Source organism: Curtobacterium sp. BRD11, from assembly GCF_031844345.1.
Lineage (GTDB): Bacteria > Actinomycetota > Actinomycetes > Actinomycetales > Microbacteriaceae > Curtobacterium.
In genome coordinates this window covers 113,118-169,854 of sequence record NZ_JAUZUZ010000002.1, presented here as the reverse complement: position 1 = coordinate 169,854, position 56,737 = coordinate 113,118, and the positions used below count along the sequence as shown (strand labels likewise).

Genomic DNA, 56,737 nt, shown 5'->3' with positions numbered 1-56,737 from the left:
GTCGAGACCCGGCGGCCCTCGATCACGTGGTCGATGATCACCGTCGTGCCGTACGAGAAGTACGTGCCCGAGACACGGACGGTGCCGGCGGCGACGGCGCCGATCGGGGCGCCCATGCCCGGGTTGAAGTCGAGGCCCTGGTGGAGCGAGGAGCACGCGGCGCACGGAGCGGAGCGGTACCCGAACCCGGAGCTCATGCGCACCGGGCCGGGGAACGGCGAGCGGACCTCGCCACCGTACGACACCGCGCCCTCGGCGCCGCCGTCACCGGCGACGACGACCTGCTGCCCGCCGCCGACCGTGAAGTCGTCGCGGTCGAGGGCGGCCGCCGTGACCGCCTGGGTGACCGCGTAGTCCTGGGTGCGGACCTGCGGCGCGAGCGTGGACGTCGCTGACGAGGTGCCGGCGCTGGCGTGGGCGGGCATCGCGGACGCGGCGAACATCGCGAGTGCGGCAGCGGCGCTGGTCAGCGTGATGCGGCTCGCGCGGTGCGAGCGGGACGGGCGCGTTGCACGTGCCGCGGGCGTCGCGGCGACCGGCAGCGCGGCACTCCGTCGACGGACGACCCGGGTGATCCGCGCGTCGACGTGCTCGGTGGTGGCCCGGGCCTCGGTGGTGCGACGTCCCGACCGCGCAGCGACCGGGACGGTGTGCGGAGCCGGAGCCGGAGCCGGAGCCGGAGCGGCCGACGACTCGGGCGTGCGTCCGGGCGCCGGTGCGGGGGAGACGGTCGCGACCGCCGGGGCCGCGTCCGAGCGGGACGGGCGGGGAGCGCGGGTGCGACGCGCTGCCTTGCCAGCCGCTGCGCGCTCGGCCTCGAGGGCAGCGCGACGGGACAGGTGCACGACCGGGGTCTCCGGCTGCTGCTGGTCGGTGTCGTGTGTCGTCGTCATGGCCGCAGACCATTCTGCACGAGTCTGTCGCTTTGTACAGGGGTGATCGTGATCTTCCCGTTACCGAACGGCTGGCAGTCCGCTGACGTGTCACCGCGGTTGCGTGCCCGCTGGACGTTGCGTCGGTAGTGTCCGAGACCAGCGACCGGAAGGACCTGCGCCATGGCCCGAACGCCGCGGGAACGCCACGAACCCATCGACCTCGCGACCGCCGAGGTCGTGCTCGCCGGCACCCAGGAACTGCTCCCCGTCCTCCGGGCGTCGGCCGTCCGTGCGGGCGTCGACGCCGCCAGGATGCGGGTCGTCGGGGTGGACGACCTCCCCGATCCCCACGAGCACGCCGATGCCGACCTCGCGGTGATCGCGATCCGCCGACCGGGCGACGACCCCGCGTTCCACCGGGCACAGGAGGCCGCGGAACTCATCGCGCCGCTGCTCGCACCGAACGCCGTGCGCATCGTCATCACGGTCTCGGGGGTGACCCGGCTCGCCCCGAAGGTCGAGCGGACGCTGACGTCCGAGGTGCTCCACCAGATCGGCGTGGCCTCGGCCCGCTCGGGCTTCAAGCGCCCCTTCCGGAGCATGCGGACCCGCCTCGGCACCGCCGGACTGCGGGCCGCCGGGGTGCGGGTGTTCCGGATCACGATCTGACCCGACCCCACGGCAGTGCCCGACCGGGTATCTTGACGTCGAGAGAAACCGCGCCGCGAGTACCGTGGACGGACCGAGGTCCGGCACGGTCGAACAAGGGAGTACCCGCCAGCATGGCCAAGATCATCTACACGCTCACGGACGAGGCACCGTTCCTCGCCACCCACTCGTTCCTGCCGGTCGTCGAGGCGTTCGCGCGCACCGCGGGGGTCGACGTCGAGACCCGCGACATCTCGCTCTCCGGTCGGATCATCGCCCAGTTCCCGGAGCGGCTCACCGACGAGCAGCGCCTGGACGACGCCCTGGCGGAGCTCGGCGAGCTCGCGGGGACGCCCGAGGCGAACATCATCAAGCTGCCGAACATCTCGGCGTCGATCCCGCAGCTCAAGGCGGCGGTCAAGGAGCTCCAGGCGCAGGGCTACGACCTGCCCGCCTACCCCGACGAGCCCACCACCGCCGAGGAGCGCGACGTCCGGGCCCGCTACGACCGCGTCAAGGGCAGCGCCGTCAACCCGGTCCTGCGCGAGGGCAACTCCGACCGCCGCGCGCCGCTGTCGGTGAAGAACTACGCCCGCAAGCACCCGCACCGCATGGGCGCCTGGAGCCACGAGTCGCGGACCAACGTCGTGACGATGGGCAAGGACGACTTCCGCTCGAACGAGCAGTCGTGGATCGCCCCCGCCGACGACACCCTGACGATCGAGTTCGTGGCCGCCGACGGCGACACCACCGTGCTCAAGCAGTCGATCCCCGTCCTCGCGGGCGAGGTCGTCGACGGCACCGTCCTGCACGTCCGCGCGCTCGAGGCGTTCCTGCAGGACCAGATCCGTGCCGCGCAGGACCAGGGCGTCCTGTTCTCGGTGCACCTCAAGGCCACGATGATGAAGGTCTCCGACCCGATCATCTTCGGCCACGTCATCCGGGCGTTCTTCCCGACCGTGTTCGAGCGCTACGGGGCCGACCTCGCCGCCGCCGGCCTGAACCCGAACGACGGCCTCGGCTCGATCCTCGCCGGGCTCGACAGCGTGCCGAACGGCGCGGAGATCACGCAGGCGTTCGCCGACGGGATCGACGCAGGCCCCGAGCTCGCGATGGTCGACTCGGACAAGGGCATCACCAACCTGCACGTGCCGAGCGACGTCATCGTCGACGCCTCGATGCCCGCGATGATCCGCACCTCCGGCCACATGTGGGGCCCGGACGGCGAGGAGCACGACACCCTCGCGGTCATCCCCGACTCGAGCTACGCCGGCATCTACCAGGCCGTCATCGAGGACTGCCGCGCGAACGGCGCCTTCGACCCGTCGACCATGGGCTCCGTGCCGAACGTCGGGCTCATGGCGCAGAAGGCCGAGGAGTACGGCTCGCACGACAAGACCTTCGAGCTCCCCGGCGACGGGAAGGTCCGCGTCGTCACGAGCTCCGGTGAGACGGTCATCGAGCACGAGGTCGAGCAGGGCGACATCTGGCGTGCCTGCCAGACGAAGGACGTGGCGATCCGCGACTGGGTGAAGCTCGCCGTCACGCGCGCCCGTGCCACCGGTTCGCCCGCCGTGTTCTGGCTGGACGAGACGCGTGCGCACGACGCGAACCTGATCGGGCTGGTCCGGCAGTACCTCGGCGAGCACGACACCGACGGCCTGCAGATCGAGGTCATGGCACCCGAGGACGCCATGCGCTTCTCGCTCGAGCGCATCCGTCGCGGCGAGGACACCATCTCGGTCACGGGCAACGTGCTCCGCGACTACCTCACCGACCTGTTCCCGATCATGGAGCTCGGCACCTCGGCGAAGATGCTCTCCGTCGTCCCGCTCCTGGGCGGCGGCGGGCTGTTCGAGACCGGTGCCGGCGGGTCGGCCCCGAAGCACGTGCAGCAGCTGGTCGAGCAGGACTACCTGCGCTGGGACTCCCTGGGTGAGTTCCTCGCGCTCGCGGTGTCGCTCGAGCACCTCGCGGGTGTGACGGGCAACGCACGGGCGAAGGTGCTGGCGGACACGCTCGACCGTGCCACGGGGACGTTCCTCGACGAGGACAAGTCGCCCGGCCGCAAGCTCAGATCGATCGACAACCGCGGCAGCCACTTCTACCTGGCGAAGTACTGGGCCGACGAGCTCGCCCGGCAGACCGAGGACACCGAGCTCGCAGCGGCGTTCCAGGGCCTGGCGGCGCAGCTCGACGAGCACGAGCAGACGATCGTCGACGAGCTGGTGGCGGTCCAGGGCAAGCCGGCCGACATCGGCGGCTACTACCGCCCGGACGCGGCGAAGACGAACGCCGTGATGCGTCCTTCGGCCACCCTCAACGAGGCGCTGGCCGCGCTCTAGGCGCGCACCGACGACGGACGGGAGGCGCGGTGCCAGCTGGCACCGCGCCTCCCGTCCGTCACGCGGTCGCGCTCAGACCCTGTCTTGGTCGCAGGACATGCCGTCGCCGCCGGATGTGAGCGGCAAGTCGTGCGACCAGGACGATCGCGGGCGGCAAGTCGTGCGACCGGGTCGGCCGAGGGCGGCGCCGCGTCAGCCCTTGGGGACCGGGGGACCGACGACCAGCAGCGCCGAGAACACCAGCGCGACCGCCACGACCCCGATCGCCACCGACACCCCGGGCCGACGCACCACGAAGAAGAGCAGGCGGTCCCAGACCCCGGACCGCTCGTCGGCGGTCCGTCGCCAGGGGCCCTCGAGCATGCCGCGCCGGGCGACCGCGACCTCGAACGGCACGGTCGCGTACGGCACGACGGCGCTCGCCCACCCGAGCACGAGCGCCCCGACCGACCAGCGCTGGTTCACCGCGACGACCGTCGTCACCACGAGGTACGCCAGGAACACGAACCCGTGGATGCTCCCGCCGATGCGCACGCCCAGGTCGCCGGCGTCCAGCCCGTACTTCAGCACCATCCCGGCGATCAGCAGTGTCCAGGTCACGAGTTCGGCCACCGCGGCGGCACGGAACAGGGAGCGAGGGGTCATGCCGACATGGTCGCGCACCCGTCCGGGAGAACCCCCGACACCCCCGACACACCGCCGGTCGTATCGATTCGACCAGGGGAGCGGGTAGCGTCGGGGGCATGTCAGCGCCGACCGAGAGCCGTCCCCTGAACATCGTCGTCTGGAACGAGAACGTGCACGAGAGCCGCGGTGACGCGACCGTGCTCGGGCACTACCCGGACGGCATGCACACCGTGATCGCCGCCGCGCTCCGGGAGCACCACCCCGAGGCATCGGTGGGCACCGCCACGCTGCAGGAGCCCGAGCACGGTCTGACCGCCGAGCGCCTGGCGGAGACGGACGTGCTGTTCTGGTGGGGACACGTCGCGCACCAGGACGTGTCGGACGAGGTCGTCACCCGCGTGGTCGAGGCCGTGCACGCCGGGATGGGCCTGGTCGTCCTGCACTCGGGGCACTACTCGAAGCCGTTCACCCGGCTGATGGGCACGACGTGCTCGCTGAAGTGGCGGAACGACGGAGAGCGCGAGCTCGTCTGGACGATCGCACCCGAGCACCCGATCGCCGCCGGCGTCCCGCACCCGATCGTCATCGACCGCCAGGAGATGTACGGCGAGTACTTCGACATCCCGCGCCCCGACGAGGAGGTCTTCCTGTCGACCTTCGCCGGCGGCGAGGTCTTCCGCTCCGGTGTCGCCTACCGCCGGGGGCTCGGCCGGGTCTTCTACTTCTCGCCGGGCGACCAGGAGTACCCCGTCTACCACCACCCGGACATCCAGCGGGTGCTCGCGAACGCGGCGGCCTGGGCGGCCCCGGTGTCCGAGCGACGCGAGCTGACGGCTGACCCCCACCCGCGGGACTGGTTCCTCGCCGGTGGTGCGGGTACACAGGAGGGGTGACCAACCATCTCGACGGTGCGGCCCGCCGCACTGCGGTGATCGAGGCGCTCGAGGTACTCGGATCAGGGCCCGAGGAGCGCTTCGACCGCATCACCCGCATGACGCACGAGGCGTTCGGCGTCCCGCTGACCTTCCTCAACCTCGTCCACCACGACCTCGTCACCACGCAGTCGACGTTCGGGTTCCAGCAGGGCACGAGCGTGCCGGCGACCGGGCAGTTCTGCGCGACGACGGTGCTCACCCCCGAGCCGATGGTCGTCCCGGACACGCTCCTCGACCTCCGCTTCGCCGACACGCCCGCCGTGACCGAGTACGGGGTCCGGTTCTACGCCGGCGCACCGCTGACGATGTCCGACGGCACGCGGGTCGGGACGCTGTGTGTGATGGACGCGCAGCCGCGGGTGTTCTCCGACGAGGACCTCGCGCTCCTCGGGGACCTCGCCCGGTGGGCGGAGCGCGAGCTCGGCCACTCGATCGAGCGGGGCCGGGTACGACGTGTCCTCACCGGGCTCGTGCCCGACCCGGTCACGACCGGGGGAGCCGCGGTCGACGGGTTCCTCGAGCCGGACGAGGACGGGGGCGACCTGGTCGACTGGCGCACCGCCGCGGACGGGTCCGTCCAGGCCACGATCGGCACGGTCACCGCGGGCGGTCGGGCCTCGGCGCTCCTCGCGGCGTCGGTCCGTGCCGCCGTCGTCGCCCGCACGGACCTGCCGCTGCACGACGCGCTCGCCGGCCTGGAGGCGCAGCTCGCCCCCGACCTGTCGGCCGGCGGTGCCGTCGGGTCGCTCCTGCACGTGCGCCTCGACCCGACGACGGGTCACACCGAGTGGGTCGACGCCGGGCACGGTCCGGCGCTGCTCGTGCGGGCCGACGGGACGGTGGCCGCGCTGCGGTCGTCGGACCTGCCGATCGGCCTGCAGCCGGACACCGTGCCGCGCACGGTCGGCGCGCTGGACCTCGGGCCGGGGGACCGCGTGGTGCTGGCGACCGACGGCGCGCTGGCGCTCGACGGCGTCGGGGACGTGCAGGGGCTCGGAGCGCTGGCGGTGGCCCACCCCGAGGACCTCGTCGCGCACGTCCGGTCGCTCGTCCCCGTCGGTGGCGACGGCGCGGACGTCGCCGTCGTGGTGCTCGCCCGCACCTGACCGCGCGGAGCCGGGGGCGGGTGCCCCTCCGGGTGGACGTGCTGCGGCGTCAGCGGCCGCGGGGCGCCGGTCGTCCGGTGGCTGCCGCGACGAGCAGCGTGGCCAGGAGCGCGAAGCCGGCGAGCTCGACCCCGAGGCCGGCGGTCTTCCAGTAGGCGCTGCCGACGACCTGCGGCTGCGTGATCGCGTCCGGCCACCACGGGTCGAGGAACGGCACCGTGCCGGGGAAGGGGTCGAGCCCGAGGACCACGAGTCCCCCGAGGAGCAGCACCACGCCGAGGCCCGCCATCGCGCCACGGGACCGGTGCAGCATCCGCACGACGAGGGCTGCCGCCATGCCGGCCATGCCGGCCACGGCGAGCAGGAAGGCGATGACGACGACCGGTTGCGGGGTGAGGGCCACCCAGTCGAGCACGGCGATCGGCAGCAGCAGCCACCGTCCCACCCGTACCCAGCGCCGCGGGTCCCGCCATCCGTCCATGCCGGTCACGGTACGGCAGCGCTCGGGGGGTCCCCTGAGGGCCTCCTCCGGGCAGGGCCGGCTGGTTACCATCGAGCACATGGCGCAGGACGGCCGGATCAGGCAGGAGCGGGCGGTGGCGACGCGCGCGGCCCTCATCGAGGCCGCGGCGGCCGAGTTCGACGAGCGCGGCTACCTCGGGGCGTCGATGGACGGCGTCGCCGAGCGTGCCGGCATGACCAAGGGGGCGCTGTACTTCCACTTCCGGTCGAAGGCCGACATCGCCAGCGCGGTGATCGCTCGGCAGGACGAGATCTCCCGGCACTACGCGGAGGTCGCCGCCACGCGTTCGGCATCGCCGCTGGAGTCCCTGATGTGGATGTCGCAGGGCGTGGCGACGCAGATGACGCGGGAGGTCGTGGTCCGTGCCGGGCTCCGGCTCGCCGCGGACCCGAACGCCCGGGAGATCCCGCGCGAGCACCCGTTCGGCCGCTGGGTGGACCACACGGCCGACATCATCCGTCGGGCGATCGAGGTCGGCGAGGTCGACCCGTCGTGGGACCCGGAGCTCGTCGGGCACGTCGTGAGCCCCGCCGTCGCCGGTGTGCAGATGGTGTCGGACATGCTGCACGACCGGGCGGACCTGTACGACCGGCTGCAGGAGCTCTGGACGATGCTGCTGTCGGCGATGGCGACCGAACGGACCCGGGCCGAGGTGCCTCGACTCGTGGCGATCATCCGGCCGGAGTGCCCCGGGGAGGTCTGAGCGACGCGGGTCCCCCCAGGGACACCCACGTCGCTTCTCTTGGAGGATACCAAGGAGTACGTTTCCGCAGCAGCCCCACTTCGCGGGGATGACGACGACGTCGTACCCTGGCCCGATGGGCACCCCGGCGGCCGAGTTCCACGTCGACGTCGAGCTGGTCGTCGCACTGCTCCGTGACCAGCACCCGGACCTCGCCGACCTGCCCCTGCGGGTCGTGGCGAGCGGGTGGGACAACGTCGTGGTCCGTGCCGGTGACGCCCTGGCCGTGCGGCTGCCCCGCCGCGCCGCGGCCGCCACCCTCGTCGAGCACGAGCAGCGGTGGCTGCCGACGATCGCTGCGCTGGTGGGGGACGCCGCACCCGTCCCGGAGCCCGGGCGACCGGCGGGTGAGCAGGCCCAGGGCGTCCGGGTGGCACAGGACCTCGCCGCCGTCGTGACCCGCCTGCACGTGCCGGCACCGGCGGACGCCCCCGCGAACCCGGTCCGCGCCGTCCCCCTCGCGACGCGGAGCGAGGCCGTGACGACGCGACTGGCGACGGACGACGTGCCCCGCGCCGTGGAGCTGGCCACGCTCTGGCGGACCGCTGCCGGTGCGCCGACGCACGTCGGGCCTCCCGTCTGGGTGCACGGTGACCTGCACCCGTTCAACCTGCTCGTCGAGCCGACGCCGCTCGGTGACCGACGCCTGTCGGCCGTGGTCGACTTCGGTGACCTGACCGCGGGCGACCCGGCGGTCGACCTCGCCACCCGGTGGTTGACGCTCGACGACGCCGGCGGGCGGACGTTCGCGTCGCTCGTCGACGCGGACCCCGCCACCTGAACCCGGGCGCGCGGGTGGGCCGTGTCGATCGCGTCGGCGCTCGCCGTGACGGACGACGACGCCTTCCGGACGGTCGCGGCCCGGGCGATCGACGCGGTGCTGGACGGCTGAGCCCGCAGGGGTTACCGTTCCCTCACCTGTCCGTGCACTGGAGATCGGAGGGGCCTGATGACCCTCGAGTTCCGCGTCCCGCACGACGTCGACACCGACGCCTCTCCCGCCCCGTCCGCCCGACCCGACGCCGTCCGTCGCACCGGTCTCCGCGGTCTGCTCGACCGCCTGGCCGTCCGGCGCGCGGCAGCCCGCGACCGACGGCTGGTGGCCCACCTGCACGAGCTCGACGACCTGCAACGGCTGCTCACCGGCGCACGGGGCGTCGTCGAGCAGGGGTGGATCCAACACTCCTGGTTCGCCTACCTCGACGAGCACGGACGCCTGCGCAAGGCGTCGAGTGCTGCGGCGCTCGCCGCCCAGGGCCGACCGCTCGTCGCCGCCTGCCTGGTGGGGGCCGTCGTCTCGGCGGCGGGTGGCCCGCAGGTCGTGCACTCGCAGCCGGTGCAGCGGGCCCTCGACCTGGTGTGGCACGCCCTGGCCGCCGACGAGGGGCGACCGGTGACCTGGTGCCCGGCGCCGGACGTCCGGATGGCCCGGGTCCGCGACCTCACCACCTGGAACGACCGACCCGGGCGGAGCGCTGCCGAGGTCGCGTCGCTGCTCCTCACCGCGGAGCGGGTCGCCGTGCACGAGGCCGAGCGGGTCGCCGCCCGACGCGTCCCCCTGCCGGGCTGATCGGGGAGCCGGACCGTCCCGGGTCCCACCGGACGACCCGTCGTGCCCCGTGCGGCGGGTCGTCCCCGCTGCGGGCAGGACCCCGCAGTAGCCGACCGCTGCTCGACATCGTTACCGTTCTCCCAGGTGACACCGCTCCCTCGCCCGCTGAACTGGGGTTTCTTCCTGCGCGAAATTGCAGGAACTGCACGGATCGGACGTTTGCCGTTGGTCAAGTACCCCGACCCCTGCGTACGGTCGGTCGAGTTCGTGCCCCGTCCGGTGGGGCGTTCGGCCGACCAGGGAGGGGCGCCCAACCGTGTTCCAGTACGTCGTGGAGCGATGGGACCAGATCTGGTTCTCGTCGTGGCAGCACTTCTCACTGGTCGTCCAGTGCACCGTGCTCGCCACGCTCATCGCCGTGGTGCTCGCAGCACTCGTCTACCGCAGTCCGCAGCTGACCTCGATCGCGAACGGGGTGTCCGCCGTCGGGCTGACCCTGCCGTCGTTCGCCGTGATCGGTCTGCTCATCGTGCCGCTCGGGTTCGGCGTCGTGCCGTCCGTCGTCACGGTCGTGTTCTTCGCCACGCTGCCGATCCTGCGGAACGCGGTGGTCGGCCTCGCCGAGATCCCGCCGACGGTCGTCGAGTCGGCGCGGGGGATCGGCATGAGCCGGATGCGCACCCTGCTGCAGGTCGAACTGCCGATGGCGTGGCCGATCATCCTGAGCGGCGTGCGGGTGTCCGCGCAGATGGTGATGGGCATCGCCGCGATCGCCGCCTACGCGCTCGGCCCCGGCCTCGGTGGCTTCATCTTCTCCGGCCTGTCCCGCCTCGGCGGCGCCAACGCCCTGAACTCCGTCGTCGTCGGGGTGGTCGGGGTCGTCCTGCTCGCCTTCGTCCTCGACCTGCTCCTCATCGGCCTCGGCCGCCTGACCACCCCGAGAGGTATCCGTGTCCAGCACTGACTCCGCCACCACCACCGCCCCCGAGGGCGACGTCACCGGCCGCAGCATCCTGCTCGACGAGGTCACCAAGCGGTACCCGGGCCAGCAGAAGCCCGCCGTCGACGGCATCACGCTCGAGATCCCGGCCGGCAAGATCGTCATGCTCGTCGGCCCGTCCGGCTGCGGCAAGACCACCACGCTGAAGATGATCAACCGGCTCATCGAACCCACCGAGGGCCGCATCGTCGTCGGGGACGAGGACGTCACCGGCATCGACGCCGACGAGCTCCGCCGACGCATGGGCTACGTCATCCAGGCCGGCGGCCTCTTCCCGCACATGACCGTCGCGGCGAACATCGGGATCGTCCCGAAGATGCTCGGCTGGTCGAAGGAGAAGATCGCCGCCCGCGTCGACGAGCTCCTCGACCTGGTCTCGCTCGACCCGGCCACCTACCGCGACCGCTTCCCCCGCGAGCTCTCCGGCGGCCAGCAGCAGCGCGTCGGTGTCGCCCGGGCGCTCGCCGCGGACCCGCCCGTCCTGCTCATGGACGAGCCGTTCGGCGCCGTCGACCCGATCACCCGGCAGCGCCTGCAGGACGAGCTGCTGCGCATCCAGGAGGAACTGCACAAGACGATCGTCATCGTCAGCCACGACTTCGACGAGGCCGTGAAGCTGGGCGACTGGATCGTGATCTTCACCGAGGGTGCGCACATCGTGCAGTACGACACCCCGGAGCGGATCCTGGCCGAACCGGCGAACGAGTTCGTGGAGAACTTCATCGGCTCCGGCGCCGGCCTCAAGCAGCTGACCCTCAACCGCGTGCGGGACGTCGACGTCGTCGACGCCGTGACCTGCTCGCCGGGCGAGGAGGCGAAGGCCGTCCTGCAGCGCATGGACGAGGCCGGACGGCACGGGCACGCCGTCGTGGTCGACCGCCGTCAGCGCCCGATCGGGTGGCCGTCCCGGCGGCAGCTCGAACGCCTCGACCGCATCCCGGAGGGCATCGACCCCGCCCTGCCCGTCGTGGGCGAGGGGGCGACGCTCAACGACGCGCTCGACACCATGCTCGTCTCGAGCGCCGGTGCCGCGCTCGTCACGGGGCGCCGTGACGCCTTCCGCGGCGTCATCACCGTCGAGACCGTCATGGAGGCCATCACCCGGTCCCGTGCGGCTGCCGCGGACGAGCAGGCGTACACGCCGGTCGGTACGAACACGAACCCGATCGAGACCCTGCCGTCCTCGCCCGTGGCCCCGACGGTCGCGACGTCCGGGGAGGACCTGTGACCGCCGTCGCGACCGACGCGCCCGCCGCAGCCGGCCCGGGCACCGCGCAGCGCACCCCCTGGAAGGGCCTGCTCGTCCAGCCGATCGCGATCCTGGTGGTCCTGGCCGCCTGGGTCCTCTGGCTGAACACCGCGGACCTCAGTGCCACCGAGCGTTCGACCCTCAACCCGTCGGGCATCCTCGAGCTCACCGGACAGCACCTCGTCCTGACGCTCCAGGCCACCGTGCTCGTGCTCGTGATCGGCATCCCGCTCGGGGTCCTGCTCACCCGCGGGCCCTTCCGGCGGGCGAGCACCACGGTCATCGCCGTCGCGAACTTCGGACAGGCGGCCCCCGCGGTCGGGCTCATCGTGCTGCTCGCGGCCTGGCTCGGCCTGAACAGCTGGTCGGCGGTCGTCGCCCTCGTGCTCTACGCGATCCTGCCGGTGCTCCGGAACACCATGCTCGGTGTGCAGAGCGTCGACGACCGGCTCGTCGAGGCCGGCCGCGGCATGGGCATGAGCGCCCTCAGCGTGCTGCTCAAGGTCGAACTGCCGCTGGCGGTCCCGGTCATGCTCTCCGGCATCCGGACGGCCCTGGTGCTGCTCGTCGGCACCGCGAGCCTGGCGACCTTCGTCGGCGCGGGCGGCCTCGGCCTCCTCATCACCACGGGCGTGACCCTGTTCCTGCCGAAGGTGCTCGTCTCCGGGGCGCTCCTGGTGGCGCTCCTCGCCCTGACCATCGACTGGATCGGCCGCATGGTCGAGACGGTCGCACGACCGAAGGGACTCCGATGACGCCCGACGACACGACGCACGCCGACGAGACGACCCGCGAGCAGGGCGCACGTCGCGCCCGCCGCACCGACGGGACGGGCGCCCGCCGCGCCTCCCGTCCGTCCACCGGTCGCCGCTGGGTGGCCGCCGCCGCCGTCGCGGGGGCGAGTGCCCTCGTCCTGACCGGCTGCGGCCTGCAGCCGGCCGCGTCCTTCGTGCCGGGTGCCGCGCCGGGATCGATCCAGCGGATCGACGACCTGCCGGACGACGCGGAGCTGACCGTGACGTCGAAGAACTTCACGGAGCAGCTCGTCCTCGGCAAGATCGCCGTCCTCGCCGCCAAGGCGGCGGGGTTCGACGTCACCGACGAGACGAACGTGCCGGGGTCCGTCGCGGTGCGCGAGCTGATGACCTCGCACGGCGCGGACTTCACGTACGAGTACACGGGCACCGCCTGGCTCACGTTCATGGCGCACGAGCAGGGGATCCCCGACAAGACCGAGCAGTGGCAGGCGGTCAAGGACGAGGACGCCGGCAACGGGCTGACCTGGCTCGAACCGGCGCCGATGAACAACACCTACGCGTTCGCCGTGCGCGACGAGGCGGTGTCCGAGCTCGACGACGTGAAGACGCTGTCGGACATCACGAAGCTGCCGGTCGACCAGCGGACGTTCTGCGTCGAGTCGGAGTTCAACTCGCGTGCGGACGGCTTCAAGCCGATGCTCGAGAAGTACGGCCTGGAGCTCGGCGGGTCCGGCGAGAACGGCGTGCCGACGTCGAACGTCAGCATCCTCGACACCGGCACGGTCTACACCGCGACCGACCGGGGCAAGTGCAACTTCGGCGAGGTCTTCACGACCGACGGCCGCATCAAGTCGCTCGGCCTGACCGTGCTCGAGGACGACCGCGGGTTCTTCCCGGCGTACAACGTCGCACCCGTGATCGACTCCGAGACGCTCGAGGAGTACCCGCAGCTCCGTGACGTGTACGACCAGATCTCGCCGGAGCTCACCGACGAGGCGCTGCAGGAGCTGAACCGCCAGGTCGACGTCGAGGGCCGCGAGCCGGCGGACGTCGCCTTCGACTGGATGGTGGACAAGGGCTTCATCACGGCGCCCTGACGGGTGACTCGGTCGACCGGGCGAACCGGGTGACCTGTCGGACGGGAGGCGCGGTGCCGGTGGGCACCGCGCCTCCCGTCGTCCGCGGGGTCGCGTCGCTGCTCGCGAGCTCCGGACGGGCTGCATCGCGTCGAGCGCGTGGCCGCGTGGCCGCGTGGCCGCGTGGCCGCGTGGCCGCGTGTCCGCGTGTCCGCGCGGCCGGCTCCGGACGGCGCGCACGCCGCGTGCATAGTCTCGGACACGTGGCGGCTTCGGGACGGGACCTCGGCGACGGGTGCACGCTCACGCTGCGCGACCTGAGCACCGTCGACGCCGTCCACGACCTGGTGCAGGCCAACCTCGCACGCCTCCGGGCCGCGGAACCGTGGGCCTGGGCGCCGGTCTCCCGGGACTCGCTCGTCCTGCACACGGAGCAGCTGCTCGGGCAGTACGCGATGGACCGGGCGGTGCCGTGCGTCGTCCGGGTGGACGGGAGCATCGTCGGCTCGGTGTCGCTCGCGCTCGACCCGTACCTGGGCCAGGCGTCGCTCGGCTACTGGATCGACGAGCGGTACGAGGGGCGCGGCATCGTCCGACGGGCCGCTTCTGCACTGCTCGAGGTCGCGCGCGAGCGGGGGAGTGCCCGGGTGGAGGTCCGCACCGGCGTCGACAACGCCCGGAGCCGGGCGCTGGCCGAGCGGCTCGGGTTCGTGCACGAGGGGACGCTGCGCAGCGCGCTGCCGCTCGGGCCCGGACGGGTCGACGTGGCGGTGTACGGGCTGCTGACCTGACGGTCGTCGGCGGCGCTCCGCCGGGCCCCCGGCGAGACGAACGCTGCGTCAGCGGCCCTGGGACACGCCCGCCCACACGGCGAACGCGCCGCCGAGCAGGAGCAGCACGCCGACCACGATCCAGACCGCCAGCGCGACGAGGTTGAGGAGGATGCCCCACCCCGCTCGGCCACGGGCCATCGGCTCACGACTGCGGGAGGCGATCCCGAGGCACAGGCCGACGACGGGGGCGAAGAAGGTCCACCCGGCGAGCAGCGAGCAGACCCCGAGCACGAGGCTCGCGGTGCCGAGGCCGGTCCGAGGGGTGTGCTGCACGGTGGTCATGTCCCCGACGCTACGGGGTCCTGCTGCCGCGGCGCGTCCCCCGGTGGTGTGACCGCGGGTCCTCCCGGGGACGGACCTCCTGCGGACGGACGGCCGCACGCCGGTATCGTCGGAGCATGGCCCTGTTCGGACGACGCCCCAGGAACGACGTTCGCGACCGCCCGGTCAGCCAGGTGGAGCTGAAGCGGGCCGTCGACGAGGGCTTCCTCATCGCCAGGGCCGCCGTCACCGTCGCGGTGGCGAACCGGATCATCACGAACGCCCTCCGCGACCAGGGGTACTTCGACCACGCCGTCATCGCCGAGGCCACCCGCGAGGAACTGCACCGCATGGCCGAGGAGCAGCGCGGGGACGCCGCCCGCATGCGGGAGATCCGGTCCACGTCGAGCAACAAGCGGGGGCGCTCGCAGCACCAGCACGACTACAAGCGCGGCGACGACCTGAAGCTCCGCACGCGCGAGGCCACCTACGAGCAGCTCGCCGCCATGCTCGACCGGCGGCGCGACGACCAGGGCTTCGTCGACCGCATCGTGCTGCAGGCCCGTGCCCGGGCGTGGGACGACATCGGCACGACCGTCGTCGGACGCCTCGGGTGGGCGCAGCGCCCGACCGAGGACTACGAGATCGGCCGCGACGAACGTCTGCAGCAGATGCTCGACCAGGACTTCGCGGCGCTGCTCGCGGCGCACCCGGCGGGCGCCGAGGCCCCGGTCGCGACGCCGGCCGACGCGGACGAGCCCGACGAGGGCGACGCCGCCGAGGACGGTACGGATCCCGCCGACGCGGACACCGCACGCCCCTGACGACGGGAGTGCAGGACTGGTACTTGATGTACCACCGAGGTTCGTCTACGGTAGAGGTGTAACGCCCCAGGACCATTCGGCACCGCCGGACTCCTGGGGCGATCGACGTCCTGGGGGGTTGTGATGTCCTTCGAGCAAGAAGGGGAGAGCGGCTGGCTCCACCCGGAGCGTGCGCTCCGTCCGTTCGAACCGGATCGCCCCGACCGCGGCGAGACGGGGGCCGCGCCCATCGATGAGCGCCCGTGGGGTACGAAGAGTCTCCGTCGAGTGGGTGAGAACATCCGCTCGGGTGCTGCGCTCAACTCGGGGGATCCGACCTACGAAGAAGTCATGCTCTGGTACAACGACCTGGCGACATGGGTGCAGTCAGAGATCGAACTCCTGGACTGGCAGCCACTCCTGCAGGACGCACGACCCAGCCTGGTCTCGCGACCGAAGACGATCGACACCTTGCGACAGAAACTCCAGCGCCATCCGACGCTCGACATCGGCTCGGTCCAGGACATCGCGGGGGTGCGGTTCGAAGCCGAGATGACGCTCGACCAGCAGGACGCTGTGGCAAAGGCTGTAGCCCTTCACTTCGACCACGACCCGGATGATCCTGCATGCGTCCGGGATCTGCGCGCAGCGCCGCACAGCGGGTACCGAGCAGTGCACGTCTGGCTCCGCTTCGAGAAGAGAGGGCGGGTCGAGGTCCAGATCCGGACCCACGTGCAAGGCGCTTGGGCGAACCTGTTCGAGCGAGCTGCCGACGTACTCGGACGAGACATCCGGTACGGGGGGAAGCCTGAAGGGGTGGCAGAGCGTCGCTTCGTCGAGGACATGATCCGCCTGTCGGAGCGTGGTCTCACGGCGTTGGAGCGAGCTCGCAATCAGGTTGCTCGCGAGCAGCTGATGATCGATGATGGGGCGCGGGGGATCGTGTCGATGCAGCAACCGTTCGAACGCCGTGACGGCGTGACCGTCCCACAGGCGTGGAGTAGCATCCGTGCCACCGAAGTCCGCGTCCTCGAGGAGTTCGAGAAGATCAAGGTCGGGCTGGTGAGCCACGGCGATGAGACAGAAGGTGATCGATGGCCGGCTACGTGATCGAGTTCAACCGACGCGACGGCTCGCGTCGCGTCACCGAGTTCCCGGGAGTCACCGGCTCGCGTGAAGCACTTCTGCGTCGCCTGGAGCTGGAGCGTCTCCGCGAGGATTCCGACGTCGAGATCGTCTCCCTGAACGGTCCGTCGCTGCAGCAGGTGCAGGAGACCCATTCTCGGTACTTCCTCGGCGAGGAACTCTCGAACGCAAGCTGAGGTCTCACCCGCGCCCGCCCCTGACCGCCCGCGGGGGCGCGGGTCCCTAGGCTCGGGCACATGGTTGATGCGGTGGTCGTCGGTGCCGGACCGAACGGACTCGCGGCGGCGGTGACGCTCGCGCGGGCCGGGCTGTCGGTCGAGGTCGTCGAGCGGAACGACACGATCGGCGGTGGTGCCCGCACGGCACAGCTCACGCTGCCCGGGTTCCACCACGACGTCTGCTCCGCGGTGCACCCCATGGCGCTGCAGTCCGAGTTCTTCCGGCTCTTCCGCATGGAGGACCGCATCGAGCTCCGGCTGCCCGAGGTGCAGTACGGCCACCCCCTCGACCGAGGCCGCGCCGGCATCGCCTACCGCGACCTCGAGCGCACCGCCGAGGGCCTGGGCATCGACGGCCGCGCCTTCCGGAACCTCATGGCGCCCCTGTCCGGCAGCGCCGACCAGGTCGCGGACTTCGCCACCGACGCGCTGCTGCACGTCCCGCGACACCCGCTCACCGTCCTGCGGTTCGGTCTCCGCGCCCTCGAGCAGGGGAGCGCCGCCTGGAACGCCCGGTTCCGCGACGAGGTCGCACCGGCGATGGTCTCCGGCGTCGCGGCGCACTCGATCCAGCACATGCCGTCCCTGTCGACCGCCGCGGCCGCGCTCTCGCTCGGCTCGTACGCCCACGCCCGCGGTTGGCCCGTGCCGATCGGGGGCAGCCAGGCGATCGTCGACGCGCTCGCCGCCGACCTCGTCGCCCACGGCGGCACCATCGAGACCGGGCGCGAGGTCCGGTCCCTCGCCGACCTGACCCCGGCGAAGGCCGTCCTCTTCGACACGAGCGTCCCGGGCATGCTGCACATCGCCGGGAAGCAGATCCCCACCCCGAAGCGCGGGGCGCTGCGCCGCTTCCGGTTCGGCAACGCGGCGGCGAAGGTCGACTTCGCGCTGTCCGACCCGGTGCCGTGGACGAACACCGAGCTGCGGAAGGCCGGCACCGTGCACATCGGCGGCACCCGTGCGGAGATCGCCGAGGCCGAGCACGCCGTGGCGCAGGGTCGGCACGCCGAACGCCCGTACGTCCTCGGGAGCGAGCCGACCGTGGTCGACCCGAGCCGGGCCCCGCGCGGCAAGCACGTCTTCTGGGCGTACGCACACGTGCCCGCGGGCTCCGACGTCGACCCGACCGACGCGATCGTCCGGCAGGTCGAGCGTTTCGCGCCCGGGTTCCGCGACACCGTCCTGCAGTCGAGCAGCCGCACGGCCGTCCAGATGGGCGAGTACAACCCGAACTACGTCGGCGGCGACATCGCCGCCGGGGCCGCGAGCTTCTGGCAGCTCGTCAAGCGGCCCGTCCTGTCGTCCGATCCGTGGCGGATGGGCGGCGGCATGTACCTGTGCTCGGAGGCGTCCGCGCCCGGCCCGGGTGTGCACGGCATGGCGGGCTGGCACGCGGCCCGCAGCGCCCTGCGGCACACCTTCGGCCTGTCCGAGCACGTCGACCTCGCACCGGAGGACTGAACCATGGCGAAGAACGTCCGCATCGTGCACTGCAGCCCGGAGGCCGTCTTCGACGTGCTCCGGGACGGCTGGCTCTACCCGACCTGGGTGGTCGGCGCCTCGCGCATGCGCGGTCAGGACCCGGGGTGGCCCGCCGTCGGTACGGAGCTGCACCACTCGTTCGGCATCTGGCCGTTCCTGATCAACGACACGACGATCTCGCTCGAGGTCGACGAGCCCCGGCGGCTCGTCATCCAGGCGAAGGGCTGGCCGGTCGGCGAGGCCCGGGTCGAGGTCGAGGTGGAACCGCACCCGCGGGGGAGCCGGGTGACGCTCCGCGAGAACCCCGTCCGGGGTCCCGGATCGCTCGTTCCCGGGTTCATCGCGCAGCCCGGCATCTGGATCCGCAACAACGAGAGCATCCGGCGGCTCCGCTGGGTCGCGGAGGGGCGCGCGGGCGCCCAGTAGACGGTCTGGAGGCTCGTGGCGGCACCGCCACGAGCCTCCCTACCGTCATCCGGTCACTACTCCGCGCGACTGAACTCGCTCGCTCGACGCACCTGGTCGTCCGTCAGGGCGATGCCCGTGTACCGCTCGAACTGGCGTGCTGCCTGGAGTGCGATGACCTCGGCGCCGGTGATCACGTGCGCACCCGCGGCGCGACCGGCGCGGACCAGCGGGGTCTCGGCGGGGAACGCGACCACGTCGAAGACGGTCGACGCGGCCTCGACACGGTCCTGCGCGAAGGCGAGGGCGTCCTCGTCCGCACCGCGCATGCCGAGCGGGGTGACGTTGACCAGGACGTCGGCCTCGGGCGCCTCCTGCTCGCTCGCTACCCAGTCGAAGCCGTACTGCTCGGCCAGGGCAGGACCGGTCTCCGCGTTGCGCGCGACGACGGTGAGCTGCTCGAAGCCCGCACCGCGGAACGCCGCCGTGACCGCCTTGGCCATCCCGCCGGAGCCACGGAGCACCACGCGGGCCGTCGGGTCGACGTCGTGCGTGCGGAGCAGGGACGCGACGGCTTCGTAGTCGGTGTTCGACGCGGTGAGCACACCGTCGTCGTTCACCACGGTGTTGATCGACCGGATGGCGGCCGCGGACTCCTCGACCACGTCGACGAGGGGGATGATCGCCTCCTTGAAGGGCATCGACACCGAGCAGCCCCGGATGCCGAGCGCGCGGATCCCGGTGACCGCGCCGGGCAGGTCGGTCGTGGTGAACGCCTTGTAGACGAAGTCCAGCCCGAGCTCGTCGTAGAGGAAGTTGTGGAAGCGCGTGCCGATGTTGCTCGGTCGGGCCGCGAGCGAGATGCAGACCTGCATGTCCTTGTGGAGGATGGGCATGGCACGAGTCTCCCACGCCCGTGCCGATGGAGCGGTCCACTTCCGGTACCCGACAGCAGTGCCGTCCGGACGGGTTAGTGTGGCGGGATGCCGGTCTCCGTCTTCGATCTGTTCAGCGTCGGGATCGGCCCGTCGAGTTCCCACACCGTCGGGCCCATGCGTGCCGGCGCGGCCTTCGCGGCCGGGCTCGCCGACGCCCCCGTGAGCGGGCTCGACGTCCACCTGTACGGCTCGCTCGCCTCGACCGGGCAGGGACACGGCACGCTCGGTGCGGTGCTCGCCGGGCTGATGGGCTCCGACCCCGAGACGGTCGACCCGGACGCGATGGCAGCGGCCCTGGACGACCTCGAACGCACCGGTGTGCTGCGGCTCGCGGGCGGGGCGACGGTGCCGTTCCGCCAGGCCGACATCGTGCTGCACCCGCTCACCATGCTGCCCCGCCACCCGAACGCGATGCGGCTGCGGGCGACCGGTGCCTCGGGGGCGGTCCTCGCCGAGGAGACCTACTACTCGATCGGTGGCGGGTTCATCACGAGCGACACCGAGGGTGCCGTGGCCGAGGCCGCGATCCCCGTCGACGACGCCGTCCCGCACCCGTTCTCGAGCGGCGCCGAACTCCTCGCCGCGTGCGCCGCGACCGGCCTGCCCGTCAGCGGCGTCGCGATGGCGAACGAGACCGCGACACGGACCGGTGCCGAGGTCCGCGCCGGACTCCTGCACGTGCACGACGTCATGCGCGAGAGCGTCGACCGCAGCATCCGCCGCACCGGCACGCTGCCCGGCGGCCTGACGGTCCGGCGTCGCGCGGCGAACTGGCACGAGCAGCTCACCCGCGACGACCCGCACCACGACCCGCTCTTCGCGATGGAGTGGGTGAACCTCACCGCGATGGCGGTCAACGAGGAGAACGCCACGGGTGGCCGGGTCGTCACCGCCCCCACGAACGGTGCCGCCGGGATCATCCCCGCGGTGCTGTACTACGCCCTGACCTACGTCTCCGAGGTCCTCCCGGAGGACCGCGACGACGCCGTGGTCCGCTTCCTGCTCACGGCCGGGGCCATCGGCTCGATCTACAAGGAGCGGGCGTCGATCTCGGGCGCCGAGGTCGGCTGCCAGGGCGAGGTCGGCTCCGCCGCGTCGATGGCGGCGGCCGGGTTGGCCGAGGTCCTCGGTGGGACCCCCGAACAGGTCGAGAACGCCGCCGAGATCGCGATGGAGCACAACCTCGGGCTGACCTGCGACCCGATCGGCGGCCTCGTGCAGATCCCCTGCATCGAGCGGAACGCGATCGCGGCGAACAAGGCGATCAACGCGGCCCGGATGGCGCTGCGCGGGGACGGTGTGCACCACGTGTCCCTCGACCAGGTCGTCGAGACGATGCGGCAGACCGGTGCGGACATGTCGACGAAGTACAAGGAGACCGCGATGGGCGGACTGGCGGTCAACGTCCCCCTCTGCTGAGCGGCCGCACCGCGCGGCGTCGTGACGACGGCCCCGGTACGACCGCCCGGGCCGGTCAGTGGACCTGCATCTCCAGCGGGATCGCGCGCGGTGCGACGTGGTGCTGCCCGTCGTCGGTGCGGACGATGAGTGCGGGACGCCCCGGGGTGTCGAGGACGTCAACCGCCGTCCCGGCGACGAGTCGCCCGCGATCGCGGTAGCGGACCACCGCGTGGATCGGGACGTCGTCGGCGGGGACCGGTCGCCACCGTGGTGCTCGTGCGCGCTCCGTCTCCATCACTCCACCTCCATCACTCCACCATGGCGTCTGTCCGATTCGCGCACCAAATCGCTGAACGCTGCTCACGTGCACTGCCGGGAGGCGCTCCGGCCGCCGCGGGTACGGTCGGACGCATGAGCGACACGGACCACGACCACCTCGGCGACGGCGTCGACATGTCCTTCGAGGAACGCCGACAGGACACCCTCCGCAGGATGTCCGGGTCGGACGAGCACGACGCCGATCCGCGCGTCGAGGTCTCCCGCGCCGAGGACGGGGACGTGCGCATCGACGTCGCGGACTCCGCGGCCGTCCGCCCGGGGGACGCCGACGGCACCGACCCTCGGACCGACGCGACGCAGGACCCCCACCCCGCCGACTGAGCCCTCCCTCGCACGACGCGACCCCGGCGACACCTCGCACCGCGGTACCGCTGCGAGCACCCGCCGACGGTGCGTCCCGCGGGAAGGAGGATGATCGTCGGGTGCACCTCGTCCTCCACCGCGTCGACGGCGGCGTCACCGCGACGCCCCTGACCGACGCGGGGGAGCCGGCCGGCGAGCCGACGCGCCTGGACGAGCCGGGCCTCCCGGCCTTCGTCGCCGCGCACGACGCACCCGACGTGCGCTGGGTCTGGGACGACACCGCCCGCTGGTACCCGGCCGTCCTGGCGGCCGGAGGACGTGTCGGCCGCTGCGTCGACCTCCGCCTGTGCCGTCGCATCCTGCGCGGCGCGCTCGCCGCACGGGGGACGGCCCTCGCGACGGCACCACCCGACACGTGGGACGACCCCGGCCAGGAGGCCCGCCCCACCCGCCCGACGCAGGCCCGGCTGTTCGACGACGCGCTCTTCACCGTCGCACCGGCCGACGACGCAGCCGATCCGGTCGCCGAGTTCCGCCGCCAGCTCGACGCGGTCGCCACGTCGACGACGCCGGGCGCACTGCGCCTGCTCACCACCGCCGAGTCGGCGGGAGCCCTCGTCGCGGCCGAGATCCTGTCCGCGGGTCTGCCCTGGCGTCCGGACGTGCACGAGCGCCTGCTCGAGGAGGAACTCGGCCCCCGGGTACCCGCCGGGGTACGGCCGCGCCGGCTCGAGGAGCTCGCGGGGGAGATCCGCGCCCACCTCGGCGACCCCGCACTCAACCCCGACTCGCCCGCCGACGTCCTGCGGTCGCTCCGGGCCGTCGGCCTGATGGTGACGTCGACGCGCAAGTGGGAGCTGCAGGAGCTCGAGCACCCGGTCATCGCGCCGCTGCTCGAGTACAAGCGCCTGTCCCGCCTGCTCACCGCGAACGGCTGGGCATGGCTCGACGAGTGGGTGCAGGACGGGCGCTTCCACCCGAAGTACGTCGTCGGCGGGGTCGTCACCGGGCGCTGGGCGGCGGACGGCGGCGGCGCCATGCAGCTGCCGAGGACGGTCCGCAGTGCGGTGGTCGCCGACGACGGCTGGGCCTTCGTGGTGGCGGACGCGGCGCAGCTCGAACCGCGGGTGCTCGCGGCGATGGCCGGTGACCGGGCGATGGCGACCGCGGGCGATGGGCGGGACCTGTACGACGGGGTGGTCGCCTCGGGCGCGGTCGAGACGCGGCAGCAGGCGAAGGGCGCGATGCTCGGCGCGATGTACGGCGCGACCCAGGGTGACGCTGGACGGCTCGTCCCGCGGCTGGTGAGGGCGTTCCCGGCGGCGCTGGGGCTCGTCGACCGGGCGGCCCGGGCGGGCGAGCGCGGTGAGCCCGTGACGACGCTGCTCGGCCGGACGTCGCCCGTCCCCGACGAGGCCTGGTTCGCCGCGCGCAACCGCGCCTGGTCGGTGGACGGCACGCCGGCGCAGCAGCGGGCGGTCGAGGGGCGTGCCCGCAGCTGGGGGCGCTTCACGCGGAACTTCGTGGTGCAGGGCACCGCGGCCGAGTGGGCACTGGCGTGGATGGGATCGCTCCGGACCCGGCTCGCGACCCGGTTCCCCGGCCCGCTGACGGCCGGGCCGCACCTGGTGTTCTTCGTGCACGACGAGATCGTGGTGCACACGCCCGTCGAGCACGCCGCGTTCGTGGCGGAGCAGGTCCGGGCCGCGGCGGTCGACGCCGGACGGCTGCTCTTCCGGGACTTCCCGGTGGTCTTCCCCCTGACGGTGTCGACGGTGCGCGACTACGGGGCAGCGAAGGACTGAGCCCGGGCCGGCGCGTGCGGGTGCTCGCCCGCCGTGAGGACTGTGTCCGGGCCGGCGCGTGCGCGCTCGCAGCCTGGGACGGGCAGGGTGGGTCGATGGAGCGACACCACGACGAGGACCCCTCGGCTGCCGGTCGGGTCGACCGTGCGGAGCAGGCGGCGGTCGTCGAGGACCGGCGCGTCGGTGACCTCGACCTCACGACGTGGCGGTCCCGGGCCGGCCACACGGTCGCCGAGGGCTGGGCGGCACTCGGCCGTCGCTACGGCGCCCTCCCCCTGCTCGTCCTGACGCTGGCCGTCGGTGTCGGCATCGCCGCGACCGCGACCTGGGCGGCATCGGAGGTGTACGACGCCGTGCGGGCGTCCGACGACGTCGCGGTGCTCGACCGCCCCGTCCTCGACTGGATGCTCACCCTGCGCTCGCCGTTCGCCGACCAGGCGGTCACGTGGTGGACCGACATCGCCGGGACGATCGGGATGCCGATCGTCGCGGTCTGCTTCCTGATCGGCTTCACGGTGCAGCGCCGCGCCTGGACCCCGCTCGTGCTGCTCGTCGCGGCGAGCGGCGGCTCGCTCCTCATGACCATCGCAGGCAAGGACCTGATCGGCCGTGCCCGACCGCCGCTGTCGGACGCGGTGCCGCCGTACGAGCACTCGCCGTCGTTCCCGTCCGGCCACACGCTCAACGCCACGGTCGTCGTCGGCATGATCGTGTACCTGCTCATCCTGCGGCAGTCACGCACGGTCACCCGGGTGTGGACGATCGTCATCGGCACGCTCTTCGTGCTGTCGATCGGCGTCTCGCGGGTGTTCCTGGGCCACCACTGGACGACGGACGTGCTCGCCGCGTGGGCCCTCGGTCTTGCGTGGCTGGCGCTCGTGATCACGGCGCACCGGCTGTACCTGACCGCCCTCCACCGGGGTGCCGACCCGGTCGTGCGCGGCCGCGGACCGGCACGCCCGGTCAGGTCGTCACGGTAGGTTCACCCGCATGGAAGAACGGGTCTTCGGCGGCAGGTACCGCGTCACCGGCACGCTCGGTCACGGCGGCATGGCCTCCGTCTACCGCGCCGTCGACGAGCAGCTCGGCCGCGAGGTGGCCGTCAAGGTCTTCCGGATCGGCGCGGTCGACCACGGCGAACGTGCGCGCGCCGAGGCCGAGATGCACACGCTGGCCGCGCTCCGCAGCCCCTCGCTCGTCACGCTCTACGACGCCGCACTCGACGACGGCAACGGCGACTCGTACCTCGTGATGGAGCTCGTCCCCGGCAGCGACCTGGACACCCGGCTGCGCGAGGGCCCGCTCGACACCACGACGACCGCGCGCACCGGCGCCCAGGTCGCCGAGGGACTCGCCGCCGTGCACGCGCAGGGCATCGTGCACCGTGACGTGAAGCCCGCCAACGTGCTGCTCGAGAGCGACGGCCAGCACGTCAAGCTCGCCGACTTCGGCATCGCGCTGCTCCGGGACGCCGCCCGCGTGACCGGGACCGGCACCGTCATCGGCACCGCCGCCTACATCTCACCGGAGCAGGTCCTCGGGCGCGAGGTCACCGGTCAGGCCGACGTCTACGCCCTCGGGCTCGTCCTGCTGCAGTGCCTGACGGGTGCACGTCCGTTCCCCGGCACCGCCGTCGAGTCCGCCACCGCGCGGCTCACGCGGGGCCCCGACATCGACCAGCACCTGCCCACCGCGTGGCGGACGCTGCTGCACGTGATGACGGCGCAGGACCCGGCCGAGCGCCCGACCGCGGCCGAGGCGGCCCGACGTCTCCGTGCCCTCGAACGCGACGGGACGGCACCGGCGACCCAGCTGCTCCCGGGCGGACCCGGCACGCTCACCCGTGCTGCCGGCGGAGCGGCCGGTGCCGGAGCCGGTCTCGCCGGTGCCGCGCTCGGTGCCGGGGGACCGGACGCAGCCCACGCCGACCAGGCCACCCAGGCCATGCCGGGCGCTGCGGACGGCGACCAGGCCACGCGGGCGATGCCGACCGCCGGCGGTGCCGACGCCGCGACCCGGGCGTACGACCGGACGGGTGCGCAGGACGACGTCGCGACGACGGTCCTCGGTGCGCAGCGGGGCGCCGGTGGAGCGGGCGCCGCCGCTGCTGCTGGCGGTGGTGCGGTGGCCGGTGGTGCCGCGTCGCGAGGAGCCGGTGGTCCAGCGGGGGCTGCCGGACGGGGCGGTCCCGGTACGGACGGACCGAAGCGACGGCGTGCGGGGATCATCACCGCGGTGGTCGTCGGGATCCTCGTCCTCGCGGGGATCGGCGTCGCGCTGATCGCGCTGGGCGGAGGAGACGACTCGACGCCCGCGCCGACCGACTCCAGCGAGCCCTCGTCGCCGACGGAGCAGCAGACGAGCGAGCCGGAGCAGCAGCCCAGCCAGGAGGAGCAGCAGCCGAGCGAACCCGCGCAGGAGCCGAGCGAGCCGGCGCAGGAGCCCAGCCAGGAGCAGCAGCAGCCGAGCGAGCCAGCGCAGGAGCCGAGCCAGCCCGCCGACGATCCGAGCGTCGGCCCCGAGCCGGGCGGTCCGGCGTCCAACCCCGTCGAGGCCCCGCAGGGCGGCGCGGGCAACAACGGCAACGGCAACGGTCCCGGGAGCAACAGCGGCAAGGGCAAGGGATCCGGTGCGGCGGACACGACGGTCGACACCACCGTCGGGTCGCTCACCCAGGGGCCGGCGACGGGCCCCGGCCGCGGCTGACGCGGTCGCTGCCGACCCCGGCGCGGTGGACGGACAGCGTCGAGCCGACGCCCACCGTCGCGGGAGCACGCTCGGAGTATGTCGATGAGCACACCGTTCGATCCGCAGCAGCCCGGCGCCGATCTCCCCGTGGACGGCGACGACCAGACCGAGATCGAGGTCGAGGAGGACCGCGGCGCCGACGTCGGCCCGGACTCGGTCGACCCGAGCACCTCGCCGGCACCGCACGAGGACGAGGACGAGGCCGGCGGCGGCCCGGTCGCCCGGTGACCCGAGACGGCTGACCGCTCACGGACACCACGGACGCCTGACACCTCGCTGCCAGCCGCGGGCGGCAAGCTCGTGCGCATGTCGTTCGCGAACGCGTGGGACCCGTCGAAGGGTCGCGCCATCCCAGAGGACCAGGTCACCGAGGACGGACTCGAGCTCGACGAGGACACCGCCGCCGAGCTCGGCATCTCGTTCGACGTCGTCGGCGGCGCGTCGGCCGACCCGTCGCGGGCCTCGCCCGTCGACGTGCGCGTGCCGAGCGCCCCGACCACCGACGACTGACCGGCCGCCCGCTCCCGACCGAGCCGAGCCGAGCCGAGCAGCCTGGGGTCACGACGTGCGTCAGCACAACGGGGAGCACGCGACACCACGGACTTCCGTGGCGCGACGTGCTCCCCGTTGTGCTGAGCGCGGCACGGTCAGGGCCCAGCCCCGGAGCCCGGCACGGTCGAGGCCGGGCTCCGGAGCGCGGCACGCTCAGGGCCAGCCCCGCAGCCCGGTCAGGGGACGGTGTGCCCCGCCGCCGTCAGGACGCGGTACCACTCCTCGCGCGAGAGCCGGACGTCGGAACCCGCGGCCGAGTCCCGCACCCGCTGCGGGTTCGTCGTGCCCAGGACGACCTGGAAGTGCGCGGGGTGTCGGGTGATCCACGCGACCGCGATCCCCGTCGGGGTGACGCCGTGTGCCGAGGCGAGCTCCTCGAGCACGTCGTTGAGCTCGGCGTACTGCTCGCGGTCGCCGAGGAAGACGCCGTCGAAGAAGCCCTTCTGGAACGGCGACCAGGCCTGCAGCGTGACGTCGTTCAGGCGGGCGTGGTTGAGGATGTCGTTGTCGCGGTCGATCGACTGGTCGAGCCCGGCCATGTTCGCCGTCAGGCCCTGCGCGATCACGTTGGCGTGCGTGATGCTCAGCTGCACCTGGTTGAACGCGAGCGGCTGCCGCACCGACCGCTTCAGCAGCTCGACCTGACCGGGGGTGTGGTTCGAGACGCCGAAGTGGTGCACCTTGCCGGCGGCGTGCAGCTCGTCGAACGCCCGGGCGACCTCCTCGGGCTCGACGAGGGCGTCGGGACGGTGCAGGAGCAGCACGTCCACGTAGTCGGTCCGCAGCGCCTCGAGGGACTCGTGCACGGACTCGATGATGTGCTCGTACGAGAAGTCGAAGTACGCGCCGTCCGGCGTCGGGCGGATGCCGACCTTGGTCTGCAGCTGGATGTCGGCGCGCTCGGACGGCGACAGGGTGACGGCGGAACCGAACCGCTGCTCGCACCCGTGCCAGACGCCGTACACGGCGGCGTGGTCGAACATCGTGACGCCGGCGTCGCGCGAGGCGGTGTACAGCTCGCGGATGTCCTCGTCGCTCATGTCGTTGATCCGCATGAGGCCGACGACGACGTCGGACGCGGTGAGGTCGGTCTGTGGCAACTCCAGTGTCTTCACGCGCTCGATCCTGCCAGCAGCTCGCCGCGCGCAGACAGGCCCTGCCGGTGCCCGTCGGGCCGGGTCCGGCAGTCACGCCCGACGCGACCGGGTGACGGACGGGAGGCGCGGTGCCGGACCGGCACCGCGCCTCCCGTCCGGTGCTCAGCGCGTGGGCGACGCGGCCGGGCCGAGCAGACCGAGGAACGTCAGGTCGTCCGCCACCTTGGTGACGAGCGCGTGGTCGAGCGACGGGATGTCCGGCGAGCCGAGCGGACGCACCGAGCGGACCGCGGCCGCGAACGCGTCCGCGGGGATCGCGGACCCGGCGTGCGGCACCTCCGGGGTCGCGAACGCGTGCAGCAGCGGCAGGACCGAGCGTGCACGGTCCTCGTCCGGCAGCGCCTCGAGTGCGGACCGGAAGCGCTCGACCCACTCGGCGTGGTCCGCGACCCGCTCGATCGCGTACCCGTCCTCGACCAGCCAGTCGACGAAGGTGTCCAGCGAGACGCCGTCGTCGTGCGGGTTGACGACGTTGAACGTCCGGTGGCCGTCGACCACCGACGCGCCGATGGCGTCGATCGCGGCGGCCGTGAAGTCGGCGGGCAGGCCGTCGTAGTGCGAGCGCTGCACCCGGCCGTCCGGGGTCCGCTGCACGAAGGACACGGGTGCCAGCCCGGTCGCGAGCACGCTCCAGACCAGGCGGGTGAACACGTCGGGCAGGTTCACCTGGCCGCGCCAGCGCGGGTGCGCCAGCACCATGTCGGAGCGGAACACCGCGACGGGGACGCCGTGCTGCTCGTGCGCCTCGCGGAGCAGCACCTCGCTCGCCCACTTGCTCGCGCCGTACCCGTTCGCGTACTCGTCGGCGATCGTCCACTCGGGGATCGTCGCCCGGAGGTCCGCCCGCTCGTCGAGTGCCGCGGGGGCGTCGGGGGCGACGTCCTCGGTCGCGCTCGGGCGGGCTCCACCGGCGACGGCGACGCTCGACACGAAGGTGACGGGGACGCTCCCGGCGGCGATCGCGAGCCGGACGACCTCGGCGGTCCCGACGACGTTGGGCCCGAACAGCGCGGTGTACGGCAGGACGTGGTTCACCAGGGCGGCGGCGTGCGTGACGAGGTCGACCCGCGCGGCGAGGTCCTCCCACCGCGGTTCCTCGAGGCCGAGCAGGTGCTCGCTGACGTCCCCGGCGACCACCTCGAGCGACCCCGAGAGCTCGGCGAACCGGTCGGCGAACGCGGGATCGGCCGCGAAGGCGGCGTCCAGTCGACGGCGGGCAGCGGCGTCGTCCGACCCGCGCACGACGCAGACCAGCGTGCCGCCGACCGGTGCGAGCCGCTCGAGCCAGTCCATCGCGGTGAAGCGGCCGAGGTAGCCGTTCGCGCCGGTGAGCAGGACGGTGCGCGGCCCGGCCGAGGTGGGGCGGGGTGCGCGTGCCACCGGCGCGGGGACCGCACCGAGCAGGCGGTCCACCCGCAGGTCCGACGCCCGCAGCACCGTCGGGTCGGCGCCGTGCACGCGGGCGACGGTCGGCCGGTCGTCGGCGGCCGAACGCTCGACGTACGCGGCCACGGCGGCGAGGTCGTTCGTCGGGTCGGTGATGACACCGACGGGCACCTCGGTCTCGAAGACGTCCTCGAGGACGCCGGAGAACGTCAGGGCCGACAGCGAGTCACCGCCGAGGTCCGAGAACCGGGCGGCCGAGGCGGTCTCGGTGCTGACCTCGGCACCGAGCAGGTCACGGGCGGCACGGACGACGGTGTCGACGGTCGGTTCGTCACCCACGTGCTCGCGCAGGGTCGCGACGAGGGTGCCGCTCTGCTGCTCGGCGACCGCGTCGTAGAGCGCGGCGAACCGGTCCCCGTAGCGGGCGGTGACCCGGGGGCGGAGGAGCTTGCGGGCATCGGAGAGCATGCCGTTGTCGACCGTGAAGGGGTCCGGTTCGACGACGATCGCTCGGGGCACCTCGTACGGCGCGAGCCCGTGGGCGCGGGCGGTGCGCTGGAGGGCGGCGAGCAGGTCGCCCTCCGTGGCCTCCGGGTCGACGGGCACGACGACCGCGACGAGGAACGCGTGCCTGCTGTCCCCGTGCAGGGCGATCTGCCGGACCTCCGGCGTCCCACCGAAGGTCGCCTCGAGGGCCGAGACCGCGACGAACTCGCCCTGCGAGAGCTTGATGACGTTGTTCCGGCGGTCGAGGTACTCGTACGTGTCCGGACCGGTCTGCGCCATCACGTCGCCGGTCCGGTAGAACCCGTCCTCGTCGAACACCGCGGCGGTGACGTCCGGGCGGCGGAAGTACCCGGGGATCACCGCGGTGCTCTTCACGAGCAGCTCGCCGCGCGGGTGCGGTCGGTCGGTGGTGCGGTACCCGAGCTCGGGGACGTCCACCAGCTTGTGCTCGGTGACCGGTGGCTGCTGCACCACGCCGTCGCGCAGGATGCTGCCCGCCTCGGTCGAGCCGTACAGGTCGTGCAGCGGGACGCCGAGGCACTCCTCGAGGTACGTGCGGAGCTCGGGCGTGAGCGGGGCGCTGGCGCAGACGGCCTGCCCGACGCGACCACCGAAGGCACGTGTCCGGAGGTCGTCCTGCACCTGAGCACGCACGGCCGGGGCGTCGGTGGCTCCGGCCGCGAGCCGGCGCTGCTCCTCGCGGGCGCCCTCCTGGCGGACCATCTCGGCGATCCGCGGGACGAGCACGAGCTCGGTCGGTGCGTAGACCCGCAGGTCCTCGAACAGGGCCGACAGGTCGGTCGAGGTCGCGAGCGCCACGGTGCCGCCGCGGCCGAGCGTGGCGAGCAGCGCCGCGCGACCGGTCAGGTGGCTCAGCGGCAGGTAGGCGTAGCCGACGGTCACGGCGTCCGGGTGGTCCGGCGGGAGTGCGTGCCAGAGCCGCTCGACCATGGACCGCGTGTACATCGCGCCCTTCGGGGTCCCGGTGCTGCCCGAGGTGTACAGCAGCAGGGCGAGCGGGTCCTCGTCGGGCGCCGGTCGCCACGGGGTCGGCTGCGGCAGGTCGCGGCCCCGTGCCACGAGGTCGGCGAGCGTCGGCAGCGCCGCCGCACCGTCGGTGCCCTCGGCCCCGGTCGCCGCGCCGGCCGCACCCGTCGTGTCGAGCAGGACGGTGTGCACCTCGGCGGCGGCCGCGTCGGTGACCGCCCGGGCCGTCGCGGCCTGGTCGGCGGTGACGCCCAGCCACACCGGCGTCGTCTCGTCGACGATCGCACGGAGCTGCTCGACGGCCGCGCTGGTCTGCAGCGGCACGCTCACCGCGCCGAGCACCGAGCACGCGAGCTCGAGGGTCACGACGTCGGCGCTCGGCGGACCGAGCACCGCGATCCGGTCACCCGGGGCCACGGACTCGCCGAGCACCGCCGCGAGGGCCCGCGCACGGTCCCGGAGCTCCCGGAAGCTCGTGTCGGTGACGACCTCGCCGTCCCGCTGTCGGATCGCCGTTCGGTCGGCGTACCGGTCGAACACAGCCTCGACGGAGGTGTCCTCGTCCTGCTGCACCATGGTGGTTCCCTTCCTCGTTCGTCCGACGCGCCCCCGCGCGCGGCCTCTCAGCGCGCGGCGAGCACGATGCCCGCACGCGCCGTCCCCCGGTCCACTGCCCACCGTCCCGTCGCCGCGAACGCCGGGCCGCGACGCGCGCTCGTCGTGAAGGTCCCGTCCGGGCGCAGCTCCACGTGGGCACCGTCGATGCCGAACCAGCCGTCGTGCGCGGCCGAGCGGGCCTTGGCGACGGCCTCGGTCGCGGCGAGCAGGACGCTGTCCGGACTCTCAACCCCGGTTCGCCGGAGTGCGGCGAGACCCCGTGCGACACGGTCGTCCGTGACGTCCGCGATGCGCCGGAGCACTCCCGGCGGCAGGGGACGTGCCGGCGTGGCATCGATGCCGATGCCGGCGTGGTCGTCGCGCCGGGCGACGGCGCAGGCGCGCAGGCCGGGGCAGTGGGTGATCGTGCCGACCGCGCCGTCGGGCCAGCGGGGAGCCCCGCTCCGACCCACGGGCAGCGTCGTGACCGGCGCGCCGATCGCCGTCAGGGCGCGGCGGGCGAGCAGGCGGCCGGTCCGGAACTCGGCACGCCGCGACGGGACGGCACGGGCGATCGCCACGCGTTCGTCGTCGGCGAGGGGGCCGCTCAGGTCGTGGTCGGCAGCGGCGGCGACCACCGAGGCGGGGAGCAGCCCCATCCAGTCGGTCCCGCCTCGAAGTTGCACATTGCAATCAGACGCCCGGAAGCTCCGAGTCCCCCGGACGGGGCACGTCGCGGAGCGGCCGCGACCGGGTCCGTCAGGCGGGCAGGACCGCGACGACGGCGGAGCGGTCGTTCCAGGTCGCGGTCAGCGTCTCGCCGTCCGGCACGGGCAGCCCGATCACCCGCAGCACGACGAGGTCGCCGTGGTCGGTGCGCACCGTCGTCTCGGTCCCGTCGGTGCTGGCCGTGGCCGACGTCACCGTGGGGGAGTCCGGCGCCGACCCGCTGCCGACCGCCGTGTCCTCCTTGTCGAACCGTCCGGAGCCGTCGGCGCGCTCGAGCTCCGCCTCGTGCCCGCCGGTGGCGATCGCACGACGTAGGACGTCGGCGTACACCGGGTCCGCGACGGCGTCGTACACCCAGCGCTGCCCGAGCACGGAGTGGTGCATCTCGCACACCAGGGAGCCCCGGGCGCCGTCGAGCGGAGCGCCGCGGTAGGTCAGCGGCGTGTGCAGGAGCCGTCCCTCGGGCGTCCGCACGACGATCTCCTCGACACCGACCTCGCCCTCGGGGTCGTCGAACCGGAAGCGGGTGACGATCTCGACGGCGGCACCGGCGGTGAGGCCGCTCCACGGCTGCGCGGGCAGCCAGGCGGCGAGGGCCTCGGCCTTGGACGGTCGGAGTTCTGCGCGGTGGATGACGGCCATGCACCGACGCTACCGAGCAGACCTCGGCTTCCACCGTCGGCCCGCCGCACTGCGGTCAGGGCGCGGAGGTCAGTGCACGGGGCTCAGTGCACGGGGTCAGTGCACCGAGAAGCCGCCGTCGACCGCGATCGACTGGCCCGTGACGTACGCGGACCCCGGTCCGGCCAGGAACACCGCCACGGCCGCGAAGTCCGACGGCTCGCCGTTGCGTCCGACGAGCGTGCGCGCGGCGAGCGCCTCGACCCGCTCGGGGTCGGCGGACAGTCGCCTGTTGAGCGCGGTCTGCACGAAGCCGGGGACCAGGACGTTCGAGGTGACCCCGCTGCCCGACCAGGCCTCCGCCTGGGAGCGTGCCAGTGCCTCCAGGCCGGCCTTCGACACCCCGTACGCGCCGCTCGCGGCGAAGGGGCGGTGGGCCTGCTGCGAACTGATGCCGATGATCCGGCCGTACCCGCGTGCGGCCATGCCGGGTGCGAGCCGCTGGCCGAGCACGAAGGGTGCGTCGAGGTTGACGGCCATCGTCGCGTCCCACGTGCCCTCGTCGAGGTCCGGCATCGGCGGCCGCAGGTTGATGCCGGCCGAGTTGACGAGGACGTCCACCTCGCCGACGGCGTCCGCGAGCGCGTGGGCGCCCTCCCGGGTCGACAGGTCCGCGACGACACCGGCGGCCGATCCGCCGTCGGCGGTGATCGTCGCGACGGTCTCGTCGATCGCCTCCCGCGTGCGCGCCGCGACCAGCACGTGGGCGCCCGCGTCGGCGAGGGCGAGCGCGATCGCGCGACCGATGCCGGAGCTGCCCCCGGTGACCAGTGCACGGCGTCCGTCGAGGCCGAAGAGCTGCTCCAGTGCCATCCGGCCAGGCTACCGACGCCCGTACGCTGGGTCGGTGCGCGACGACCTGCTCCCCGTGCTCGCCTGCCCCGTCTGCGCCGAGCCCTTCGCCCGTGTCGACGGCGGGCAGGTCGGCTGCGCCACCGGACACCGGTTCGACGAGGCGAAGCAGGGCCACCTCACGCTCCTGCCCGCGAAGCGCCGCGCCCTGACCGCGGACACGCCGGACATGGTCGACGCGCGGATCCGGTTCCTCGGGCGGGGGCACTACGCACCGGTCGAGCGGGCGCTCGCCGCGGTGGTCGCCGCCACGGAGGCGCCGGGCGTCGTCCTCGACGTCGGCTCCGGCCCCGGCACCTACCTCGCGCACGTGCTGGACGGACCGGACGAGACTGCGTCGGCCGGGAGGCCCGGCTCGGCCCCGGCAGGCCCCGTCGCTGCCCGCCTCGGGGTCGCGCTGGACCTGTCACCCGTCGCCATCCGGCGAGCGGCACGCGTCCACCCGCGGGCCGGCGCCGTCGTCGGGGACGTGACCGAGCGCCTCCCGGTCGTCGACGACGCGGCGGCCGTCGTGCTGGACGTCTTCGCCCCGCGCAACCAGCGGGAGTACGCGCGGGTGCTCCACCCGGACGGCGTGCTCGTCGTCGTGACGCCACGGACCGGACACCTGGCGGAGCTCGCCGAGGCGACCATCGCGGTGGACCCGGAGAAGGAGCGGCGGCTGCGGGAGTCGCTCGAGCCGACCTTCGCGCTGCAGGGGTCCGAGGACCTCACGTGGACGATGGAGCTGTCCGCGGAGGACGTGCACGACGTGGTGCACATGGGCCCGAGCCACCACCACGTCGATCCGGACCGGGTGTTCGCGCCGACGGCCGTGACGGCCGCGGTGACCGTGAGCACGTGGACGGTCGCCAGGCAGCACTGAGGCGCTGCCGTCGGCCGTCCACGTGCCGGGGTCGGGTGTCAGCCCTGCGGCGCCGCCACGTCGAACTGCCACACGACGCCGAACCGGTCGCGCAGCTGCCCGGCGAGCGGGGCCCACGGCGAGGGCGCGAGCGGCTGTCGCACCTCGGCACCGTCGGACAGTGCCTCCCAGTAGCGGGTGACCTCGTCCGCGTCGTCGCCGTGCACGAAGACGTAGCAGGCGTTCGTGCCCTGGTCGTACGACTGGTCCGGCCAGACGTCGAACGCCATGATCCGGAAGCCGGCCTCGGTGCTGACCTGGCCGAACACGATGCGGTCCGCCCAGGCGGGGTCCTGGGACGCGCCCATCTGGCCGTAGGTGGCGGCGGTCACGGTGCCGCCGAACGCGGATGCGTAGTGGTCCAGGGCCTCGCGGGCCTGTCCGTCGAAGTTGAGGTGGGTCGTGGTCTCGATGCTCATGGATCGAGTGTCGCGAGCGTTGCGGTCAGATCGTGACCGCTTCTCCGACGAGGATGGACGACGTGTCCGGACCCTCCTCGCGCATGCTCGCGCTGCTCTCCCTGCTGCAGGTGCACCGGGAGTGGACGGGCGACGAGCTCGCCGGTCGCCTGACCGTGAGTCCGCGCACCCTCCGCCGCGACGTCGACCGCCTCCGGGACCTCGGCTACCGCATCGACTCCGTCCGCGGTCCGGCCGGCGGCTACCGACTCGCCGCCGGATCGGACCTGCCGCCGCTGCTGTTCGACGACGACCAGGCGGTGGCGATCGCCCTCGCCCTCGCGGTGGCGCCGGCATCGGGTGCCGACATCGCCGAGGCCGCCACCCGCGCGCTCGCGACGGTGCGACAGGTCATGCCCGAACGGCTCCGGAACCGGGTGGACCTGGTGGATGCCGTCGTGGGATCGTCCGCCCCGCGGGTCGATCCGGACGTGCTGGTGGCCGTCAGCGAGGCCGTGCAGCGCCACGAGGTGTTCCGGTTCGGGTACGGCACGGACGACCGTCCCCGCAGGGTCGAACCGCACGCGGTGGTCGCCCGGCACGGTCGGTGGTACCTGCTGGCGTGGGAGCCCGAGCACGACGACTGGCGGACCTACCGGGTGGACCGGATCACCCCGCGGATGCGGACGCGGCTGCCGTTCGTGCAGCGACCCGTACCCGGTGGGGACGTGGCAGCCTTCGTGGCGGCCCGCTTCAAGGGGTCCGACCGCGACGACGCGTGGCCGTGCACCGGGTCGGTCTCGCTGACCGCTGCCGACGCCGCGCGGGTCGCCCCGTTCCTGCCGGAGGACGCCGTGCTCGAGGATGCCGACGACGACCGTCGACGGCTGACGCTCGGGTCCTGGTCGTGGGACGGGCTCGCCGGCACGATCGCCGGGCTGACGGTGCCGTTCGTGGTCGAGGGGCCGGAGGAACTCCGCGCCGCCGTCCGCAGATCGGCGGAACGGCTGGAGCGCGCGGCGGTGCGTTAGGGCGGTGCACGCGTCCGTCAGGACGGCGTGAGGATTCCGTGAGGACCGGCCTGGAGGCACCCGGCCCGAACCAGCATCGGTACCGCACCACACGTGGTGCGGTCCGCGCCGCCCGGCGTCGGGCCCGCAGCAACCAACGGAGTCCTTCGTGTTCGACGTCTTCGTCGTCGCCGGTGTCCTCGCCGTGTTCGGTGTCGTGGCACTCATCGCCAAGGGGGTGGAGCGGCTGTGATCGTCGTCACCATCGCCGCCGCCGTCCTCGGCATCGCCTCGGTCGTCTACCTCGTGTGGGCGCTCGTGCACCCGGAGCGGTTCTGATGAGCGCTGCCGACACCTGGGCCGGGATCGCCCAGGTCGCCACCCTCGTCCTGCTCCTCGTGGTCGCGTACCGCCCGGTCGGTGACTGGATGGCGCGTGTCTACACGCCCACGGAGCACGCCCGCATCGAGCGCGGCGTCTACCGCGTGATCGGTGTGGACCCCGACGCCGAGCAGTCCTGGCCCGCGTACCTGCGCGGCGTGCTGCTCTTCAGCGCCGTCGGCGTGCTGCTCGTCTACCTGCTGCAGCGCATCCAGGTCGTGCTGCCCGGTGACCTCGGGCTGCCGAACGTCGGCCCGTCGCTCGCGTTCAACACCGCCGCGTCCTTCGTCGCGAACACCAACTGGCAGTCGTACTCGCCCGAGGCCACCGTGGGGTACTCCGTGCAGATGGCAGGCCTGGCGGTGCAGAACTTCCTGTCCGCCGCGGTCGGGCTCGCGGTCGCCGTGGCCCTGGTGCGCGGGTTCGCACGGCGGAGGAGCGGCACGCTCGGCAACGTCTGGGTCGACGTCGTCCGCGGCACCGGCCGGCTCCTGCTCCCCGGGGCCTTCGTCTTCGCGATCGTCCTGGTCGCCGGCGGCGTCGTGCAGTCGTGGGGCAGCGGCACGGACATCGCCACGCTCGCGGGTGGCACCCAGCACATCCCCGACGGCTTCGTCGCGTCGCAGGAGGCGATCAAGGAGCTCGGCACGAACGGCGGCGGCTACTTCAACGCGAACTCGGCGCACCCGTTCGAGAACCCGCAGGCGTGGACGAACCTCGTCGAGGTCTTCCTCATGCTCGTCATCCCGTTCTCGCTGCCCCGCACGTTCGGGCGGCTCGTCGGTGACGACCGCCAGGGGTACGCGATCCTCGCCGTGATGGGCGCGATCTTCCTCGTGTCGCTCTCGGTGATGTCGATCGCCGAGCTGGCGGGAGGCGGCAGCGCCACGCAGGCGGCCGGTGCGGCGATGGAGGGCAAGGAGATGCGCTTCGGCATCCTCGGCACGACGCTCTTCGGCACGACCTCGACCGCCACGTCGACGGGCGCCGTGAACGGCATGTTCGACAGCTTCACGCCGATCGGCGGGATGATGGCGCTCCTCAACATGATGCTCGGCGAGATCAGCCCCGGCGGCGTCGGCTCCGGCCTGTACGGCATGCTCGTGCTCGCCGTGATCACGGTGTTCATCGGCGGACTGCTCGTCGGCCGGACCCCGGAGTACCTCGGCAAGAAGATCCGCGCCCGTGAGATGACCTTCGCGGCGCTGTACATCCTCGTCACGCCGACCCTGGTGCTGCTCGGCACCGGACTGTCCCTGGTGATCCCGGGTGTCCGTGAGCAGGTCCTCGGCACGAGCATCTTCAACCCCGGCAACCACGGGCTGTCCGAGCTGCTCTACGCCTTCACCTCCGGCGCGAACAACAACGGCTCGGCGTTCGGCGGTCTCACCGCGAACACCACGTGGATGAACTCGGCGCTCGGCGTCGTGATGCTGCTCGGCCGGTTCATCCCGATCGCGCTCGTGCTGGCGCTCGCCGGGTCCCTGGCCGCACAGGACAAGGTGCCCGCGACCGTCGGCACCCTGCCGACGCACCGGCCGCTGTTCATCGGCCTGCTCGGTGCCGTCGCCGTGATCGTCACCGCACTCACCTACTTCCCCGTGCTCGCCCTGGGCCCGCTCGCGGAGGCCCTCTCCTGATGGGAACCGAACCCGTGTCCACCCCGACCCCCTCGTCCACCGTGACCAGCGCGCCGGAGGCGAGCAGTGCCTCCCGGCCGGTCGCCCGATCGTCCGCGTTCGGTCCCCGTCAACTGGCGGCGGGCCTCCCGGGCGCCCTCCGCAAGCTCGACCCGCGCCTGATGTGGCGCAACCCCGTCATGTTCATCGTCGAGGTCGGCGCCGCGCTCACCACCGTGACCGCGTTCGTCGAGCCGTCGGTGTTCACCGCCGCGATCGCGGTGTGGCTCTGGCTGACCGTCGTCTTCGCGAACCTGGCCGAGGCCGTCGCCGAGGGCCGGGGCAAGGCGCAGGCCGACACCCTGCGGAAGACCCGCTCGACGACCAGCGCCCGCCGGGTGCTGCGATGGGATGCGTCCGACGCCGCCGCGCTGTCGAACGACACCGAGGAGGTCGCCTCGGTGGACCTCGCGAAGGGCGACGTCGTGGTGGTCGTCGCCGGTGAGGTCATCCCCGGCGACGGTGACGTGGTCGAGGGCATCGCCAGCGTCGACGAGTCCGCGGTCACGGGCGAGTCGGCGCCCGTCATCCGCGAGTCCGGTGGCGACCGCAGCGCCGTCACCGGTGGGACGCGGGTGCTGTCCGACCGGATCGTCGTGCGCATCACCTCGACGCCCGGCGAGACCTTCATCGACCGGATGATCCGGCTCGTCGAGGGTGCCGCGCGGCAGAAGACGCCGAACGAGATCGCGCTGAACATCCTGCTGGCGTCGCTGTCGATCGTCTTCGTGATCGTCTGCCTGACGATGCAGCCCATCGCCGGCCTCGTCGGTGCGACCGTCAGCGTGCCGGTGCTCATCGCCCTGCTCGTCTGCCTCATCCCGACCACCATCGGCGCGCTGCTCTCGGCGATCGGCATCGCCGGCATGGACCGGCTCGTGCAGCACAACGTGCTCGCGATGTCCGGGCGCGCGGTCGAGGCGGCCGGGGACATCACCACGCTGCTCCTCGACAAGACCGGCACGATCACGTACGGCAACCGGCAGGCATCGCGCGTGGTGCCCGTCCCGGGCGTCACGGTCGCGACGCTCATGGAGGCCGCAGCCCTGTCGAGCGCCGCGGACAGCACGCCGGAGGGCCGCTCCATCGTCACGCTCGCCGAGCAGGACGGCATCACGCCCGGCACCCCGGCGGGTGCGGTCGAGGTGCCCTTCACCGCGCAGACCCGCATGTCCGGGCTCGACCTGGCCGACGGATCGCAGATCCGCAAGGGTGCAGCGGCCGCCGTGCTCGCCTGGGCGGGGTCTGCCGACGCCGCCGTGGTCGCCGCGGTCGACACCGCGGTCGCCGAGATCTCCGACCAGGGCGGGACGCCGCTCGTCGTCGGCCGTCGCTCGGCCTCGGGCGCCGTCGACCTGCTCGGGGTCGTGCACCTGAAGGACGTCGTGAAGGACGGCATGGCCGAGCGCTTCGCGGAGCTGCGGTCGATGGGCATCCGCACGGTGATGATCACCGGCGACAACCCCCGCACCGCGGCCGCGATCGCCGCCGAGGCCGGCGTCGACGACTTCCTCGCCGAGGCCACGCCCGAGGACAAGCTCGCCTACATCCGGAAGGAACAGGAGGGCGGGAACCTCGTCGCGATGACCGGTGACGGCACGAACGACGCCCCCGCCCTGGCGCAGGCCGACGTCGGCGTCGCGATGAACACCGGCACCACCGCTGCGAAGGAGGCCGGCAACATGGTCGACCTCGACTCCGACCCGACGAAGCTCATCGACGTCGTCCGGATCGGCAAGCAGCTGCTCATCACCCGCGGGGCGCTCACCACGTTCTCGATCGCCAACGACGTCGCGAAGTACTTCGCGATCATCCCGGCGATGTTCCAGGCGGCGTTCCCCGGCCTCGCGGCGCTCAACGTCATGGGGCTGCACAGCCCGGCGTCGGCGATCCTGTCGGCCGTCGTGTTCAACGCGCTCGTCATCGTGGCGCTCATCCCGCTGTCGCTGCGGGGTGTGCGCTACCGCGCCGCCTCGGCATCGTCCGTGCTCGGACGCAACCTGCTCGTCTACGGGCTGGGCGGCGTCATCGTCCCCTTCATCGGTATCAAGGCGATCGACCTCGTGGTCGGTCTCATCCCGGGGTTCTAGACCATGGCTTCCTCATCACGCTCCTTCCTCCGTTCCACCGGTGTGGCGATCCGTCTCGCCCTGCTGTCCACCGTCGTCCTCGGCGTCGCCTACCCGCTCGCGGTGTGGGGCGTCGGGCAGGCGGCCTTCCACGACCAGGCGAACGGCTCGATGGTCACCGACTCCTCCGGGAAGGTCGTCGGCTCGTCCCTGATCGGGCAGTCCTTCGCGGGTGCCCAGGCCGACCGCTGGTTCCAGTCGCGTCCGAGTGCCGCGGGCGAGGACGGCTACGACGCGAACGCCTCGTCCGGCTCGAACCTCGGGCCGAACAACCCCGACCTGCTCAAGAGCATCGAGGAGCGGCGGGCCGCCGTGGCGGATGCCGACGGGGTCAGCGCTGCCGACGTGCCCGCCGACGCGGTCACCGCCTCGGGCTCGGGGCTCGACCCGGACATCAGCCCGGAGTACGCGCTGCAGCAGGTGGCCCGGGTGGCCGACGCCCGGGGTCTGTCGGAGTCGACGGTCCGCACGCTCGTCGAGCAGCACACCGAGTCCCGGCAGGCCGGGTTCCTCGGCGAGCCGGTCGTGAACGTCCTCGAGCTGAACCTGGCCCTGGCTGCCGAACGCTGACGGTCCGGCCTGCCCGTCCGCCCGGTCTGGCCCGGTCCGGCCGTGGCCGGCCCGGTCCGGCCCGAGGGCGGAGCCGCCAGCACAACCGGAAGCACCTCGCGCCGCGGAACCGCGTGGTGTGACGTGCTTCCGGTTGTTCGGCAGCACGTCGCACCACGCACCACCACCACACCACACCGAACCGCGGGAGGATGAGCACGTGAAGCGCGGGAAACTCCGGGTGCTGCTCGGCGCCGCTCCGGGTGTCGGCAAGACGTACACGATGCTCGAGGAGGGCCACCGGCTGCGTGCCGAGGGCCGGGACGTCGTCGTCGCCGTCGTCGAGACCCACGAGCGAGCCGCCACCGCAGCCCTGGTCGACGGTCTCGAGCTCGTGCCCCGCCGCGTCGTCGAGCACCGCGGCGTCGCACTCGACGACATGGACCTCGACGCGGTCGTGGCACGGGCACCCGACGTCGCCCTCGTCGACGAACTCGCGCACACGAACGCCCCGGGCAGCCCGAACGAGAAGCGCTGGCAGGACGTGGAGGAGCTCCTCGCCGCCGGCATCAGCGTCATCTCGACCGTGAACATCCAGCACATGCAGTCCCTCGGCGACGTCGTCCGCGAGATCACCGGCACGGTGCAGCGCGAGACCGTCCCCGACACCGTGGTCCGCGCCGCCGACCAGATCGAGGTCGTCGACCTGTCGCCGGCGTCCCTGCGCGAACGGCTCTCGGACGGGCTGGTCTACCCGGCCGCCCGCATCGACGCGGCGCTCTCGAACTACTTCCGCCTCGGCAACCTCACCGCGCTCCGCGAGATCGCCCTGCTCTGGCTCGCCGACGAGGTCGACGACGCGCTCAAGGCCTACCGCGCCGAGCACGGCATCGACCACCGGTGGGAGACCCGGGAGCGCGTCCTCGTCGCGTTGACCGGCGGTCCCGAGGGCGAGACCCTGCTGCGCCGCGGTGCCCGCATCGCCGCCCGCAGTGCCGGTGGAGAGCTCGCGGCCGTGCACGTCACGACGAACGACGGGCTGCGCGAGCGCCACCCCGGCGCGCTCGGCAAGCAGCGCGCCCTGCTCGAGCAGCTCGGCGGGACGTACCACCAGGTGGTCGGCGACGACGTGCCGAGCACCCTCGTGCGCTTCGCGAAGTCGGTCGACGCGACCCAGATCGTGATCGGCGTCAGCCGTCGCAGCCGCCTCGCCGCCGCACTGACCGGGCCGGGCATCGGCAACACGGTGGTCCGTGAGTCCGGCGACATCGACGTGCACGTCGTCACGCACGAGCGCGCCGGCGGCGGGTTCGCCCTGCCGAAGCTCGGCGGCAGCCTCTCGCGCGGCCGGATCGCCGCGGCGTTCGCGGTCTCGCTGCTGCTCGGCCCGCTGCTGACCTGGCTGCTGTCGCTCGGCAGCGACCCCGACTCGATCACGGTCGACGTGCTGTCGTACCAACTGCTCGTGCTCGTCGTCGCCCTGACCGGCGGGATGTGGCCGGCGGTGTTCACCGCGGTGCTCTCCGGCCTGAGCCTCGACTACTTCTTCGTGCAACCCCTCTACATGGTCACCGTCCAGCAACCGTGGCACCTGGTGGCCCTCGTGATGTACGTGATCAGTGCCGTCCTGGTCAGCTTCGTGGTCGACCGGTCCGCCCGCCGCAGTCGAGCCGCCCGTCGCGCGGCGGCCGAGTCCGGGCTGCTCGTCGGGATCGCCGGCAGCGTCCTCCGCGGCGACGACGCCCTGCAGGCGCTCCTCGACCGCACCCGCGAGGCGTTCGGGTTCACCGGCGTGCGGATCCGGCAGGGCGACGAGGTCCCGGCCACGTCGGGGACGTTCGCCGACGGGCCGGACGCGACCACGAGCCTCCCGTCCGGCGCCGTCCTGGAGTTCTCCGGCGCTCCCGACGACCCGACCCAGCGCCGGCTGCTGCGCGTCGTCGAGCAGCAGCTCGACGCCGCGGTCGAGCACCGCCGACTCACCCGCACCGCAGTCGACGCCGAGCGGATCGCGGCGGCCGACCGGGTACGGAGCGCCATCCTCGCGGCCGTCGGCCACGACGTGCGCCGGCCGATCGCGGCGGCCTCCGCCGCCGTGCAGACGTTGCGGGCGTCCGACATCCAGCTGTCGGCACCCGACCGGGAGGCACTGCTCGCCACCGCCGACGAGAGCCTCGGTCAGCTGGCGGTCCTGCTGGCCGACCTGCTCGACGTCAGCCGGGTCCAGGCCGGGGTGCTCGCCGTCACCCCGCTGCCCACCGCGCTCGAGACGGTCGTCGCCCCCGCGCTCGACGAGCTCGAACTCGGGCCGGACGACGTCGACCTCGACCTGCCCGCCGACCTGCCGCCGGTCCTCGCCGACCCGGTGCTCCTGCAGCGCGTCGTCGTCAACCTGCTCGCGAACGCGCAGCGCTACGCGCCGGAGGGCACCCGGGTCCGGGTCGCCGCCAGCGCCTTCGGCGGCGGGGTCGAGCTGCGTGTCGCCGACCACGGACCCGGCATCCCCGAGGACCGCCGCGGCGAGGTGTTCCAGCCCTTCCAGCGGCTCGGGGACACCGACAACGAGACCGGCCTCGGCCTCGGGCTGGCCCTCGCCCGCGGGTTCACCGAGGGCATGGGCGGCACCATCGAGGTCGACGACACCCCGGGCGGCGGGCTCACCGTCGTCGTGCGGCTGCCGATCGCCGGACACCTGGGAGTGGATGTCAAGTGAGCACGAAGGTCCTCATCGCCGACGACGACGCACAGCTCGTCCGCGCCCTGTCCGTCACGCTCGCCGCGCGCGGGTACGACGTCGCCACCGCCCGTGACGGTCGGGCCGCCATCGACGCCGTGATCACCGAGCGCCCCGACATCGTCATGCTCGACCTCGGCATGCCCCGACTCGACGGCATCGGGGTGCTCGAGGGCATCCGTGCGTGGTCGCAGGTGCCGGTGCTCGTGCTCTCCGGGCGGACCGACTCGTCGGACAAGGTCGACGCGCTCGACGCCGGAGCGGACGACTACGTGACGAAGCCGTTCCAGATGGACGAGCTGCTCGCCCGACTCCGAGCCCTCGGACGGCGGCAGGCGTCGGCCGCGGCGACCGCGGGGGTCACGCCGACGGTGACGATCGGCGATCTGGTCGTCGACCTCGTCGCGAAGCAGGTCACCCCGCCGACCGGCCCCGCGATCCGGCTCACCCCGACCGAGTGGCGGCTGCTCGAGGTCCTCGTCACGAACCCCGGGCGGCTGATGACCCGCGAGATGCTCCTGACCGAGGTGTGGGGTCCGACGCACGGCAACGACTCCGGGTACCTGCGGCTCTACATGGCGCAGCTGCGGCGGAAGCTCGAGCCCGAGCCGTCGCACCCGCGGTTCCTCGTGACCGAGTCGGGCATGGGGTACCGGTTCGACCCGAGCGGGGCCTGAGCCCTCCCTTCAGCGCCGGTTCAGGCCGCGCCGCCATGCTCGGACGATGCGTGTGCTGGTCGTCGACGACGAGGTGCGGCTCGCGGACGGCATCCGCGCCGGGCTGCAGGCCGAGGGCTTCGCCGTCGACGTCGCGCACGACGGGGTCGACGGGCTCTGGTACGCCCGTGAGCACCCGTACGACGCCATCGTCCTCGACCTGATGATGCCGGGCATGAGCGGCTGGAAGGTGTGCGAGACGCTCCGCGCCGAGCAGGACTGGACCCCCGTGCTCATGCTGACCGCGAAGGACGGTGAGTGGGACCAGGTCGACGCCCTCGACGCCGGTGCCGACGACTACGTGACCAAGCCGTTCTCGTTCCCGGTGCTCGTCGCGCGTCTCCGTGCGCTCGTCCGCAGGGGGTCCCGGGAACGACCCACGGTCCTCCGGGCCGGCGACCTGCGTCTCGACCCGGCGGAGCGACGGGTGTGGCGGGGCGAGGAGCTGCTCGACCTGACGAGCCGGGAGTTCACGGTCCTCGAGTACCTCATGCGGCACGCGGGTCAGGTGCTGTCGAAGCGCGACGTCATCGCGAACGTCTGGGACGACGACTTCGCGGGCGACCCGAACATCGTCGAGGTGTACGTCGGGCACCTGCGCCGGAAGGTCGACCGGCCGTTCGGCCGGACCGCGATCGAGACCGTCCGCGGGGCCGGCTACCGCCTGGACGCCGACGGTGGCTGACCGGTCGCGGCGGGTCCGACGGCCGCGCAGCATCCGTGCACGCGCGACGGGAGGCGCGGCGGTCGTCGTCCTCGTCGCGCTCGTGATCGGGGCGGTCGCCTTCGTCTGGGTCCTCCGGAGCTCGCTGTCCGACGGCGTCCGGTCGTCGGCCGAGCAGACGCTCGACGGCCTCTCCGCACGGGTGGAGGCGGACGGTGTCGCCGCCGTCGAGGCCGAGGGCGACGACGTGCTCGCCCAGCTGCAGGACGGCACCGGCCGGGTGCTCGCGCGGGCCGAGGACAGTCCCGACGCGGCCCTCTCCGGCGCCGAGGAGTCCCGGTACCGGCACGACGGCGAGCGCTGGTCCCTCGTGTCCGACGACGTCGAGCTGCCGGACGGCACCGAGGGCGTGCTCGTCGTCGGGCTGCCGCTCGAGGACGCCGACGCCGCCGTGCGGACCGTGTCCGTGCTGCTCGTCGTCGCCGTCCCGGTCGTCGTGGCCCTCATGTCGCTCGTGACGTGGTTCGTCGTCGGTCGAGCGCTCCGTCCGGTCGACCGGATGCGCCGCGAGGTCGACGACGTCGAAGGCACGAACCTGCACGCGCGCGTGGCGGAACCGGGCTCGGGGGACGAGGTCGACCGTCTCGCCGTCACGATGAACCGGATGCTCGCGCGGCTCGAGGCGTCGCAGCAGGCCCAGCAGCGCTTCGTCTCGGATGCGTCGCACGAGCTGCGGTCCCCGCTCGCGACGATCCGGCAGCACGCCGAGGTCGCCCGGGCGCACCCCGACGTCACCGGGACGGCCGAGCTGGCCGCGGTCGTCCTCGACGAGGGTGCCCGTCTGCAGGACCTCGTCGAGTCGCTCCTCCTGCTCACCCGTGTCGACGAGCGGGGCCGTACCCGTGACCGGGCGGTGGACCTCGACGACCTCGTGTTCGCGGAGGGGTCGCGGTCCGCGGGGGCCGGAGTCGTCCGCGTGGACGTGTCCGGTGTCGCTCCCGCGCGGGTCGGCGGGGACGACCGGCTGCTCGCCCGGGCGGTGCGGAACCTCGTCGACAACGCCGTCCGGCACGCCGTGAGCACCGTGACGGTCACGCTCGTCGGAACCGGCGACGACGCGGTCCTCACCGTCGACGACGACGGGCGGGGGATCCCGGAGCAGGACCGGCAGCGCGTGTTCGACCGCTTCGTGCGGCTCGACGAGGGCCGTGCCCGGGACGCGGGTGGGTCGGGGCTGGGGCTCGCGATCGTCGACGCCGTCGTCCGGGCGCACGGCGGCAGCACCGCGGTCTCGACGGCCCCGGCGGGCGGAGCCCGGTTCACGCTCCGGCTCCCGCTGCTGCACGACTGATGCGCTGCCCGAGGGGCGTGCCGGACGCCCCCGGCGTCACCCCAGGTGGCTTCAGGCCTGCTTCAGTGCCCGTTCCGCAGGCTTGCCGCATGCAGACCACGACGAAGACCACCGCCCGCCGCATCGCCCTCCTCTCCGCGCTCCCGCTCGTCGGGGCGCTGGCGCTCGCCGGCTGCGCCGGTGACGACGACCGCGACGACACGGCCGCCCCGGCTGCCTCGGCACCCTCCGTGACGGCGACCGACGGCAGCGCGAGCGGCAGCACGGGCAGCGGCCGCACGGGCAGCGGTTCCGACGCCGCCGGGAACGACGCCCTCGGAGCCGCTGCGGAGACCGCACGGGAGGCCGTCGGCTCGGGTACCGTCACCTCGATCGAGCAGGAGGCCGGCGGTACCTCGTGGGAGGTGCTCGTCGTGACCGCGGACGGCAACGAGCAGGAGGTCCACGTGGCCGCCGACGGGGAGCGCACCACCGCCGGTCCGACGGAGGACACCACGGACGCCGAGGACGTCGCGGAGAACCAGCGGTTCGTCGACGCCGCAGACCTGTCCGTCGCGCAGGCAGCATCCACGCTCGTCGAGACGGTGCCCGGCACGGTCACCGAGCTCGGACTCGACGACCACGCCGGCACGGTCGTCTGGGAGGGTGACGTCCGCGACGACGCCGGGACGAAGCACAGCATCCGGATCGACGCCGGCAGCGGCGAGGTCGTCACGAACACGGTCGACACCGACGACTGACCCGCAGAAGGGCGCCGACGCCCGGGTGGCGGGGCACTGGCGGGTGCGTGTCGTGTCCGTGTCGTGGTGCTGTCGCCCCGGGCGTTCCTAGGCTCGGCACCATGAACGAGATGCGGATCGCCACCCTCCGACGTGAGCGCGGCTGGACCCAGGAACGGCTGGCCGAGGCGAGCGGCGTGGCCGTCCGGACCGTGCAACGACTCGAGGGCGGGAGCGACGCGAGCCTCGAGACCCTGTCCGCGATCGCCCGGGCGCTCGAGGTCCCGGTGCGGGAGCTCTTCGCGCAGGACGACCCCGCGGAGCTGGAGCCGGGCGTGCGCGGGCTCGACGAGCGGACCGAGGCCGCCGCGGCTGCAGCTGCGTCGGAGCAGGCCGCGCGTGACCGGTTCGTCGGCGGGTTCTGGTCGCTGTACTCCGCGGTCGGGATCGCCTTCGGGATCGTCACGGTCCTGCTCCTCGTCCTGCACGTGTGGTCCTCGCTGGTGTTCCTGCTCGTCGGGGCGTACTGGGTGGTCGGGCGGCTGGCCGGACGGTTCCTGCTCGACTCGGTGCTCGGCCCCTGGCTCGACCGGCGCTGGCCGCTGTCGTCGGCGACAGACGTGCCGGTCCGTGCCGCTCGCTGAGCCGACGCCGGTCCGCGTCGGGCCGGACGACGTCGACGAGGTGCACGCCTTCCTGTCGGCGTGCGATCTGACGGTCGCGGGGCTGTCGGACCCGGGCGTCCGGCTCTGGGCGCTCCGTGGTCCGGGCGGCGCCGTCGTCGGTACCACCGGGTACGAGACCGGGCCGGACGGGAGGCACGCCCTCCTCCGCAGCGTCGCCGTCGGACCGGCGCTGCGCGGCTCGGGTCGCGGTGCGGCGCTCGCTCGGTTCGCGATGGCGGAGGCGACGGCGGGCGGGGCGCGACGGGCGTGGTTGTTCAGTCGGCGGTCCGGGCCGTTCTGGCAGGGCCTCGGCTTCGCGCCGGCCGATCGCGCGGAGCTCGCGACCGTGCTCGCCGGCACGACGCAGGTCGAGCTGTTCCGCGCGACCGGGCAGCTCGGGCACGAGGTCGCGTGGAGCCGGCTGCTGGTCCCGCCCGTGCCGGTCCCTTAGGGGCGTCCAAGGCTGCGCCGACGATCCGCGCACGTGGCGGTCGCACGCTCGTGGGCATGACCGAGACGATCCCCACCGAGCGACCGCGCCTGCTCCCGCCACCCATCCGTCCGCTCGGCGTCCGCGACCGCCTGGTCGGTCTCGTCCGCGGCGGTGCGGACACCGCGCGGTGGGAGCGCCCCGCGTTCCTCGGGCTGCTGCTGGTGACCGCTGTCCTCTACGTCGTGAACCTCGGCGTGAACGGCTGGGCGAACGCGTTCTACTCGGCGGCGGTGCAGGCGGGGAGCCAGAGCTGGGAGGCGTTCTTCTACGGCTCCTCCGACGCCGCGAACGCGATCACGGTCGACAAGCCGCCGGCGTTCCTCTGGGTGATCGGCATCTCCGTCCGGTTGTTCGGGCTGAACTCGTGGTCGATCCTCGTGCCGCAGGCGTTGATGGGCGTCGCGTCGGTGGCGGTCCTGTACCGGATCGTCCGGCGCCGGTTCTCGGCCGGCGCCGCCCTGACCGCGGGTGCGGTCCTGGCCACGACCCCGGTCGCGACCCTCATGTTCCGCTACGACAACCCGGACGCCCTGCTCGTGCTGCTCACCGTCGGGGCGGTCGCCCTGACGCTGCGCGGGGTCGAGTCCGGGCGGATGCGGTGGGTCGTCTGGGCCGGCGTGCTCGTCGGGCTCGGCTTCCTGACGAAGCAGCTGCAGGCGTTCCTCGTGCTGCCGCCCCTGGTCGGGGTGTACCTCCTCGCGTCGCCCCGCCCGGTGCTCCGGCGGATCGGGCACCTGTCCGCGGCGGCGCTCGCCGTGGTGGTCTCCGCCGGGTGGTGGGTCGCGATCGTCGAACTCGTGCCGGCCTCTGCTCGGCCGTACGTCGGCGGGTCGCAGACGAACAGCTTCCTCGAGCTGACCTTCGGCTACAACGGGCTCGGCCGGGTCACGGGCGACGAGACGGGGAGCGTCGTGCCCGGCGGGACGACCGGGGCGGGGTCGTGGGGCTCGACCGGCCTGACCCGGCTGTTCGGCTCGGAGTTCGGCACGCAGGTGACCTGGCTGCTGCCGACCGCGCTCGTGCTGCTCGTCGTGTCCCTCGTGGCGCTCGGGGTCCGTCGCCGCCGTGACCCGCGGCTCGCGACCGTGCTGGTGCTCGGCGGCTCGTTGCTCGTCACCGGGCTGGTCTTCAGCTTCATGGGCGGGATCTTCCACCCGTACTACACGGTGGCGCTCGCGCCGTACATCGCGGGCGTGGTCGGCATCGGCGCCGGGCTCCTGTGGGAGCGCCGCACGTTCCTCGCCTGGCGCATCGTCGCCGCCGGCGTCGTCGCCCTCTCCGGAGCGTGGTCGTCCGCGCTGCTGTCCCAGGCGTCGTCGTGGCAACCGTGGATCCGGTGGGTGGTCCTCGTCGTGGCCGTCGTCGGGACCGTCCTCGTCCTGCTGCCGCCGCGCGGTCGGGGCCTCGCGGGGGCGACGGTGGCGACCGTGCTCGTCGCCGCGCTGCTCGGGCCGACGGCGTTCTCGGTGCAGACCACCACGGTCGGGCACACGGGTGCGCTCCCGTCGGCCGGGCCGAGCGTCACGACGAGCGGGTTCGGCGGGGGTCGCGGCGGCGCGCCCGGTGGTCAGGGTGGCCCCGGCGGCCAGGGAGCGCCCGGCGGCCAGGGAGCGCGCGGCGGTCAGGGCGGCCCCGGCGGAGCACCGGGCGGCCAGACCGGCCAGAACGGGACCGGCCAGAACGGGACCGGCCAGAACGCGACCGGCCAGAACGGGACGCGCCAGAACGGGACGAGCCAGAACGCGAACGGCCCGGGGACCGCAGGCGGCACCGACGGCCGCACGAACGCCCCCGGCGGCGGCACGAACCTGCTCGGCGGTTCGACCGAGGTGTCCGACGAGGTCGTCGCCGCGCTGTCCGCGGACGCCGACGAGTACACCTGGGCCGCCGCGACCGTCGGGTCGAACAGCGCCGCCACGTACCAGCTCGCGACGGGCGATCCCGTGATGGCGATCGGCGGCTACAACGGCACCGACCCGGCCCCGACCCTGGCGGAGTTCCGGACACTCGTCGCCGCGGGGAAGGTGCACTGGTTCGTCGGTGGCAGCACCAGCACCAGCACCAGCAGCAGCGGGAGCGACGCCGCAGCCGAGATCGCCGAGTGGGTCGCCGCGCACTTCGAGCCGACGACGGTCGACGGCGTGACGATGTACGACCTCACGCCGGCGTCCTGACCACGGACACCGCCGGTACCGCCCGCGTCCCCCGGACACGAGCGGGCGGTACCGTCGATCCGTGACGATCGAGCTGCGCCGGGTGACCGCCGAGGACTGGGCCGTCTGGCGCCCGGTCCGCCTCGCCGCCCTCACCGACGCGCCTCAGGCGTTCGGCTCCCGCCTCGAGGACTGGCAGGACGCTCCGGAACACCGCTGGCGCACCCGGTTGTCGCTGCCGGGCGCGGTCGACCTGCTCGCGGTCGAGGAGGGCGACACCGTCGGGATGGCGAGCGGGGTCCCCGACCCGGACGACCCCGCGCTGGCCGAGCTGATCTCGATGTGGGTCGCGCCGCGCGCCCGCGGTCGGGGGCTCGTCGCACGCCTCGTCGACGAGGTCGCCCGCGTGCTCGTCGCGCAGGGGACCGAACACCTCGAGCTCTCGGTGATGCCGGACAACGACCGCGCACGCCGGGCGTACGAGCGCATCGGGTTCAGCGCGACGGACACCCCCGGTGACCGGCTTCCGGACGGCCGGACCGAGACCGTGATGCGCCGCGACCTCAGCGCCGAGCGCACGCTCCTCGCGTACGAGCGCGGCGCCGACCGCTGGACGGAACGGACCGACGACCACCGCGCGGGACTCGTCGACGACCTGCTCGGCCTCGTGCCCGGCGGCGCCCACGTCCTGGAACTCGGCTCCGGCCCAGGTCGGGACGCGGACGCGCTCGAGGCAGCGGGCCTCCGTGTCGACCGGACCGACGGCACCACGGCGTTCGTCGACCGGCTCCGCGCCGCCGGCCACGAGGCCCGCGTGCTCGACGTCCGCCGCGACGGCTGGGGCGGCCCGTACGACGCCGTCGTCGCGAACGCGGTCCTCCTGCACGTCGCGCGGTCGGACACCCCCGCCGTGCTCGAGCGCGCGCGCCGGGCGGTCCGCCCCGGTGGCGTCCTCGCGGCGACGGTGAAGCGGGGCGACGGTGACGGCCAGGGTGACGGCTGGAGCGACCGGAAGCTCGACGACCCCCGCTGGTTCACCTACTGGGACGAGGACGCCCTCGCGGCAGCCGTCACGACCGCCGGGTGGCACGACGTCCGGGTCCGTGAGACCACCCGCCCCGGCGCCGAGGAGCGCTGGCTGACCGTGACGGCCCGTCGGCCCGAGGAGGACCAGCCTGACGAGGACCGGCCCGACGAGGAGGACCGACCGTGAACCGAGCACTCCGATGGACCGCCTGGGTCGTCACCGTGGTGGTGCTGCTCGCGGTGGTCTTCCTCGTGTACGCGAACATCGTCATGCAGGGCACCAGGAGCGCTGCGCTGCAGGTCTGGCGGGACGACCGTGTGGCCGTGCGCGACGTGGGCGACAGCGTCGTGATGACCCCGACGGGCAGCGACGACGGCAAGGGGATCGTCTTCATCCCGGGCGCGAAGGTCGACCCCTTCGCGTACCTGGCGACCTTCCGCCAGGTCGTCGCCTCGGGCACCACCGTCGTCATCACGAAGCCGACGCTGAACCTGGCGTTCTTCGACACCCGCCCGTTGGCGACCTTCGAGGCGCACGCACCCGGTGTCCGCACCTGGGCGGTCGGCGGCCACTCGCTCGGCGGCGTCCGCGCGTGCCAGCTCGCGCAGGACGCGGACGGTCTGCTGCTGCTCGGCAGCTACTGCGCGGACGACATCGCTCGCTCGTACGTCCAGGTCCTCAGCGTCTCCGGCTCCCGCGACGGCCTCTCGACGCCCGACAAGGTCGCCGCCGCCCGCGACGAACTCCCCTCCACGGCGCGGATGGTCGAGATCGAGGGTGCGAACCACGCCGACTTCGGCGCGTACGGCGACCAGCCCGGCGACCGCACGGCGACGATCTCACGCGAGGACGCGCGGGCGCAGATCAGCGCGGCCGTCCAGGACTGGGTGCGCACCCTGGGCTGACGCGACCACACGACAGACCGGAGGCTCGGTGCCAGCCGGCACCGAGCCTCCAGACCGTCGGCTGATCGGGGAGTGATCAGTGGATGCGGCCCGCCTCGTGGTCGCGACCGGTCCGGCGACCCGTCGCGCGGGCGACGAAGTACAGCACCACGCCGACGGCCAGCAGCAGGGCGGCGTACAGCCAGACCTGCCCGCTCTGCTGCGTGAGCAGCAGGATGCAGGACGCCACCCCGAGCACCGGCACCCACGTCCACACACGGAAGTGGTCGTGCTCGACCCTGTCCTTCCGCAGCACCAGCACGGCGACGTTCGTGCTGATGAACACGAACAGCAGCAGGAGCACGACGGTCTCGGCGAGGGTTCCGACGTCACCGACGAGCGTCAGGAGCATCGCGACGACGGTGGTCGCGACGATGGCGACCCACGGGGTCTTCCGGTTCGGCAGGACCTTCGCGAGCAGGGCGGGCAGGAGCCGCTGCTCCGCCATGCCGTACGTGACGCGGCTCGCCATGATCATCGTGAGGAGCGCGCCGTTCGCGACGGCGACCAGGGCGATGAGGCTGAACACCCAGTCGGGGATCGGCACGCCGGTCGCCGACACGACGGCCAGCAGGGGGCCGCTCGACCCGGACAGCTCCGAGGCCGGCAGGGCGATCGAGCTCGCGAGCGCGACGAGCACGTAGACGACGCCGGCGGTGGCGAGGGATCCGAACAGCGCGCGGGGGTAGATGCGACGGACGTCGCGGACCTCCTCGGCGATGTTCGCCGAGGTCTCGAAGCCGACGAACGAGTAGTAGGCGACGATCGCGGCGCTCAGGGTCGCGAGTGCGGGGTTCGCCTCGGCGGGGAAGGCGCCGATGCGCGAGACGTCGCCGCCTCCGCCGCCCAGCATGACCGCGACGACCACGATGACGATGACCAGGCCGGAGACCTCGATGATCGTCATGACGACGTTGCTGCGCAGCGAGTCGGAGATGCCCCGGGCGTTCAGGCAGGCGACGAGTGCGAGGAACACGATCGCCGTCGGCACCGGCGGCAGGTCCACGAAGGTGCCGAGGTAGTCGCCCGCGAACGCCAGCGAGAGCCCCGCGGCGCTCGTGACACCGGCGGCGAGCATGCTGAAGCCGACGAGGAACGACACGATCGGCGTCCGGTACGCCCGCTCGGCGAACACAGCGGCGCCACCGGCCTTCGGGTACTTCGTCACGAGCTCGGCGTACGAGCCCGCGGTCAGCAGGGCCAGGAGCAGCGCGAGGACCAGTGGTGCCCAGAGCGCGCCGCCGACGTCCTTCGACAGGGTGCCCATGAGGGCGTAGATGCCGGCGCCGAGCACGTCGCCGAGGATGAAGAGGAACAGGAGCGGGCCGGTGATCGCCTGCTTGAGCTTCGAGCCCGAGCCGTCCTGGGCCGTCGTGGTGGTGCTCATGTGGTGCCTTCCGTCACGCCCAACCTCGACGGGGAGCGGTCCGAGCGCTCCCGGAAGGTCCGCTCGGCGCGGTCGACACGGGTCCTCCCGAGCCTGAGCGTCCGAGCCGGGGCGGTCCTAGACTCGATCGGAGCCGAACCGACCACCGAGACCAGAGGAACTCCGATGACGATGCCGGACCGGCGCACGCCCGCACGACTCGCCGACACACGGGCACTCCTGTTCGACCTGGACGGCGTGCTGACGCCCACCGCCGACGTGCACATGCGCGCGTGGAGCCGCCTGTTCACGTCGTTCCTGTCCGAGCACGGCGCTGCGCCGTACACGGAGCAGGACTACTTCGACCACATCGACGGCAAGCCCCGCTACGACGGGGTCCGTTCGTTGCTGGCGTCCCGGGGCATCGAGCTCCCGCAGGGCGCGCCGGACGACGCCCCCGGGAGCGACACCGTGTGCGCGCTCGGCAACCGCAAGAACGCCGAGTTCACGGCCGAGCTGACCGAGCACGGCGTCGAGCCGTACCCGGGGTCGCTCCGGTTCCTCGTCGCCGCGATCGCAGCCGGCATGCAGGTCGCCGTCGTGTCGAGCTCGGCGAACGCGACGCAGGTCCTGCGCACGGCGGGCATCCTCGACCACTTCCCGGTGGTCGTCGACGGCCTGGTCGCGCGTCAGGACGGCCTCGCCGGCAAGCCCGCGCCGGACACCTACCTCGACGCCGCCGGGCGCTTCGGGCTGGCCCCGGCCGAGTGCGTCGTCGTCGAGGACGCCACGAGCGGGGTCGAGGCCGGTCGGAACGGCGCCTTCGGGCTCGTCGTCGGCGTGGACCGTGGCGCCGGAGCCGACGCGCTGCGCGAGCACGGCGCGGACGTCGTGGTCCAGGACCTCGCCGAACTCGTCGACCAGCTCCCGGCCCCGCGCACCAGCTAGCCTCCCGTCCCACCGGAACGGCCCCGACGGCGTGGCCAGACCGTCCGACCACCGCACGACTCCTCCCTCCCACGGAGCACACGCCATGAACCCCATCACCTCCGACCCCCTCGACCGCGTCCGCTACCCGGTCGACGAGTGGGCGCTCGTCGAGACCGAGTACGCCCCGGACGAGCAGGGCGTCGCGGAGACGAACTTCGCGGTCGGCAACGGCTACCTCGGCCTGCGCGGCAACCTCGACGAGGGCCGCGGCGGCGTGCAGTACGGCACGTACGTCAACGGGTTCCACGAGACCTGGCCGATCCGGCACGCCGAGGACGCCTTCGGCTTCGCCAAGACCGGGCAGACGATCATCAACGCGCCCGACGCCAAGGTCATCCGGTTGTACGTCGACGACGAGCCGCTGGTCCTGGCCGAGGCCGACATCCTGCGGCACACCCGTCGGCTCGAGTTCCGCGGCGGCTACCTGTACCGCGAGACCGAGTGGTCGACGCCGTCCGGCAAGCGCGTGCTCATCCGTGCCCGTCGACTCGTGTCCTTCACCGACCGGCACCTCGCCGTCATCGACTACGAGGTCACCGTGCTCGACGGGGACGCCTCGATCCTGCTGTCGAGCCAGATCCTCAACCGGCAGGACGTGCAGGACGAGTACCACGCGGGCATGCGGGCTGCGGCGAACGCCTTCGACCCCCGCAAGGCCGAGGCGTTCACCGAGCGGGTGCTCGAGCCGAAGCTCAAGCGCAGCACGGGCGGCCGTTCGCTGCTCGGCTACCAGGCGTCGAGCTCGGGCATGACGATCTGCGTCGGTGTCGAGCACCACCTGGAGACCGAGAACTCGTGGGACGAGGCGTCGTCGATCGAGGACGACCTCGCGAAGCACGTCTACCGCGTGCAGGCCCGCGCCGGGGTGCCGATCCGGCTCGTGAAGCACATGGTGTACCACACGTCCCGCGGGGTGCCGGCGCGGGAGCTCGCCGACCGGTGCGAGCGGACGCTCGACCGTGCGCGCGCCGAGACGGTCGAGGAGACCTTCGCCAAGCAGCGCGCGTGGATGGACGACTACTGGACGCGCAGCGACGTCGAGATCCCGGGGCAGCCCGCGATCCAGCAGGCGGTCCGGTGGAACCTGTTCATGCTCGCGCAGGCCACCGCCCGCACCGACGGACACGGCATCGCGGCGAAGGGCGTCACGGGCTCCGGGTACGGCGGTCACTACTTCTGGGACATGGAGATCTACGTCCTGCCGTTCCTGTCGTACACGGCGCCGATCGTCGCGCGGAACGCGCTGCGCTTCCGCTACAACATGCTCGACGCCGCCCGGTCGCGGGCGCGGGAGCTGAACCAGCGCGGGGCGCTCTTCCCGTGGCGGACGATCAACGGCGAGGAGTCGAGCGCGTACTACGCGGCCGGCACCGCGCAGTACCACATCGATGCGGACATCGCCCATGCGCTCATGCAGTACGTGCGGGCCTCGGGCGACACCGACTTCCTGAAGCGCGGGGCGATCGACATCCTGGTCGAGACCGCCCGCCTGTGGTCCGACCTGGGCTTCTGGCGGTCGAACGGCGACCGGAAGTTCCACATCGACGGGGTCACCGGGCCCGACGAGTACACGACGGTCGTCGACGACAACCTCTACACGAACGTGATGGCGCGGGCCAACCTGTGGTTCGCGGTGAACGCCTGCCGGCAGCTCGCGACCGACGACCCGGAGGAGTACGGCCGCATGGTCCGGCGCACCGGGCTCGTCGACGACGAGGTCACCGAGTGGGAGCACGCCGCCGAGTCGATGGAGATCCCGTTCGACCCGCACCGCGGCATCCACCCGCAGGACGCCCAGTTCCTCGACAAGGAGCTCTGGGACCTCGAGAACACGCCCGAGTCCAAGCGGCCGCTGCTGCTGCACTACCACCCGCTGGTGATCTACCGGTTCCAGGTGCTCAAGCAGGCCGACGTCGTGCTCGCGCTGTTCCTGCAGGGCCACGAGTTCACCGCGGCCGAGAAGCGTCGCGACTTCGACTACTACGACGCCCTGACGACCGGTGACTCGACGCTCTCCGCCGTGGTCCAGTCGATCATGGCGGCCGAGGTCGGGTACCACGACCTGGCGGCGCAGTACTTCCTGACGGCGCTCTACGTCGACCTCGCCGACCTGCACGGCAACACCGCGGACGGCGTGCACATCGCGTCGACGGGCGGCATCTGGGGTGCGCTCGTGAACGGCTTCGGCGGCATGCGCGACCACGGTGGCCGGATGACGTTCAACCCGCGCCTGCCGAAGGACTGGGAGCGCCTGACCTACCGCATCCAGGTGCACGGCTCGCGCGTCCGGGTCGAC

General features: G+C 73.0%; 55 protein-coding genes (2 of these 55 only partly in view). 42 read left to right on the top strand and 13 right to left on the bottom strand.

The genetic code is table 11. From position 1 onward, the window contains the following. Positions 1-893, bottom strand: the 5' portion of a protein-coding gene (locus tag Q9R28_RS05265; RefSeq protein WP_209684834.1) for a M23 family metallopeptidase. 202 nt of this gene lie to the left of the window's left edge; 893 of the gene's 1,095 nt are visible here — the first part of the coding sequence; the start codon lies at positions 891-893; its stop codon lies beyond the left edge, outside the window. A gap of 162 nt (positions 894-1,055) precedes the next feature. Between Q9R28_RS05265 and Q9R28_RS05260 the strand changes: the two genes are divergently transcribed. Further along, positions 1,056-1,544, top strand: a complete 489-nt coding sequence (locus tag Q9R28_RS05260) for a hypothetical protein (RefSeq protein WP_066657341.1) — start codon at positions 1,056-1,058, stop codon at positions 1,542-1,544. Between the two features lie 113 nt (positions 1,545-1,657). After that, the gene (locus Q9R28_RS05255; protein ID WP_311205617.1) at positions 1,658-3,868 is read left to right on the top strand and encodes an NADP-dependent isocitrate dehydrogenase; all 2,211 of its coding nucleotides are present in this window, start codon (positions 1,658-1,660) and stop codon (positions 3,866-3,868) included. A 192-nt stretch (positions 3,869-4,060) separates the two neighbouring features. Here Q9R28_RS05255 and Q9R28_RS05250 read toward each other — a convergent pair whose 3' ends face one another. Further along, the gene (locus Q9R28_RS05250; protein WP_209684836.1) at positions 4,061-4,513 is read right to left on the bottom strand and encodes a DUF3817 domain-containing protein; all 453 of its coding nucleotides are present in this window, start codon (positions 4,511-4,513) and stop codon (positions 4,061-4,063) included. Positions 4,514-4,611: 98 nt separating this feature from the next. On the opposite strand from Q9R28_RS05250, the gene Q9R28_RS05245 reads away from it, so the two are divergent. Then, positions 4,612-5,388 (top strand): ThuA domain-containing protein, encoded by a 777-nt coding sequence (locus tag Q9R28_RS05245; protein WP_200884121.1) that lies wholly within the window; start codon positions 4,612-4,614, stop codon positions 5,386-5,388. Then, complete coding sequence (locus Q9R28_RS05240) at positions 5,385-6,536, top strand: SpoIIE family protein phosphatase (RefSeq protein ID WP_311205616.1); 1,152 nt, start codon at positions 5,385-5,387, stop codon at positions 6,534-6,536. The genes Q9R28_RS05245 and Q9R28_RS05240 overlap by 4 nt, the downstream gene beginning before the upstream one ends. 49 nt (positions 6,537-6,585) lie before the next feature. Here the strand turns inward: Q9R28_RS05240 and Q9R28_RS05235 are convergent, their stop codons facing one another. Continuing rightward, a complete protein-coding gene (locus Q9R28_RS05235; RefSeq protein WP_271826586.1) occupies positions 6,586-7,017 on the bottom strand; it encodes a hypothetical protein in 432 nt (143 codons plus the stop codon). Positions 7,018-7,096: 79 nt separating this feature from the next. On the opposite strand from Q9R28_RS05235, the gene Q9R28_RS05230 reads away from it, so the two are divergent. The 8 genes from Q9R28_RS05230 to Q9R28_RS05195 all read left to right on the top strand — a co-directional run bounded on the left by Q9R28_RS05230 (position 7,097) and on the right by Q9R28_RS05195 (position 14,227). Next, positions 7,097-7,762 carry a ScbR family autoregulator-binding transcription factor gene (locus Q9R28_RS05230; RefSeq protein ID WP_251160689.1) on the top strand — a complete coding sequence of 222 codons (666 nt, stop codon included), beginning with the start codon at positions 7,097-7,099 and terminating at the stop codon, positions 7,760-7,762. Between the two features lie 115 nt (positions 7,763-7,877). Next, a complete protein-coding gene (locus Q9R28_RS05225; protein WP_311205615.1) occupies positions 7,878-8,582 on the top strand; it encodes a phosphotransferase in 705 nt (234 codons plus the stop codon). A 168-nt stretch (positions 8,583-8,750) separates the two neighbouring features. Further along, complete coding sequence (locus Q9R28_RS05220; RefSeq protein ID WP_311205614.1) at positions 8,751-9,371, top strand: hypothetical protein; 621 nt, start codon at positions 8,751-8,753, stop codon at positions 9,369-9,371. A 298-nt stretch (positions 9,372-9,669) separates the two neighbouring features. Further along, positions 9,670-10,317: an ABC transporter permease gene (locus Q9R28_RS05215; protein ID WP_251155594.1), complete on the top strand. Its 648-nt coding sequence runs from the start codon at positions 9,670-9,672 to the stop codon at positions 10,315-10,317. Beyond that, positions 10,304-11,581, top strand: coding sequence for an ATP-binding cassette domain-containing protein (locus Q9R28_RS05210; protein WP_066657297.1), 1,278 nt, complete (start codon positions 10,304-10,306; stop codon positions 11,579-11,581). The genes Q9R28_RS05215 and Q9R28_RS05210 overlap by 14 nt, the downstream gene beginning before the upstream one ends. Beyond that, positions 11,578-12,357: an ABC transporter permease gene (locus Q9R28_RS05205; RefSeq protein WP_396137151.1), complete on the top strand. Its 780-nt coding sequence runs from the start codon at positions 11,578-11,580 to the stop codon at positions 12,355-12,357. The genes Q9R28_RS05210 and Q9R28_RS05205 overlap by 4 nt, the downstream gene beginning before the upstream one ends. Then, positions 12,354-13,457 (top strand): glycine betaine ABC transporter substrate-binding protein, encoded by a 1,104-nt coding sequence (locus Q9R28_RS05200; RefSeq protein WP_311205613.1) that lies wholly within the window; start codon positions 12,354-12,356, stop codon positions 13,455-13,457. The genes Q9R28_RS05205 and Q9R28_RS05200 overlap by 4 nt, the downstream gene beginning before the upstream one ends. Positions 13,458-13,699: 242 nt before the next feature. Next, complete coding sequence (locus Q9R28_RS05195) at positions 13,700-14,227, top strand: GNAT family protein (RefSeq protein ID WP_311205612.1); 528 nt, start codon at positions 13,700-13,702, stop codon at positions 14,225-14,227. Positions 14,228-14,275: 48 nt separating this feature from the next. Here the strand turns inward: Q9R28_RS05195 and Q9R28_RS05190 are convergent, their stop codons facing one another. Further along, positions 14,276-14,551, bottom strand: coding sequence for a hypothetical protein (locus tag Q9R28_RS05190; protein ID WP_209684843.1), 276 nt, complete (start codon positions 14,549-14,551; stop codon positions 14,276-14,278). A gap of 116 nt (positions 14,552-14,667) precedes the next feature. On the opposite strand from Q9R28_RS05190, the gene Q9R28_RS05185 reads away from it, so the two are divergent. The 5 genes from Q9R28_RS05185 to Q9R28_RS05165 all read left to right on the top strand — a co-directional run bounded on the left by Q9R28_RS05185 (position 14,668) and on the right by Q9R28_RS05165 (position 18,608). Then, complete coding sequence (locus Q9R28_RS05185) at positions 14,668-15,354, top strand: hypothetical protein (protein WP_311205611.1); 687 nt, start codon at positions 14,668-14,670, stop codon at positions 15,352-15,354. 267 nt (positions 15,355-15,621) lie between these two features. Continuing rightward, positions 15,622-16,443, top strand: a complete 822-nt coding sequence (locus tag Q9R28_RS05180; protein WP_311205610.1) for a hypothetical protein — start codon at positions 15,622-15,624, stop codon at positions 16,441-16,443. After that, on the top strand, positions 16,428-16,655 hold the full coding sequence (locus Q9R28_RS05175) for a hypothetical protein (RefSeq protein ID WP_311205609.1): 228 nt from the start codon (positions 16,428-16,430) through the stop codon (positions 16,653-16,655). The genes Q9R28_RS05180 and Q9R28_RS05175 overlap by 16 nt, the downstream gene beginning before the upstream one ends. Before the next feature lie 60 nt (positions 16,656-16,715). After that, positions 16,716-18,161, top strand: a complete 1,446-nt coding sequence (locus Q9R28_RS05170) for an NAD(P)/FAD-dependent oxidoreductase (protein ID WP_066657289.1) — start codon at positions 16,716-16,718, stop codon at positions 18,159-18,161. A 3-nt stretch (positions 18,162-18,164) separates the two neighbouring features. After that, positions 18,165-18,608 (top strand): SRPBCC family protein, encoded by a 444-nt coding sequence (locus tag Q9R28_RS05165; RefSeq protein WP_066657286.1) that lies wholly within the window; start codon positions 18,165-18,167, stop codon positions 18,606-18,608. A 56-nt stretch (positions 18,609-18,664) separates the two neighbouring features. On the opposite strand, the gene Q9R28_RS05160 is transcribed toward Q9R28_RS05165, so the two are convergent. Further along, the gene (locus Q9R28_RS05160) at positions 18,665-19,483 is read right to left on the bottom strand and encodes a shikimate 5-dehydrogenase (RefSeq protein ID WP_311205608.1); all 819 of its coding nucleotides are present in this window, start codon (positions 19,481-19,483) and stop codon (positions 18,665-18,667) included. Positions 19,484-19,570: 87 nt separating this feature from the next. Between Q9R28_RS05160 and Q9R28_RS05155 the strand changes: the two genes are divergently transcribed. Continuing rightward, a complete protein-coding gene (locus Q9R28_RS05155) occupies positions 19,571-20,944 on the top strand; it encodes an L-serine ammonia-lyase (RefSeq protein WP_311205607.1) in 1,374 nt (457 codons plus the stop codon). Positions 20,945-20,999: 55 nt separating this feature from the next. Here the strand turns inward: Q9R28_RS05155 and Q9R28_RS05150 are convergent, their stop codons facing one another. Beyond that, positions 21,000-21,221 (bottom strand): hypothetical protein, encoded by a 222-nt coding sequence (locus tag Q9R28_RS05150; protein ID WP_066657269.1) that lies wholly within the window; start codon positions 21,219-21,221, stop codon positions 21,000-21,002. A gap of 116 nt (positions 21,222-21,337) precedes the next feature. Between Q9R28_RS05150 and Q9R28_RS05145 the strand changes: the two genes are divergently transcribed. From Q9R28_RS05145 to Q9R28_RS05120, 6 genes are all read left to right on the top strand, one after another. Then, positions 21,338-21,586 carry a hypothetical protein gene (locus tag Q9R28_RS05145; RefSeq protein ID WP_245172042.1) on the top strand — a complete coding sequence of 83 codons (249 nt, stop codon included), beginning with the start codon at positions 21,338-21,340 and terminating at the stop codon, positions 21,584-21,586. Positions 21,587-21,687: 101 nt separating this feature from the next. Then, positions 21,688-23,373 carry a bifunctional 3'-5' exonuclease/DNA polymerase gene (locus Q9R28_RS05140; protein ID WP_311205606.1) on the top strand — a complete coding sequence of 562 codons (1,686 nt, stop codon included), beginning with the start codon at positions 21,688-21,690 and terminating at the stop codon, positions 23,371-23,373. Positions 23,374-23,468: 95 nt separating this feature from the next. Continuing rightward, on the top strand, positions 23,469-24,353 hold the full coding sequence (locus Q9R28_RS05135) for a phosphatase PAP2 family protein (protein WP_251155587.1): 885 nt from the start codon (positions 23,469-23,471) through the stop codon (positions 24,351-24,353). Between the two features lie 10 nt (positions 24,354-24,363). Beyond that, positions 24,364-26,079, top strand: a complete 1,716-nt coding sequence (locus Q9R28_RS05130; protein ID WP_251155586.1) for a serine/threonine-protein kinase — start codon at positions 24,364-24,366, stop codon at positions 26,077-26,079. A gap of 84 nt (positions 26,080-26,163) precedes the next feature. After that, positions 26,164-26,349: a hypothetical protein gene (locus Q9R28_RS05125; RefSeq protein WP_311205605.1), complete on the top strand. Its 186-nt coding sequence runs from the start codon at positions 26,164-26,166 to the stop codon at positions 26,347-26,349. A 78-nt stretch (positions 26,350-26,427) separates the two neighbouring features. Further along, entirely contained in the window at positions 26,428-26,631 is a 204-nt protein-coding gene (locus Q9R28_RS05120; RefSeq protein ID WP_311205604.1) for a hypothetical protein, read from the top strand. 218 nt (positions 26,632-26,849) lie between these two features. Here Q9R28_RS05120 and Q9R28_RS05115 read toward each other — a convergent pair whose 3' ends face one another. From Q9R28_RS05115 to Q9R28_RS05095, 5 genes are all read right to left on the bottom strand, one after another. Beyond that, positions 26,850-27,788 (bottom strand): aldo/keto reductase, encoded by a 939-nt coding sequence (locus Q9R28_RS05115; RefSeq protein ID WP_251155155.1) that lies wholly within the window; start codon positions 27,786-27,788, stop codon positions 26,850-26,852. A 144-nt stretch (positions 27,789-27,932) separates the two neighbouring features. After that, positions 27,933-31,286, bottom strand: coding sequence for a carboxylic acid reductase (gene car, locus Q9R28_RS05110; protein ID WP_311205603.1), 3,354 nt, complete (start codon positions 31,284-31,286; stop codon positions 27,933-27,935). Between the two features lie 47 nt (positions 31,287-31,333). Further along, positions 31,334-31,993, bottom strand: a complete 660-nt coding sequence (locus Q9R28_RS05105; RefSeq protein ID WP_311205602.1) for a 4-phosphopantetheinyl transferase — start codon at positions 31,991-31,993, stop codon at positions 31,334-31,336. A 73-nt stretch (positions 31,994-32,066) separates the two neighbouring features. Beyond that, a complete protein-coding gene (locus Q9R28_RS05100; protein ID WP_311205601.1) occupies positions 32,067-32,678 on the bottom strand; it encodes a CG0192-related protein in 612 nt (203 codons plus the stop codon). A 96-nt stretch (positions 32,679-32,774) separates the two neighbouring features. Further along, positions 32,775-33,530, bottom strand: a complete 756-nt coding sequence (locus Q9R28_RS05095) for an SDR family NAD(P)-dependent oxidoreductase (protein WP_311205600.1) — start codon at positions 33,528-33,530, stop codon at positions 32,775-32,777. 34 nt (positions 33,531-33,564) lie between these two features. Between Q9R28_RS05095 and Q9R28_RS05090 the strand changes: the two genes are divergently transcribed. Then, the gene (locus tag Q9R28_RS05090; RefSeq protein ID WP_311205599.1) at positions 33,565-34,434 is read left to right on the top strand and encodes a putative RNA methyltransferase; all 870 of its coding nucleotides are present in this window, start codon (positions 33,565-33,567) and stop codon (positions 34,432-34,434) included. Between the two features lie 38 nt (positions 34,435-34,472). On the opposite strand, the gene Q9R28_RS05085 is transcribed toward Q9R28_RS05090, so the two are convergent. Further along, on the bottom strand, positions 34,473-34,892 hold the full coding sequence (locus Q9R28_RS05085) for a VOC family protein (protein WP_311205598.1): 420 nt from the start codon (positions 34,890-34,892) through the stop codon (positions 34,473-34,475). A gap of 53 nt (positions 34,893-34,945) precedes the next feature. On the opposite strand from Q9R28_RS05085, the gene Q9R28_RS05080 reads away from it, so the two are divergent. The 15 genes from Q9R28_RS05080 (at position 34,946) to Q9R28_RS05010 (ending at position 52,046) form a co-directional block, all read left to right on the top strand. Further along, positions 34,946-35,902 carry a WYL domain-containing protein gene (locus tag Q9R28_RS05080; RefSeq protein WP_311205840.1) on the top strand — a complete coding sequence of 319 codons (957 nt, stop codon included), beginning with the start codon at positions 34,946-34,948 and terminating at the stop codon, positions 35,900-35,902. Between the two features lie 228 nt (positions 35,903-36,130). Beyond that, positions 36,131-36,220: a potassium-transporting ATPase subunit F gene (locus Q9R28_RS05075; RefSeq protein WP_058729515.1), complete on the top strand. Its 90-nt coding sequence runs from the start codon at positions 36,131-36,133 to the stop codon at positions 36,218-36,220. Then, positions 36,220-37,902, top strand: coding sequence for a potassium-transporting ATPase subunit KdpA (kdpA, locus tag Q9R28_RS05070; RefSeq protein WP_311205597.1), 1,683 nt, complete (start codon positions 36,220-36,222; stop codon positions 37,900-37,902). The genes Q9R28_RS05075 and kdpA overlap by 1 nt, the downstream gene beginning before the upstream one ends. Further along, a complete protein-coding gene (gene kdpB, locus Q9R28_RS05065) occupies positions 37,902-40,031 on the top strand; it encodes a potassium-transporting ATPase subunit KdpB (protein ID WP_311205596.1) in 2,130 nt (709 codons plus the stop codon). Before kdpA ends, kdpB begins: the two co-directional genes overlap by 1 nt. Before the next feature lie 3 nt (positions 40,032-40,034). Continuing rightward, the gene (kdpC, locus tag Q9R28_RS05060; RefSeq protein ID WP_251155162.1) at positions 40,035-40,640 is read left to right on the top strand and encodes a potassium-transporting ATPase subunit KdpC; all 606 of its coding nucleotides are present in this window, start codon (positions 40,035-40,037) and stop codon (positions 40,638-40,640) included. A 199-nt stretch (positions 40,641-40,839) separates the two neighbouring features. Then, positions 40,840-43,332 (top strand): ATP-binding protein, encoded by a 2,493-nt coding sequence (locus Q9R28_RS05055; protein ID WP_271826571.1) that lies wholly within the window; start codon positions 40,840-40,842, stop codon positions 43,330-43,332. Then, positions 43,329-44,030 (top strand): response regulator, encoded by a 702-nt coding sequence (locus Q9R28_RS05050; RefSeq protein ID WP_066657220.1) that lies wholly within the window; start codon positions 43,329-43,331, stop codon positions 44,028-44,030. Before Q9R28_RS05055 ends, Q9R28_RS05050 begins: the two co-directional genes overlap by 4 nt. Before the next feature lie 46 nt (positions 44,031-44,076). Continuing rightward, positions 44,077-44,754, top strand: a complete 678-nt coding sequence (locus Q9R28_RS05045) for a response regulator transcription factor (protein ID WP_066657217.1) — start codon at positions 44,077-44,079, stop codon at positions 44,752-44,754. Continuing rightward, positions 44,747-46,084 carry a HAMP domain-containing sensor histidine kinase gene (locus tag Q9R28_RS05040; protein ID WP_271826569.1) on the top strand — a complete coding sequence of 446 codons (1,338 nt, stop codon included), beginning with the start codon at positions 44,747-44,749 and terminating at the stop codon, positions 46,082-46,084. Before Q9R28_RS05045 ends, Q9R28_RS05040 begins: the two co-directional genes overlap by 8 nt. Positions 46,085-46,173: 89 nt before the next feature. Then, positions 46,174-46,824, top strand: coding sequence for a PepSY domain-containing protein (locus Q9R28_RS05035; protein WP_271826568.1), 651 nt, complete (start codon positions 46,174-46,176; stop codon positions 46,822-46,824). Positions 46,825-46,925: 101 nt separating this feature from the next. Further along, the gene (locus Q9R28_RS05030) at positions 46,926-47,447 is read left to right on the top strand and encodes a helix-turn-helix transcriptional regulator (RefSeq protein WP_311205595.1); all 522 of its coding nucleotides are present in this window, start codon (positions 46,926-46,928) and stop codon (positions 47,445-47,447) included. Further along, positions 47,434-47,919, top strand: a complete 486-nt coding sequence (locus Q9R28_RS05025; protein WP_311205594.1) for a GNAT family N-acetyltransferase — start codon at positions 47,434-47,436, stop codon at positions 47,917-47,919. The genes Q9R28_RS05030 and Q9R28_RS05025 overlap by 14 nt, the downstream gene beginning before the upstream one ends. A 56-nt stretch (positions 47,920-47,975) precedes the next feature. After that, positions 47,976-50,135 (top strand): glycosyltransferase family 39 protein, encoded by a 2,160-nt coding sequence (locus Q9R28_RS05020; protein ID WP_311205593.1) that lies wholly within the window; start codon positions 47,976-47,978, stop codon positions 50,133-50,135. A gap of 61 nt (positions 50,136-50,196) precedes the next feature. Beyond that, positions 50,197-51,327 (top strand): bifunctional GNAT family N-acetyltransferase/class I SAM-dependent methyltransferase, encoded by a 1,131-nt coding sequence (locus tag Q9R28_RS05015; RefSeq protein ID WP_311205592.1) that lies wholly within the window; start codon positions 50,197-50,199, stop codon positions 51,325-51,327. Then, positions 51,324-52,046, top strand: coding sequence for an alpha/beta hydrolase (locus Q9R28_RS05010; RefSeq protein WP_311205591.1), 723 nt, complete (start codon positions 51,324-51,326; stop codon positions 52,044-52,046). The genes Q9R28_RS05015 and Q9R28_RS05010 overlap by 4 nt, the downstream gene beginning before the upstream one ends. A 76-nt stretch (positions 52,047-52,122) precedes the next feature. Here Q9R28_RS05010 and Q9R28_RS05005 read toward each other — a convergent pair whose 3' ends face one another. Further along, the gene (locus Q9R28_RS05005) at positions 52,123-53,472 is read right to left on the bottom strand and encodes an APC family permease (protein ID WP_311205590.1); all 1,350 of its coding nucleotides are present in this window, start codon (positions 53,470-53,472) and stop codon (positions 52,123-52,125) included. 165 nt (positions 53,473-53,637) lie between these two features. On the opposite strand from Q9R28_RS05005, the gene Q9R28_RS05000 reads away from it, so the two are divergent. Further along, positions 53,638-54,399, top strand: a complete 762-nt coding sequence (locus Q9R28_RS05000; RefSeq protein ID WP_081985144.1) for an HAD family phosphatase — start codon at positions 53,638-53,640, stop codon at positions 54,397-54,399. An 85-nt stretch (positions 54,400-54,484) separates the two neighbouring features. Then, positions 54,485-56,737, top strand: the 5' portion of a protein-coding gene (locus Q9R28_RS04995; RefSeq protein WP_066657193.1) for a glycoside hydrolase family 65 protein. It continues 258 nt past the right edge of the window; the window shows 2,253 of its 2,511 coding nt (coding positions 1-2,253); it begins with the start codon at positions 54,485-54,487; its stop codon lies off the right edge, out of view.

Excerpts from the sequence above, each read along its gene's own strand:
- Q9R28_RS05020 (WP_311205593.1), top strand. The coding sequence starts at position 47,976 with ATGACCGAGACGATCCCCACCGAGCGACCGCGCCTGCTCCCGCCACCC.
- Q9R28_RS05250 (WP_209684836.1), bottom strand. The coding sequence starts at position 4,513 with ATGACCCCTCGCTCCCTGTTCCGTGCCGCCGCGGTGGCCGAACTCGTG.
- Q9R28_RS05225 (WP_311205615.1), top strand. The coding sequence starts at position 7,878 with ATGGGCACCCCGGCGGCCGAGTTCCACGTCGACGTCGAGCTGGTCGTC.
- kdpC (WP_251155162.1), top strand. The coding sequence starts at position 40,035 with ATGGCTTCCTCATCACGCTCCTTCCTCCGTTCCACCGGTGTGGCGATC.
- Q9R28_RS05160 (WP_311205608.1), bottom strand. The coding sequence starts at position 19,483 with ATGCCCATCCTCCACAAGGACATGCAGGTCTGCATCTCGCTCGCGGCC.
- Q9R28_RS05000 (WP_081985144.1), top strand. The coding sequence starts at position 53,638 with ATGACGATGCCGGACCGGCGCACGCCCGCACGACTCGCCGACACACGG.
- Q9R28_RS05130 (WP_251155586.1), top strand. The coding sequence starts at position 24,364 with ATGGAAGAACGGGTCTTCGGCGGCAGGTACCGCGTCACCGGCACGCTC.
- Q9R28_RS05155 (WP_311205607.1), top strand. The coding sequence starts at position 19,571 with ATGCCGGTCTCCGTCTTCGATCTGTTCAGCGTCGGGATCGGCCCGTCG.
- Q9R28_RS05190 (WP_209684843.1), bottom strand. The coding sequence starts at position 14,551 with ATGACCACCGTGCAGCACACCCCTCGGACCGGCCTCGGCACCGCGAGC.
- Q9R28_RS05145 (WP_245172042.1), top strand. The coding sequence starts at position 21,338 with ATGAGCGACACGGACCACGACCACCTCGGCGACGGCGTCGACATGTCC.
- Q9R28_RS05260 (WP_066657341.1), top strand. The coding sequence starts at position 1,056 with ATGGCCCGAACGCCGCGGGAACGCCACGAACCCATCGACCTCGCGACC.
- Q9R28_RS05120 (WP_311205604.1), top strand. The coding sequence starts at position 26,428 with ATGTCGTTCGCGAACGCGTGGGACCCGTCGAAGGGTCGCGCCATCCCA.
- kdpA (WP_311205597.1), top strand. The coding sequence starts at position 36,220 with ATGAGCGCTGCCGACACCTGGGCCGGGATCGCCCAGGTCGCCACCCTC.
- Q9R28_RS05200 (WP_311205613.1), top strand. The coding sequence starts at position 12,354 with ATGACGCCCGACGACACGACGCACGCCGACGAGACGACCCGCGAGCAG.
- Q9R28_RS05100 (WP_311205601.1), bottom strand. The coding sequence starts at position 32,678 with ATGGCCGTCATCCACCGCGCAGAACTCCGACCGTCCAAGGCCGAGGCC.
- Q9R28_RS05235 (WP_271826586.1), bottom strand. The coding sequence starts at position 7,017 with ATGGACGGATGGCGGGACCCGCGGCGCTGGGTACGGGTGGGACGGTGG.
- Q9R28_RS05085 (WP_311205598.1), bottom strand. The coding sequence starts at position 34,892 with ATGAGCATCGAGACCACGACCCACCTCAACTTCGACGGACAGGCCCGC.
- Q9R28_RS05230 (WP_251160689.1), top strand. The coding sequence starts at position 7,097 with ATGGCGCAGGACGGCCGGATCAGGCAGGAGCGGGCGGTGGCGACGCGC.
- car (WP_311205603.1), bottom strand. The coding sequence starts at position 31,286 with ATGGTGCAGCAGGACGAGGACACCTCCGTCGAGGCTGTGTTCGACCGG.
- Q9R28_RS05165 (WP_066657286.1), top strand. The coding sequence starts at position 18,165 with ATGGCGAAGAACGTCCGCATCGTGCACTGCAGCCCGGAGGCCGTCTTC.
- Q9R28_RS05030 (WP_311205595.1), top strand. The coding sequence starts at position 46,926 with ATGAACGAGATGCGGATCGCCACCCTCCGACGTGAGCGCGGCTGGACC.
- Q9R28_RS05245 (WP_200884121.1), top strand. The coding sequence starts at position 4,612 with ATGTCAGCGCCGACCGAGAGCCGTCCCCTGAACATCGTCGTCTGGAAC.
- Q9R28_RS05135 (WP_251155587.1), top strand. The coding sequence starts at position 23,469 with ATGGAGCGACACCACGACGAGGACCCCTCGGCTGCCGGTCGGGTCGAC.
- Q9R28_RS05150 (WP_066657269.1), bottom strand. The coding sequence starts at position 21,221 with ATGGAGACGGAGCGCGCACGAGCACCACGGTGGCGACCGGTCCCCGCC.
- Q9R28_RS05170 (WP_066657289.1), top strand. The coding sequence starts at position 16,716 with ATGGTTGATGCGGTGGTCGTCGGTGCCGGACCGAACGGACTCGCGGCG.
- kdpB (WP_311205596.1), top strand. The coding sequence starts at position 37,902 with ATGGGAACCGAACCCGTGTCCACCCCGACCCCCTCGTCCACCGTGACC.
- Q9R28_RS05220 (WP_311205614.1), top strand. The coding sequence starts at position 8,751 with ATGACCCTCGAGTTCCGCGTCCCGCACGACGTCGACACCGACGCCTCT.
- Q9R28_RS05125 (WP_311205605.1), top strand. The coding sequence starts at position 26,164 with ATGAGCACACCGTTCGATCCGCAGCAGCCCGGCGCCGATCTCCCCGTG.
- Q9R28_RS05095 (WP_311205600.1), bottom strand. The coding sequence starts at position 33,530 with ATGGCACTGGAGCAGCTCTTCGGCCTCGACGGACGCCGTGCACTGGTC.
- Q9R28_RS05175 (WP_311205609.1), top strand. The coding sequence starts at position 16,428 with ATGGCCGGCTACGTGATCGAGTTCAACCGACGCGACGGCTCGCGTCGC.
- Q9R28_RS05185 (WP_311205611.1), top strand. The coding sequence starts at position 14,668 with ATGGCCCTGTTCGGACGACGCCCCAGGAACGACGTTCGCGACCGCCCG.
- Q9R28_RS05080 (WP_311205840.1), top strand. The coding sequence starts at position 34,946 with ATGGACGACGTGTCCGGACCCTCCTCGCGCATGCTCGCGCTGCTCTCC.
- Q9R28_RS05005 (WP_311205590.1), bottom strand. The coding sequence starts at position 53,472 with ATGAGCACCACCACGACGGCCCAGGACGGCTCGGGCTCGAAGCTCAAG.
- Q9R28_RS05035 (WP_271826568.1), top strand. The coding sequence starts at position 46,174 with ATGCAGACCACGACGAAGACCACCGCCCGCCGCATCGCCCTCCTCTCC.
- Q9R28_RS05255 (WP_311205617.1), top strand. The coding sequence starts at position 1,658 with ATGGCCAAGATCATCTACACGCTCACGGACGAGGCACCGTTCCTCGCC.
- Q9R28_RS05045 (WP_066657217.1), top strand. The coding sequence starts at position 44,077 with ATGCGTGTGCTGGTCGTCGACGACGAGGTGCGGCTCGCGGACGGCATC.